Source organism: Carnobacterium sp. (assembly GCF_040274425.1).
In genome coordinates, this window is sequence record NZ_JBEMBC010000001.1 from 1 (window position 1) to 57,671 (window position 57,671).

General features: G+C 34.5%; 56 protein-coding genes, 1 tRNA gene, 1 pseudogene and 1 riboswitch (1 of these 59 running past the window's edge). Of the genes and pseudogenes, 31 read left to right on the plus strand and 27 right to left on the minus strand.

Translation table 11 applies throughout. The features are described 5' to 3' along the window. The 7 genes from ABS911_RS00005 to ABS911_RS00035 all read right to left on the minus strand — a co-directional run. Positions 1–591 (minus strand): helix-turn-helix domain-containing protein (locus ABS911_RS00005; protein WP_350465668.1); only part of this gene is annotated, 591 nt, incomplete at its 3' end. 107 nt (positions 592–698) lie between these two features. After that, a complete protein-coding gene (gene fni, locus ABS911_RS00010) occupies positions 699–1,769 on the minus strand; it encodes a type 2 isopentenyl-diphosphate Delta-isomerase (RefSeq protein WP_350465669.1) in 1,071 nt (356 codons plus the stop codon). Between the two features lie 42 nt (positions 1,770–1,811). Further along, entirely contained in the window at positions 1,812–2,888 is a 1,077-nt protein-coding gene (locus tag ABS911_RS00015) for a phosphomevalonate kinase (RefSeq protein WP_350465670.1), read from the minus strand. Between the two features lie 42 nt (positions 2,889–2,930). Beyond that, the gene (gene mvaD / locus ABS911_RS00020; protein ID WP_350465671.1) at positions 2,931–3,917 is read right to left on the minus strand and encodes a diphosphomevalonate decarboxylase; all 987 of its coding nucleotides are present in this window, start codon (positions 3,915–3,917) and stop codon (positions 2,931–2,933) included. After that, positions 3,910–4,854 (minus strand): mevalonate kinase, encoded by a 945-nt coding sequence (gene mvk, locus ABS911_RS00025; protein ID WP_350465672.1) that lies wholly within the window; start codon positions 4,852–4,854, stop codon positions 3,910–3,912. The genes mvaD and mvk overlap by 8 nt, the downstream gene beginning before the upstream one ends. A gap of 52 nt (positions 4,855–4,906) precedes the next feature. Beyond that, positions 4,907–6,265, minus strand: a complete 1,359-nt coding sequence (locus ABS911_RS00030) for a tripartite tricarboxylate transporter permease (protein WP_350465673.1) — start codon at positions 6,263–6,265, stop codon at positions 4,907–4,909. 27 nt (positions 6,266–6,292) lie between these two features. Further along, positions 6,293–6,538 carry a hypothetical protein gene (locus ABS911_RS00035; RefSeq protein ID WP_350465674.1) on the minus strand — a complete coding sequence of 82 codons (246 nt, stop codon included), beginning with the start codon at positions 6,536–6,538 and terminating at the stop codon, positions 6,293–6,295. 217 nt (positions 6,539–6,755) lie between these two features. Between ABS911_RS00035 and coaA the strand changes: the two genes are divergently transcribed. Together coaA and guaA are read left to right on the plus strand one after the other, a co-directional pair. Further along, positions 6,756–7,679, plus strand: coding sequence for a type I pantothenate kinase (gene coaA, locus ABS911_RS00040; protein ID WP_350465675.1), 924 nt, complete (start codon positions 6,756–6,758; stop codon positions 7,677–7,679). Positions 7,680–7,794: 115 nt separating this feature from the next. Beyond that, positions 7,795–9,345: a glutamine-hydrolyzing GMP synthase gene (gene guaA, locus ABS911_RS00045; RefSeq protein WP_502880483.1), complete on the plus strand. Its 1,551-nt coding sequence runs from the start codon at positions 7,795–7,797 to the stop codon at positions 9,343–9,345. Positions 9,346–9,411: 66 nt separating this feature from the next. On the opposite strand, the gene ABS911_RS00050 is transcribed toward guaA, so the two are convergent. Further along, positions 9,412–10,416 carry a DarT ssDNA thymidine ADP-ribosyltransferase family protein gene (locus ABS911_RS00050; protein ID WP_350465677.1) on the minus strand — a complete coding sequence of 335 codons (1,005 nt, stop codon included), beginning with the start codon at positions 10,414–10,416 and terminating at the stop codon, positions 9,412–9,414. Then, positions 10,413–11,366 carry a macro domain-containing protein gene (locus ABS911_RS00055; protein ID WP_350465678.1) on the minus strand — a complete coding sequence of 318 codons (954 nt, stop codon included), beginning with the start codon at positions 11,364–11,366 and terminating at the stop codon, positions 10,413–10,415. The genes ABS911_RS00050 and ABS911_RS00055 overlap by 4 nt, the downstream gene beginning before the upstream one ends. 609 nt (positions 11,367–11,975) lie before the next feature. Here ABS911_RS00055 and ABS911_RS00060 point away from each other — a divergent pair. Both ABS911_RS00060 and ABS911_RS00065 read left to right on the plus strand, forming a co-directional pair. Then, positions 11,976–12,260, plus strand: coding sequence for a hypothetical protein (locus ABS911_RS00060; RefSeq protein WP_350465679.1), 285 nt, complete (start codon positions 11,976–11,978; stop codon positions 12,258–12,260). 893 nt (positions 12,261–13,153) lie between these two features. Beyond that, positions 13,154–14,692 carry an ATP-binding cassette domain-containing protein gene (locus ABS911_RS00065; protein WP_350465680.1) on the plus strand — a complete coding sequence of 513 codons (1,539 nt, stop codon included), beginning with the start codon at positions 13,154–13,156 and terminating at the stop codon, positions 14,690–14,692. 295 nt (positions 14,693–14,987) lie between these two features. Here ABS911_RS00065 and ABS911_RS00070 read toward each other — a convergent pair whose 3' ends face one another. From ABS911_RS00070 to ABS911_RS00080, 3 genes are all read right to left on the minus strand, one after another. Next, entirely contained in the window at positions 14,988–15,443 is a 456-nt protein-coding gene (locus ABS911_RS00070; protein WP_350465681.1) for a hypothetical protein, read from the minus strand. A 586-nt stretch (positions 15,444–16,029) separates the two neighbouring features. Further along, on the minus strand, positions 16,030–16,431 hold the full coding sequence (gene ndk, locus ABS911_RS00075) for a nucleoside-diphosphate kinase (protein WP_350465682.1): 402 nt from the start codon (positions 16,429–16,431) through the stop codon (positions 16,030–16,032). Between the two features lie 202 nt (positions 16,432–16,633). After that, entirely contained in the window at positions 16,634–17,020 is a 387-nt protein-coding gene (locus ABS911_RS00080) for a hypothetical protein (protein ID WP_350465683.1), read from the minus strand. A 186-nt stretch (positions 17,021–17,206) separates the two neighbouring features. Between ABS911_RS00080 and ABS911_RS00085 the strand changes: the two genes are divergently transcribed. Beyond that, positions 17,207–17,659, plus strand: a complete 453-nt coding sequence (locus ABS911_RS00085; protein WP_350465684.1) for a hypothetical protein — start codon at positions 17,207–17,209, stop codon at positions 17,657–17,659. 49 nt (positions 17,660–17,708) lie between these two features. Here ABS911_RS00085 and gpmA read toward each other — a convergent pair whose 3' ends face one another. Beyond that, positions 17,709–18,395 (minus strand): 2,3-diphosphoglycerate-dependent phosphoglycerate mutase, encoded by a 687-nt coding sequence (gene gpmA, locus ABS911_RS00090; protein ID WP_350465685.1) that lies wholly within the window; start codon positions 18,393–18,395, stop codon positions 17,709–17,711. Between the two features lie 236 nt (positions 18,396–18,631). Between gpmA and ABS911_RS00095 the strand changes: the two genes are divergently transcribed. From ABS911_RS00095 to ABS911_RS00110, 4 genes are all read left to right on the plus strand, one after another. Beyond that, positions 18,632–19,417, plus strand: coding sequence for a glucose-1-dehydrogenase (locus tag ABS911_RS00095; protein ID WP_350465686.1), 786 nt, complete (start codon positions 18,632–18,634; stop codon positions 19,415–19,417). Between the two features lie 249 nt (positions 19,418–19,666). Further along, complete coding sequence (locus ABS911_RS00100) at positions 19,667–20,647, plus strand: glycosyltransferase family 2 protein (protein ID WP_350465687.1); 981 nt, start codon at positions 19,667–19,669, stop codon at positions 20,645–20,647. Continuing rightward, entirely contained in the window at positions 20,631–21,038 is a 408-nt protein-coding gene (locus ABS911_RS00105) for a GtrA family protein (RefSeq protein WP_350465766.1), read from the plus strand. Before ABS911_RS00100 ends, ABS911_RS00105 begins: the two co-directional genes overlap by 17 nt. 8 nt (positions 21,039–21,046) lie before the next feature. Continuing rightward, positions 21,047–23,794 carry a YfhO family protein gene (locus ABS911_RS00110; protein WP_350465767.1) on the plus strand — a complete coding sequence of 916 codons (2,748 nt, stop codon included), beginning with the start codon at positions 21,047–21,049 and terminating at the stop codon, positions 23,792–23,794. A 55-nt stretch (positions 23,795–23,849) separates the two neighbouring features. On the opposite strand, the gene ABS911_RS00115 is transcribed toward ABS911_RS00110, so the two are convergent. The 3 genes from ABS911_RS00115 to ABS911_RS00125 form a co-directional block, all read right to left on the minus strand. After that, positions 23,850–24,557, minus strand: a complete 708-nt coding sequence (locus tag ABS911_RS00115) for an MgtC/SapB family protein (RefSeq protein WP_350465688.1) — start codon at positions 24,555–24,557, stop codon at positions 23,850–23,852. Between the two features lie 384 nt (positions 24,558–24,941). After that, a complete protein-coding gene (locus ABS911_RS00120) occupies positions 24,942–25,511 on the minus strand; it encodes a chromate transporter (RefSeq protein WP_350465689.1) in 570 nt (189 codons plus the stop codon). Then, the gene (locus ABS911_RS00125; RefSeq protein ID WP_350465690.1) at positions 25,508–26,086 is read right to left on the minus strand and encodes a chromate transporter; all 579 of its coding nucleotides are present in this window, start codon (positions 26,084–26,086) and stop codon (positions 25,508–25,510) included. Before ABS911_RS00125 ends, ABS911_RS00120 begins: the two co-directional genes overlap by 4 nt. A gap of 273 nt (positions 26,087–26,359) precedes the next feature. On the opposite strand from ABS911_RS00125, the gene ABS911_RS00130 reads away from it, so the two are divergent. Together ABS911_RS00130 and gorA are read left to right on the plus strand one after the other, a co-directional pair. After that, on the plus strand, positions 26,360–27,214 hold the full coding sequence (locus ABS911_RS00130; RefSeq protein WP_350465691.1) for a glycosyltransferase family 8 protein: 855 nt from the start codon (positions 26,360–26,362) through the stop codon (positions 27,212–27,214). 59 nt (positions 27,215–27,273) lie between these two features. Next, the gene (gene gorA / locus ABS911_RS00135) at positions 27,274–28,626 is read left to right on the plus strand and encodes a glutathione-disulfide reductase (RefSeq protein WP_350465692.1); all 1,353 of its coding nucleotides are present in this window, start codon (positions 27,274–27,276) and stop codon (positions 28,624–28,626) included. A 359-nt stretch (positions 28,627–28,985) separates the two neighbouring features. Here gorA and ABS911_RS00140 read toward each other — a convergent pair whose 3' ends face one another. Together ABS911_RS00140 and ABS911_RS00145 are read right to left on the minus strand one after the other, a co-directional pair. Further along, entirely contained in the window at positions 28,986–29,213 is a 228-nt protein-coding gene (locus ABS911_RS00140) for a glutathione reductase (RefSeq protein ID WP_350465693.1), read from the minus strand. A gap of 145 nt (positions 29,214–29,358) precedes the next feature. Continuing rightward, positions 29,359–29,586, minus strand: coding sequence for a glutathione reductase (locus ABS911_RS00145; protein WP_350465694.1), 228 nt, complete (start codon positions 29,584–29,586; stop codon positions 29,359–29,361). Positions 29,587–29,872: 286 nt separating this feature from the next. Further along, a riboswitch (purine riboswitch) is annotated at positions 29,873–29,973 on the plus strand. A gap of 168 nt (positions 29,974–30,141) precedes the next feature. Here ABS911_RS00145 and ABS911_RS00150 point away from each other — a divergent pair. Continuing rightward, positions 30,142–31,605, plus strand: a complete 1,464-nt coding sequence (locus ABS911_RS00150; RefSeq protein WP_350465695.1) for an NCS2 family permease — start codon at positions 30,142–30,144, stop codon at positions 31,603–31,605. Positions 31,606–31,783: 178 nt separating this feature from the next. After that, positions 31,784–32,260, plus strand: coding sequence for an AI-2E family transporter (locus ABS911_RS00155; RefSeq protein ID WP_350465696.1), 477 nt, complete (start codon positions 31,784–31,786; stop codon positions 32,258–32,260). Positions 32,261–32,310: 50 nt separating this feature from the next. On the opposite strand, the gene ABS911_RS00160 is transcribed toward ABS911_RS00155, so the two are convergent. Together ABS911_RS00160 and ABS911_RS00165 are read right to left on the minus strand one after the other, a co-directional pair. Then, positions 32,311–33,063 (minus strand): NAD-dependent epimerase/dehydratase family protein, encoded by a 753-nt coding sequence (locus tag ABS911_RS00160; protein ID WP_350465697.1) that lies wholly within the window; start codon positions 33,061–33,063, stop codon positions 32,311–32,313. Between the two features lie 84 nt (positions 33,064–33,147). Next, complete coding sequence (locus tag ABS911_RS00165) at positions 33,148–33,345, minus strand: CsbD family protein (protein ID WP_350465698.1); 198 nt, start codon at positions 33,343–33,345, stop codon at positions 33,148–33,150. A 256-nt stretch (positions 33,346–33,601) separates the two neighbouring features. On the opposite strand from ABS911_RS00165, the gene tsaB reads away from it, so the two are divergent. From tsaB to tsaD, 4 genes are read left to right on the plus strand one after another with little or no spacing between them, the layout of a single operon-like run. Beyond that, positions 33,602–34,324 (plus strand): tRNA (adenosine(37)-N6)-threonylcarbamoyltransferase complex dimerization subunit type 1 TsaB, encoded by a 723-nt coding sequence (tsaB, locus tag ABS911_RS00170; RefSeq protein WP_350465699.1) that lies wholly within the window; start codon positions 33,602–33,604, stop codon positions 34,322–34,324. Continuing rightward, entirely contained in the window at positions 34,308–34,886 is a 579-nt protein-coding gene (gene rimI, locus ABS911_RS00175; RefSeq protein ID WP_350465700.1) for a ribosomal protein S18-alanine N-acetyltransferase, read from the plus strand. The genes tsaB and rimI (ABS911_RS00175) overlap by 17 nt, the downstream gene beginning before the upstream one ends. A gap of 11 nt (positions 34,887–34,897) precedes the next feature. After that, positions 34,898–35,368 carry a ribosomal protein S18-alanine N-acetyltransferase gene (gene rimI / locus ABS911_RS00180; protein WP_350465701.1) on the plus strand — a complete coding sequence of 157 codons (471 nt, stop codon included), beginning with the start codon at positions 34,898–34,900 and terminating at the stop codon, positions 35,366–35,368. Positions 35,369–35,415: 47 nt separating this feature from the next. Next, positions 35,416–36,435, plus strand: coding sequence for a tRNA (adenosine(37)-N6)-threonylcarbamoyltransferase complex transferase subunit TsaD (gene tsaD, locus ABS911_RS00185; RefSeq protein WP_350465702.1), 1,020 nt, complete (start codon positions 35,416–35,418; stop codon positions 36,433–36,435). 91 nt (positions 36,436–36,526) lie between these two features. On the opposite strand, the gene ABS911_RS00190 is transcribed toward tsaD, so the two are convergent. After that, positions 36,527–38,473: an ABC-F family ATP-binding cassette domain-containing protein gene (locus ABS911_RS00190; protein ID WP_350465703.1), complete on the minus strand. Its 1,947-nt coding sequence runs from the start codon at positions 38,471–38,473 to the stop codon at positions 36,527–36,529. A gap of 317 nt (positions 38,474–38,790) precedes the next feature. Here ABS911_RS00190 and ABS911_RS00195 point away from each other — a divergent pair, with 317 nt between their 5' ends. Next, positions 38,791–39,432 carry a redox-sensing transcriptional repressor Rex gene (locus tag ABS911_RS00195; RefSeq protein WP_350465704.1) on the plus strand — a complete coding sequence of 214 codons (642 nt, stop codon included), beginning with the start codon at positions 38,791–38,793 and terminating at the stop codon, positions 39,430–39,432. A 21-nt stretch (positions 39,433–39,453) separates the two neighbouring features. Here the strand turns inward: ABS911_RS00195 and ABS911_RS00200 are convergent, their stop codons facing one another. Further along, a complete protein-coding gene (locus tag ABS911_RS00200) occupies positions 39,454–39,636 on the minus strand; it encodes a DUF4305 domain-containing protein (RefSeq protein ID WP_350465768.1) in 183 nt (60 codons plus the stop codon). Between the two features lie 56 nt (positions 39,637–39,692). Beyond that, the gene (locus ABS911_RS00205; RefSeq protein WP_350465705.1) at positions 39,693–40,343 is read right to left on the minus strand and encodes a CPBP family intramembrane glutamic endopeptidase; all 651 of its coding nucleotides are present in this window, start codon (positions 40,341–40,343) and stop codon (positions 39,693–39,695) included. 350 nt (positions 40,344–40,693) lie between these two features. Between ABS911_RS00205 and groES the strand changes: the two genes are divergently transcribed. Then, positions 40,694–40,978 (plus strand): co-chaperone GroES, encoded by a 285-nt coding sequence (gene groES, locus ABS911_RS00210; protein ID WP_013711397.1) that lies wholly within the window; start codon positions 40,694–40,696, stop codon positions 40,976–40,978. A gap of 62 nt (positions 40,979–41,040) precedes the next feature. After that, a complete protein-coding gene (gene groL, locus ABS911_RS00215; RefSeq protein WP_350465706.1) occupies positions 41,041–42,669 on the plus strand; it encodes a chaperonin GroEL in 1,629 nt (542 codons plus the stop codon). 102 nt (positions 42,670–42,771) lie between these two features. Here groL and ABS911_RS00220 read toward each other — a convergent pair whose 3' ends face one another. Further along, positions 42,772–43,083 (minus strand): hypothetical protein, encoded by a 312-nt coding sequence (locus ABS911_RS00220; protein WP_350465707.1) that lies wholly within the window; start codon positions 43,081–43,083, stop codon positions 42,772–42,774. Positions 43,084–43,480: 397 nt separating this feature from the next. On the opposite strand from ABS911_RS00220, the gene ABS911_RS00225 reads away from it, so the two are divergent. Together ABS911_RS00225 and ABS911_RS00230 are read left to right on the plus strand one after the other, a co-directional pair. Next, entirely contained in the window at positions 43,481–45,316 is a 1,836-nt protein-coding gene (locus ABS911_RS00225; protein ID WP_350465708.1) for a flagellar assembly protein A, read from the plus strand. A gap of 478 nt (positions 45,317–45,794) precedes the next feature. Further along, positions 45,795–45,878, plus strand: a tRNA-Leu gene (locus tag ABS911_RS00230). Between the two features lie 87 nt (positions 45,879–45,965). Here the strand turns inward: ABS911_RS00230 and ABS911_RS00235 are convergent. Continuing rightward, on the minus strand, positions 45,966–46,889 hold the full coding sequence (locus ABS911_RS00235; RefSeq protein ID WP_350465709.1) for an AEC family transporter: 924 nt from the start codon (positions 46,887–46,889) through the stop codon (positions 45,966–45,968). 205 nt (positions 46,890–47,094) lie between these two features. Here ABS911_RS00235 and ABS911_RS00240 point away from each other — a divergent pair, with 205 nt between their 5' ends. The 3 genes from ABS911_RS00240 to gloA all read left to right on the plus strand — a co-directional run bounded on the left by ABS911_RS00240 (position 47,095) and on the right by gloA (position 48,492). Next, positions 47,095–47,631 (plus strand): GNAT family N-acetyltransferase, encoded by a 537-nt coding sequence (locus ABS911_RS00240; protein WP_350465710.1) that lies wholly within the window; start codon positions 47,095–47,097, stop codon positions 47,629–47,631. 22 nt (positions 47,632–47,653) lie between these two features. Beyond that, a complete protein-coding gene (gene gloA2 / locus ABS911_RS00245) occupies positions 47,654–48,034 on the plus strand; it encodes an SMU1112c/YaeR family gloxylase I-like metalloprotein (protein WP_350465711.1) in 381 nt (126 codons plus the stop codon). A 77-nt stretch (positions 48,035–48,111) separates the two neighbouring features. Continuing rightward, a complete protein-coding gene (gene gloA, locus ABS911_RS00250) occupies positions 48,112–48,492 on the plus strand; it encodes a lactoylglutathione lyase (protein ID WP_350465712.1) in 381 nt (126 codons plus the stop codon). A gap of 49 nt (positions 48,493–48,541) precedes the next feature. Here gloA and ABS911_RS00255 read toward each other — a convergent pair whose 3' ends face one another. Continuing rightward, complete coding sequence (locus ABS911_RS00255; protein WP_350465713.1) at positions 48,542–48,967, minus strand: hypothetical protein; 426 nt, start codon at positions 48,965–48,967, stop codon at positions 48,542–48,544. A 595-nt stretch (positions 48,968–49,562) separates the two neighbouring features. Between ABS911_RS00255 and ABS911_RS00260 the strand changes: the two genes are divergently transcribed. The 3 genes from ABS911_RS00260 (at position 49,563) to ABS911_RS00270 (ending at position 53,188) form a co-directional block, all read left to right on the plus strand. After that, positions 49,563–50,840 (plus strand): alkaline phosphatase family protein, encoded by a 1,278-nt coding sequence (locus ABS911_RS00260; protein WP_350465714.1) that lies wholly within the window; start codon positions 49,563–49,565, stop codon positions 50,838–50,840. An 8-nt stretch (positions 50,841–50,848) separates the two neighbouring features. After that, positions 50,849–52,123, plus strand: coding sequence for an MFS transporter (locus ABS911_RS00265; protein ID WP_502880482.1), 1,275 nt, complete (start codon positions 50,849–50,851; stop codon positions 52,121–52,123). A 129-nt stretch (positions 52,124–52,252) separates the two neighbouring features. Beyond that, positions 52,253–53,188: a dipeptidase gene (locus ABS911_RS00270; RefSeq protein ID WP_350465716.1), complete on the plus strand. Its 936-nt coding sequence runs from the start codon at positions 52,253–52,255 to the stop codon at positions 53,186–53,188. A 337-nt stretch (positions 53,189–53,525) separates the two neighbouring features. Here the strand turns inward: ABS911_RS00270 and ABS911_RS00275 are convergent, their stop codons facing one another. After that, positions 53,526–55,184, minus strand: coding sequence for a peptide ABC transporter substrate-binding protein (locus ABS911_RS00275; RefSeq protein WP_350465717.1), 1,659 nt, complete (start codon positions 55,182–55,184; stop codon positions 53,526–53,528). 200 nt (positions 55,185–55,384) lie between these two features. Here ABS911_RS00275 and ABS911_RS00280 point away from each other — a divergent pair. From ABS911_RS00280 to ABS911_RS00290, 3 genes and pseudogenes are all read left to right on the plus strand, one after another. After that, positions 55,385–55,711 (plus strand): annotated as a pseudogene (locus tag ABS911_RS00280) (YrhK family protein); the annotation flags it as partial. A gap of 329 nt (positions 55,712–56,040) precedes the next feature. After that, positions 56,041–57,579, plus strand: coding sequence for a glucose-specific PTS transporter subunit IIBC (gene ptsG, locus ABS911_RS00285; RefSeq protein WP_350465718.1), 1,539 nt, complete (start codon positions 56,041–56,043; stop codon positions 57,577–57,579). Position 57,580: 1 nt separating this feature from the next. Continuing rightward, positions 57,581–57,671 carry the beginning of an N-acetylmannosamine-6-phosphate 2-epimerase gene (locus ABS911_RS00290; RefSeq protein WP_350465719.1) on the plus strand. It continues 602 nt past the right edge of the window, so 91 of the gene's 693 nt are visible here — the first part of the coding sequence; it begins with the start codon at positions 57,581–57,583; its stop codon lies beyond the right edge, outside the window.

A 57,671-nucleotide genomic window follows, 5' to 3' on the forward strand; every position in this document is an offset into this window, starting at 1 on the left:
CTTTAATGCCTCTTCTAGACGTTCAAAATCAGACATTTTTTTACTTGGTTTTGATTTCTGACCTCTACGGTCAATTAATCCATCTTGACCATCAAGCTCATATTTACGAACCCAACCATATACTTGCTGGTATGATACCTGGTATTTATCTGCTGCTAACTGATAATCTTTCTGGTTCTCAAATGCATATCGAACAATTTCAAGACGCTCTTCAAAAGTGGTCTTTCTTCCTTTATCCATAAAATATCTTCCTTTACTAGATGGTTTAATACCACTAGTATACTCTTTGATCCATAATGCTAAAAGAGAAGAAGAGCTTAAATTGTATTTATGCATGACTTCGACCTGAGTCAATCCATTTTGAACTTCATTGATTAATTTCTTTTTAAATGTAGGAGTATAATTTTCTTTTGTTCTTTTTTTCTCTAACCCTTGAATACCATCCTGCCGATAGGCAGATACCCATTTTCCAATAACAGTTGGGTGACATCCAACTTGCTTAGCTATAGTCGTTTTAGAACTACTTCCATCTAAATATTTCAATACAGCTTCTAATTTTTCTTCAATTGTCCAGCGTTTATTTTTACGCAAAAAAATACCCCCAGTATAGTAAAGTAGAATTTTTATTATTTCTACTGTCTACTATATTGGGAGCATATCATTCACTGGCTGACCTTTTTTGTATTGCATTAGAAGAATCAGTGCTGTTGTGAAGAGCGATTAGCAAAGATAGAAGCGTCGATCTTGCGAAGATCACACCAATCTTTTACTTCTCCAAGCAAGATAATATCAGCTTGACTTAGATCTTTAATCGATTTTTTCCCAAGCAGAGTCATAATTGATGTGATTTGTTTCTTCCAGGCATTTACTTCTAAAATAGTAGCCTCTACACCATCTCTTAAAGCCATGTGCAAGAAGAGACCGGAAATGCCAACACCTTTTGCTCCCAGGGATAAGGATTTAACGATGTCTAAGGGATTACGTATACCGCCTGAGGCCAAAAGTTCTATTTCATTGATAAACGGCTGAGCTTCTACTAAAGAAATAACGGTTGATTGTCCCCAGTCTTCTAAATAATCAAACTTCTCGGTAGTCCGGCGATAGTTTTCGATCTGGGCAAAGTTTGTTCCACCTTGTCCACTAATATCAACGGTTTTTACACCAATTGAAGTCAATTGCTGGATAGTTTCTCGGCTCATTCCGAACCCGACTTCTTTAACGATGACAGGTACAGCTAAATGATGGACAATGTTTTCTAATTCTGTTAACCAATTGGAAAAATCGCGATCGCCTTCTGGCATAACGATTTCTTGTGGTGAGTTTACATGAATCTGAAGAGCGTCAGCTTGAATTAAGTCCACAGATTTCTTAGCGTTTTCAAGTGTTTGGCCTGTACCTAAGTTAGCAAAAACTACTCCATTTGGATTAACTTCTCTGACAATAGTGTAACTGTCTTTAACAGAAGGATCTTTAAGAGCTGCACTGATCGAACCAGTTGCCATAGCGATTCCAGTTTCTCGAGCAATCAAAGCTAATTTTTCATTTACCTTTTTTGTCCAAGTGCTTCCACCAGTCATTGCATTAATGTAAAAAGGGGACGCCATTTCTAGACCAGCAAATGAAGTAGAGATAGATGCATCAGCTACACTCATTTCAGGAAAAGAATGGTGAACAAAACGGAAAGAATCAAAATCTGATTTGCGTGTCTCTTTAGCAAATTTTTCGGCTAAAGAAACATGTTCATTTTTTCGGTTATTCGTAGGTTTCATAATGTGCTCCTCCAAAATTTTTTATCCATAAGAAAGGGGGCATTACTGATCCGATTTTTTGAATACGTGTAATGGAAGATTTATGATTCCTTCTTTTTCCCAATTTGTAATCAGTGACAATAAGCCTTCTTTTCGATTGAAAATAACAATTCCACAATCTCCGCCACCAGCACCTGATGATTTAGCAGCTCCTTTAAACTCTTCTGCCATTGCGCACAATTTAGTCAAAGCAGGTGTTTCAATCGTAACAGAGGTGTCTTGGCTCATTTGAAGCAGAAGTTGTCGGTTTTTTCTTATTTGACGTTGAATCTCATTTACATTTCCTTCTTGAAACGCATCTATCATTGCGTTAACACAGTGTTTGCTTTCTTTTAAAAAGGTCTCATATGCAATCGCATCTTGGCTGCGTTTGTTGGTTACTTCATCTACTAAATGAGAAGTAGAAGCCGGCGAACCAGTCCATCCAATAACTAAACGTAAGTCTTTTGGAGGAGTTAGTGGCGTAAATGATAAATGAGGCCATTTCATTTCAATCAATTCTTTTACTGTGCTGTGTTCTTTTTGTTCTAATACCCATGTAGGATCAAAAGTTGTAAAGGCTAGCCATCCGCCATAAACGCTAGCAGCAACATCACCACATGAACCGTTACTTTTAACAGATAAATGAGCTAAAGCTGCTAATTTGAAAATAACGTTTTTGTTGTCTTCAATGCCATAAAAACGACACAATGCTTGAACAGTAGCAACGGTAACAGCTGCACTCGAACCTAAACCGTATTTTTTACCTTGTGAGCTGTCTAATTCACTATCAACGGTTAAGTGATAAAAGGATAATTCTTTTCCTTGTTCCTTTGCGTATTCTTCGGTCAAACGGATAGCGGCTAAAATGTAGTGAAAAGGATTTTCACGTTTATCAAGTACTAAACGATCATTTTCACGTTTCCATAAAATAGGAAGATTTCCGTATTGAAAAGAGGTAATACTTCCTACGCGTTCCGATTGTTCAAGTGAGACGGTAATAAATTGATCTACAGCTACTAAGATAGCTGGATGACCTGGTTCAACAACGGCATATTCTCCCGCGATATACAACTTACCAGGTGCAGAAGCTTCAATCATACTGTAATTCCTCCTAAATAGTGAACCTTGTTTTTTAGACTGTTAGAACGTAACTTCTTGTAGGTCATGTCCAGGACCAGAGATAATCAGTTGTTCTTCATTAAAGTAATTTAAAAAGGCTGTTTTTATTTTTTGACTGTCAGATAAACGGCAAAGCACTTTAACATTTGGGCCGGCATCCATTGTAAAGTAACAAGGAATTCCTTGGTTACGTAATTGCCTTACGAGTTGCATAGCTACAACACTATCCGGTTCCCAATAAGAAATTGGCGGGTTAGCCCCTAACATAGTTCCATGCATTTTCATGCCATTGCTTTCTGTGATCTCGCCAACTTGTTCAAAGTCTTGATCACGGATAGCTTTCTTGATATTCACAAGATCAACCGCAGTACTTTCGACCCATCCTGAATAAAAAGGAGACGTTGCAACGGTTTGTTTCATGCCTTCACGACTAGAGAGTTCTTTTTGGTTTTTATTTACTACCACAACAAGCATACCAATATCCCAAGCAGCATCGTCAATTTTGACAGCATAAGAATCCATTGAAGAGGTTCCTTTTTGCCATTCAACAAAACCACCATAAATACTGCGGGTTGCTGACCCCGAACCTTGTCTTGCAAAAATAGAAAGTTCTTGAGGAGACAGGTTTAAGCCAGTTGCTAAATTAGCAGCTCCAGCTAAAGCAGCCATTCCAGAAGCAGATGAAGCCAGTCCTGCAGCTGTAGGAACATAATTGGTGCTTTTAATGATTGCAGGAGTTTTTACATCGGCTGTTTCTCTAAACAAATTTAAAAAGCGGCTAACTTTCTGAGTAGCAGCTTCATCTTGAAGATTATCATTTAAGTAAAACGTATCTTTTTCAATAGAGTGATCAAAAGACACAGAAGTTTCAGTATAAAATGCATCTAAAGTGAGAGAAAGACTACTGCTCGTAGGTAAAATAAGAGCATCATCGCGCTTTCCCCAGTATTTAATTAAGGCAATATTTGTATAGGCACGTACTTTTCTTGCATTACTCAACTTATTCATCTCCTAATTGGTGTGTCCATGTATTTACAGCACCAGCATCTAGTAAAGTATTTGAAATACGTGCAGCTGTGTCTTTGTCGGCTGCTAAAGCAATCATGCAACCTCCGCGTCCGCCACCCGTAAGTTTTGCACCTAATGCTCCGTTAGATCTTGCTGTACTCACTAAATGGTTCAATCGTTCGTTGCTTACACCTAAAGATGAAAGTGTTTTGTGAGCTTCATTCATGACTAACCCTAATGTTACAGGATTAGCAGATTCAATTGCAAATTTTGCTTGTCGTGCCAAGTCACCTAAACCATGGATAGCATCCATGGTTGTTTCGGTATTCTCTTTATTTAATTGCGCAATACTAGCAACAGCATCTCTAGTTTGACCTTTTAAACCTGTGTCAGCAACAATTAAATAGGCAGATAGAGATAAACTAAAAGGCACAAAGGGTTTTCCTTTTATATAATAAAGTGGATGTCTACCACTCGTCATTGCAGCATCTAAGCCGCTCGGATTTCCATGAGCAATTGTTTCTGAGATATTGGCTAATGCTAAAAGTTTTTCATCTGTAAGAGGGACTGAAAAATAAGCAAAAAGTGCACGAACTGTCGCGATGGCTACTGCAGCACTCGAGCCCATTCCTCTCTCAACGGGGATGGTACTTTCGATGGTCAATTTAAAATGCTTTAATTCTTGTTTTAATTCATTCACTGTCGATTCGACAACAGCTATTAGATTTTCTAAATGTTGAGGAGCTGAAGTTAGATTTCCTTGATAATAGACACAATCTAATTGAACCGGCCCTTCAATGGGCGTAATCGTCGAGTGGATGTGTGTTGCAGGAAAAGGAATGGCTATGGCGGGTTCTCCATAAACCACAGAGTGTTCCCCCATTAAAATGATTTTTCCATTAGCTTTTCCTAGCGCTGGTTTATTTAGATTCAACATGTTGTAACTCCTTTATTCCGTAATATAGTAATCGAACTCAAATCAGGAACTATTAAATTTGAGCGATTTTTTCAACTAGCCATGGAGCAGCATATAAGGTCATAAATTGAATGCCGTAATTCATGCCCATTTTATTTAATGTGCCACTTGCAATTCCAATTAAAAGAACACCAAAGATGTTAATTAAACCAGCATCCATATAAGCTAACAATAGGATAAAGGAAATGAATAGTCCTAAAATAGCTTCATGTGGAATTTTTAATAAAACGAATTGCGAAATTTTTCCAGCATATCGATTGATCACGATGTAACTGATAAGTGCAGCAAGAATTGAACCAATCAAAATAGCAATGGTGAATTCGGTTGTACTCAATATGTGATGCAAGTTATGATCAACGGTAAAGACGGGAGGAGCATTAAACAAAGGACTTCCTGGCCCAATAGCTGTAGGAGATAAAGGAATACCTAAAGCTATCAATGGAATAATAATACCAGAAAGGTACGTTGATTGTGCTAAAGCACTCATCGTAATAATAGCAGTAGAAGCTTTTTCAACAGGATCCTGTTTTTTATTTGCAACTAATTCGCCAAATAAAATAATCAACCCAACTGGACTTAAGACAAAAAGGAAATTTGAAAAAAGCGCAGATAGGGAAGCAGGTTTTAACTCACTTTTGGATAATACTTTGAAAGGATTTATTGTTTGATGAGCAGAAGTACTTTTAGGTAACGTAATTTTTTTATATTCATCGGTCAACATTTTCTCACGATTTGCCTTATTTAACAGCGAAAGAAGAGAAATAATCAAAGGTCCTATTGTGATACCTAAGAAGAAAGAGGTTGTAATATTAGTGTCTTTTGGCACAACACCAATTCCCCAGTATAAATAGCGCAACCCTTGGAAAAGCATCGCTAATGGAAGAATGCTCACTAACGATAAAATTTTGTTTTTTCCTATTAAAGAAAGAAAAATAGCTCCAATAACAAATAAAAGTGAAGAATAAGGTTGAATGATTTCTGCAAAAGGTGTTAATAAATCAGCTAACAATAAAGCAATTGGAACAGATATCAGCGTTCCAATTAAAGCTCCAGAAGCCATTTTTTTGATCGTGATCTCGGACATGCCTCGATTTTTTAAGTATAACGCATGTTCAATCATAGGGCTAGAAAGAACTCCGCCAGGGAGCCCAACTAAAGCTGTCGGCATTGAATTGGTTAAATTTAATGTCACGATTGCTGCGATAAAAAAAGTCAATACAATAATGGGTTGTACCCCAGATAAAATAATAGCTAACGTAACCGGCATTAAGACAGATGTTTCATCGGTACCAGGGATGAAACCTATAAAAGTATACAAAACAATTGCTGCAAGAGCAGCTATGACCATTTGAACCAATAATAACAAATCCATAATTTTTATTCTCTCCAATACTCGTTCTTAACTGTTCTCTTGTTCGTCTTCTATCGTAACGATTCTTTTTGGTTTAATGAACAGAGTTGAAAGAATAAATCCAATCACTGCACCTGCTAGACCAAAAAAAAGTTGTTTGGTTTTGTCGTCACTTGGAGCCAAAAAATAAGCACCCATAGTAGACCCACTAGATAAAAGGATGGAAATGATTAAATCTTTTAATTCAACAACGTCTCCCCAAATTTCAAATTTTTCTTGTTTCCCTTTTTTCATTGCGATCTCCCTTAATTGTATCCTATTAATAGGATGGATTGTAATCGTATAATGCTATACCAGAATATATAGTACACTATATATAAGATAAATGGCTAGTTAAGTTTCTTTAAAGATAAACTGTTTCCAAAGGTAAGGAAGAATAAAAACTATAAAACAAGCAATAATTTTGGTACAATAGTTCGGAAGTCTAGGAACTCGGGGGATCTATAATTATATGAAAGAGTCTGCTACATTTCATATCATTGAGCGTGAAGAATGGAAAAAATTAAACATTGATAGCATTGCTCCATTATCGTCCAATGAATTAGAAGAATTAAAAGGGTTGAATGACCAAATTTCAATTAAAGACGTGGAAGAGGTTTACATACCGATTGTTCACGTTTTAGATGTGTATTTGAAAAATTATGAACAGCTACAAGCCAAAAAAAATAAATTTTTAAAGAGAGACACACTTCAAAAACCCTATATCATTGGAATTGCTGGAAGTGTAGCCGTTGGAAAAAGTACCACAGCACGGTTACTACAGACGATGCTTTCAAGAGTATATAAAGATAAATCTGTAGAAATGATTACCACAGACGGTTTTTTGTATCCTAACAAAACGTTGATAGAAAAAGGAATCATGAACCGTAAAGGCTTCCCAGAAAGTTACGATATGCAGCAATTGATTTCATTTTTAGGAGATGTAAAAAACGGCAAATCATCCGTTGTTTCACCCGTCTATTCTCATGAGTTTTATGACATTATTGAAGGGGAAGAACATGTATTAGAACAGCCGGATATACTAATTGTTGAAGGCATCAATGTATTGCAGCTTCCAGCAAATCAACAAATCTATATTAGTGATTTTTTTGATTTTTCTATTTTTGTAGATGCTGAAGCAGAGTTAATAGAGAAATGGTATTTAGAACGTTTTGGTCTGCTATTAAGTACAGCGTTCAAACAGCCAGGAAATTATTATTCTTCTTATGCTGACGGGGACCGAGAAGCTGCATTCGAAATGGCTCGTGGAGTATGGGAAACAGTAAATTTGAAGAATTTAAAAGAGTTCATTTCTCCTACTAAGAACAGAGCAGAATTGATCATTCATAAAACAGAAAATCATTATATTGATCAACTTTTATTAAAAAAGTATTAAAGTGGTAAGGGATACAATAAATGTGCGGTTGACCAACGCTGAAATAGTCGGTAAAATGAAAAAATATAGAAAAAAATAAAGTTGAAAATAATAATTTGGGGTGGAATGTGTGGTAATGGTTACAGATTTAACAAATGTTGAAAAAATGATAGTACTAGATTTTGGAAGTCAATACAACCAATTGATTACACGACGTATTCGTGAATTAGGAGTTTATTCTGAATTGTTGTCTCATAAAGTGACAGCAGAAGAATTAAAAGGAATGAATGCAAAAGGGATTATTTTTTCTGGCGGTCCAATGAGTGTATATGATGAAGGCTCATTTTCTGTTGATCCTGAAATCTTTAATATGGGTATTCCTATTTTAGGGATTTGTTATGGTATGCAATTAATGACAACTGCTTTAGGCGGAAAAGTTGAAGGCAGTCAAAATAGAGAATATGGTAAAGCAAGCATCAATATTAATGAACAACAAGCTCCTTTATTTAACTCATTAGCTGAAAATGAAACAGTTTGGATGAGCCATGGAGATTTAGTTACTCAAGTTCCAGAAGGTTTTGTTGTTTCTGCAACTAGCCCACATTGTCCAATTGCATCAATGTTTAACCCACAAAAGAATTTCCATGCAGTTCAATTTCACCCTGAAGTACGTCATTCAGAACACGGAAATGAAATGTTGAAAAACTTTACTTTTGATGTGTGTGGTTGTGAAGGAAACTGGAGCATTGCTGATTTCATTGAATCTGAAATTGCAATTATTCGCGAAACAGTTGGCGATAAGAAAGTATTGCTTGGATTATCAGGCGGAGTAGACTCAAGTGTTGTTGGAGTTCTATTACAAAAAGCAATCGGCGATCAATTGACGTGTATCTTTGTTGACCACGGCTTATTGCGTAAAGGCGAAAGCGAACAAGTAATGGAAAGTTTAGTTGGTAAATTTGGCTTGAACATCATTCGTGTAGATGCGAAAGAACGTTTTATGACTAAATTAGCTGGTGTTAGCGATCCAGAAACAAAACGTAAAATCATCGGAAATGAATTTGTTTATGTCTTTGATGATGAAGCAACAAAACTTGAAGGTGTTGATTTCTTAGCTCAAGGCACGCTTTACACTGACGTGATCGAAAGTGGTACTGATACTGCTCAAACAATTAAATCACATCATAATGTAGGCGGACTTCCTGAAGATATGCAATTCAAATTGATCGAACCTTTAAATACTTTATTTAAAGATGAAGTTCGTGAATTAGGAATTCAATTAGGAATGCCTGAAAGCTTAGTATGGCGTCAACCATTCCCAGGCCCTGGTTTAGGAATTCGTGTAATCGGTGAAATAACAGAAGAAAAATTAGAAATCGTTCGCGATAGCGACTACATTCTAAGAGAAGAAATCGCTGCTGCCGGTCTTGACCGTGACATCTGGCAATACTTCACTGTTCTTCCTGGTTTCCGCAGTGTCGGAGTAATGGGAGACGGACGTACGTATGACTACACTATCGGAATTCGTGCAGTAACTTCAATTGATGGTATGACAAGTGATTTTGCCCGCATCCCATGGGATATCTTGCAAAAAATCTCTGTCCGTATCGTAAATGAAGTAAAACACGTTAACCGCATCGTGTATGACATTACGAGCAAGCCACCAGCAACAATTGAGTGGGAATAAAAAAACTTAGAGCCCTTTAAGGGTTCTAAGTTTTTTTTTCATTATTAATAAATAAAAGCAGAACTGTTAATAAGGCAAATCTAGTTTGGCATCTATGTTGAAATTATTCCAATATACTATGTTTTGATTTAAGAGTATTTTTAGAGTGTAGTTTGCAATATCAGTAGGAAAACTAATTTCAAATTCAGGTACACATGGCCATGTATTGTTATCATATGTATAAGTTATGCTTGTAGCATTATCTATTAGAGCTACCTGGATGTGGTAATTAGTAACTTGTTCCCCTCGATTTGTCTTAATAATGAATCTATTAGACATACCTATCACTTCTTCAATAAATGTCCAACGTCCAAAAAAAACAATCTTTTTACTATCAATTTGTATCAACTCATTATATTTCTTTTTGCTATCATCACTTAGCATATACATTAGGGTTTCTTTTTCAGCAATACTTCTTACCATAATCTTTTTTAGAGTATTTAGAGACATTTCATTTGGAACTACTATTTCAGCCTGTCTATGTGATATGATTTCATTTCTTTGAGCACCTGAAAAAGATCGATCATGATATATTTTACTAAATGGAAAATTAGCCAGTTCAAGCGGTGTATTACATAAGTGATATTCCGAACTATGCGCTAAACTATGTTTACAAAAAAAAGAATTTTCAGATGTTAAGACTTGTTTTAGATCAAATAGTAAAAATACAGGAAATGGGCAGTGGGCATTTAAATTTGTTGTTGTTCTTAAATTTCTCAATCCTTCATTATGATATTGTGTAGGAGTTTTAGGTCTAAAGTAAAGTCTTACATAGTCTTTCACTAGAATATTAGTTTGGTTGATAACGTCTTGACTTGCATTATCATTTTGCATTAATTCTAACTCTTTAGATTTTGAACGAGAATATACTTTTCCAATATTTAGGATTGAGATTATATTATCAATGTGACTGAAATGGTAACAGTATCTTGTCCAGCTTTTTCTAATCATAGGATGTAATCCGGTAAATATATTTCCTTCGTATAACTGGTCAGCAATGTAATCAAAAGTTAACGGGACTTCATTTGTCATATTAAACTACCTCCATCTGAAAAATTATCAGAAATAGGTAAATTACTATTTCTAACTGTTAATCCATAAGTTTCGCTACCGTTATTATTCAAAAGAAAAATATTTTCTAGGTAATCTAATAAATTCAATAATTTAAAAACTATTTGAGTATCATTATTATACGAAAATTCGACAGGAAGATCATAATCAAAAAGATATCCGTAATCTCTTAATTTTATCCATATGTCTAATAAATTATCTTCAGTAATTTTTATGGAATAGCCGTCATTTTTTAATTCAATATATTTTTCTAAACCATCATTCTCATAAAAAGTTCCATAATGTTCTGCGTCCTCAAATTCATTGTAAACATTAATATTCCAATGACCATCAAAATCTAATTTGTTATTATTATTTTTGATTTTAATAACTAAATCATCCCATAATTGTTTTATACTTAAATTTCTAGGACTATTATGCAACCATTGTAATGTTTGTTCAACGTTCATATGCTCAACGTTATTATTTTTTGAATCATAAATATGAATGAAAATATCTATAGGCAATGGTTTCAAGTACTTTTCCATTAAAGGTTTAACTTCTTTTTCCCAGTTTAAACCACCATTTCCGCAACCTAGTTGTGGAAATGAAATTGATGTGATTCCTTTTTCATCATAAGTCTCAACAAACTTTTTCAACCCTTCTTCTATATAATTTATTTTAGAAGGTTGTCTCCAATGTTGCTTAGTAGGAAAATTAAGAATCCATTTATTTTGAGATTTATATAGCCACAATTTTCCAATCTGTAATAACCCATTTTCACAGAATTCTCTATATTGATAATACATATCAGGGTATACGTCTTTAAAGCGTTTAGCTATACCTTTTCCCATAACTCCAACAGTATTTACAGTATTTACGAGTACTTGAGCCTGACTTTGAAATATATCTTGTTTAACATATAATAGCAAATTTATCCCCCCTTTACTGCACATAATTTAGTATAGATATAATAGTATCGTAGAATGAAAGATAAAATACACAAATAGTTAATAATTGAATTTTCAATAACTAGATAAATCATTTTTTTAAATTTATATATACATATAGATAATAGACAAAGAAGCATACTTATGATACCATAATTCGTTTTTTCATACTATGGTATCAAAGGGAATTATTAAGTTATATTGTAGTATTGTAGATACTTCTTTAATCAAGAAATTTTTTTTGGAATTACAATATATTTCTGTTGTTAGATTTTATTTATATTTATATTTTCTTTTTTTATTTTTTAGTTAAAATCTACATAATATTCTTCTTTTTACTGAATTTACGTTACATATTACTAATTGTACTGACTCTCAAATTTTAAATATATGTAATTCTTAATAAGAATACATTTTTAAACTTAGATAGAAGTGAAAATGTTTCTATAGCTATAAACTATCTCTATTTATTTGATGTGTTCTTCGTTTTCAACCTTTTGATGATATACTATAATTATTATACAAAGAAAACGAGGTTAGGACATGAATGTAGGGTAACTTGCGAAAAATAGACAAGATCTTTTAAAATTATTGATACAAAAAGTCTCAGATTTTTCAGGAATAGAGGGTATCTTTCTTGGAGGATCGATAGCTGCAAAAAATGAAAATTCTTTTTCAAATATTGATTTGAGAATTTTGCTTAATGATTCATACTTGAAAAAAGAATTCATTCAACTATTTGTGGATGAGCTTAATGAAATAATGTTTATTGAAACAAAATCAACTTCTTATGCAGTCATTCATTTTAACAACTTTATTAAGTTAGATATATTTGTGTACAATAAATCAGATTTAATGCCTATTGTTTGGTTGTAAAACATACTTATTATTTTTGATAAAGAAGGTTTTTTAAACGAATTAAAAAGTAAAGCTAAAGAATTAGTCTATCGCATTACACAAAACGAATTGATGATTTAATATCAAAGTATTTTGCTTTTTTTCATGAATTATATCGTCGAAAAGAACGTAAGGAGACCAACTATTGTGAATCATGTACATTGATATTAAAGAACATTCTAGTTGCTCTTTGGTATGTTGAACTAGGATACCAACCTAATTCATTGGGTGATTGGAGTAAGTATGAGGGAAATAGATCTAAATTAACAAAATTTCAATTAAAATATTTAGATAAGTGTACTCCAGTTTTAATTGAAGGGATTGAGAGTTTTATGAAATCTATTAATAAGGAAACTTTGAAATCTATTGAACAGATTTCAAAGCAATATCATTTATCTTTTAATAAAAAACAGTTCATTATGATAACTTCAAAAGTTCTTTAAGGGGGAAGGCTATAAGTATAACTTTTTACAAAATGATCTCTAAGAAACTAGTATTTCTTAGAGAATAATATTATTGTATCTAAGATGATATCATTAGAAGCAACTTCAGTACATATACTCATTTAAGGTGACATAATTATTGTACAAAATACATATCCTTGCTACAATGTACCTAACAAATCGAAAGGTTGTGCTTAAATGTACACTATCTAAAACAAATCGTAATTGAAGAAGAAACTTTTTTCTGCCAATAGGGTAGGTTTCTTTGCAACGGTTTTTTTAGATACATCATTTAAACAACTTTTTGAATCGGTAATAGAGTTGCCATCTATAGACATACTAGGATTCTCTCTGTTTAATTGAACTTGACCGACCGTCTGCAGAAACTTGCTGGCGGTCGTTTTTATTTATTAGATAGGAGGAATAAATATGTTACAAGTGAGAAATTTGACCTTACACCACTTAATGGATTTAAAAGAAATCATCAGGGACTTGAGTTTTACAGTCAATCCTGGAGAAAAGGTAGCCATTATCGGGGAAGAAGGAAATGGCAAGTCAACATTATTAAAATGGATTCTTGAAGATAAAAGTATCGAATCTTATATTCAAGCAGAAGGGGAATTGATCAACCAGTTCAGCCGTACCATCTATTTGCCGCAATCCTTACCGCAAGAATATATGGAGTATACTGTTGATCAGTACTTTTTTGGACAAGCAGATGCTATGGACATGGACTATCAAATGCTTTATCAATTAGTAGGGCAACTTGGATTTGATGCTGACAGGTTAACAAGCTCGCAACAGTTAGGAAGTCTATCCGGTGGCGAAAAAATCAAAGTCCAGCTACTAAAAGCACTCTCGACAGATCCTGATTTGCTATTGCTTGATGAGCCTTCCAACGACTTAGATCTTGATACAGTCAAATGGTTAGAGCACTTTATAAAATCTACACCACTAACGATTATTTTCATCTCGCATGACGAATCTCTGCTCGCAGCGACAGCGACCAAAGTCATTCAGATTGAGCTATTAAGGCACAAGACAGTACCCGTCTCGACTGTGTCCAAATTATCTTATAAAGAATACATTGAACAAAAAGAAGCACGCTATGAACACCAATCTCAAGTCGCCAACAAGCAGCGGGAAGAACACCAAAAACAAATGGATAAATACCGACAAGTTGAAAGCAGTGTACACCATGCACAAGGAGCCATCTCACGGCAAGATCCGTCTGGAGCAAGGTTATTAAAAAAGAAAATGCATGCAGTAAAATCAATGGGCAAAAGGTTTGAACGCGAAAAGGAAAATTTTGAAGATATTCCACTAAAAGCAGATGCTATTTTAGTGAAATTCTCAAATACTAAATCCCTTCCTGCAAATAAAACCATTCTCCATTTGGAAGATAAAAGTGTGAAATTAGGAGATAAAGTTTTAGCTCATTCATTGAACTTGCTGGTTCGGTCTCCTCAAAAAATAGGGATCGTTGGACAAAACGGGGTGGGCAAAAGTACACTGTTGAAGCAATTATGGGTAGAATTAAAGCAGCGTACCGACATTGCAGCTGGCTATATGCCGCAAAATTATGCTGAGTATTTACGGATGGATGAAACACCGGTTGAATTTCTGAGTGAAACCGGAGACAGTGAAGAACGCACTCAAGTGATGACTTACCTAGGAAGCATGCGTTTTACGACAGATGAAATGCATCATCCAATCCGGTCACTATCAGGAGGGCAACAAGCCAAATTGTTATTATTGAAAATCGATTTGTTGGGACCGAATATGTTGCTCCTAGATGAGCCGACACGAAATTTTTCGCCGCTGTCCCAACCAGAACTCAGAAAGTTATTTAAAAATTTCGAAGGATCGATTATTACTATCTCCCATGATCGGATGTTTTTAAAAGAAGTCTGCGACCATGTCTATGAAATGAAAAATGATGGATTGATTCAGGTAGAGATGGAATAGATTAAGAGTAAATGAAAAAATCCTAACCCTATTGTTAGATCAATAGGGTTAGGATTTTTTATGGAATAATAGTACTTTTTTAACTATTCTTAACTATGCTGGTATATTTAATTTGTTTGTCTTTAAAATAAAAGTATAAAGCATAAAATTGTATGGCTAAACCGATAAAAAAGATTTGGTGTGCTATTGAACCAACATACCAAACACAGTGATACTTTCACCGATTAAATTATACTTATAAAATTTATCTTTCATTTAATAGTCTACTTTTCTTTTCGAGCAATGTGGACAAAAATTACTTGATCTCTTGAAGCGCTACCTCTACTTTTTCTGTTACTTCTTGATTATCTTTTTCATAAACAAATTCGATAAACATATCTTTTCCAGATTCAATATTTTTAGAAGGTACAACAAATCCAACTAAATCATCATCTAATGGAGTAGTACGTGTGTCTAAGATTCCGTCTTGGTTTGCGCCAGTACTGATGGAGAAAAAAAGATTATCCTCTTCATCATAGAAACCCATACCGGCCTGTTTAACTAAATCAGCAGTGTCGCTGTTCGTATGTTCAATAGCAAATAGTTGATAGGTTGGTTGAATATATAATTCAGTTCCATTTGTTACAATTACCAGATTTTCAAGAGCAACATCTTTTGTTCGAGCATCGATTGAAAATGTATGTAGTGTATTGGTTGTCGTACAGGCACTTAAAAATATAGAACTCATCAAAAATAAGACAGTTTTTTTCATTTCTTGCCTCCTATAGTAGAGCTTTTCTTAAGTATACAATAAAGAATAGGTAAATAAACCAGATGTTTTTTTATAATTAGATAAATCATCTATCGAAGAAAGGCCAAGGTATTTTCAGTACGATTACTAACTGAATAGTACATGAAATTTTTGGAGGAATAGGAGTTGCTTGTTGCCATGTAAAGGATTCAATGAGAATTACAAAGCGTTTTCGCTTCAGCGATTACACTTTGTTTGAAGCTTGAAAATCTCGAAGACTATAGGCTTCGGACAGTCCCATGGCTCTCTACAAGCAAATCCGTCCATTCCAGAAGAAATTTAATTTTTTTGTATTCTGGTCTTTTTCAAAATAATGTATTCAATAGGAAAAGAGCTATTATCTAGGCTTATTGATTAAATAGGTGTCAGGTAAAGCTTTATTTGACTAATAAGTTGGCTTATTGATTAAATGAGGTCTAAATAAGTTTCCATATTGACTAATAAAGTAGAATTATTGATTAAATGAACATTAAAAAAGTTTTCATTTGACTAATAAATATAGACTTATCGGTTAATACCAAAATATATTTTTATTTAGCCCGATTTTTTAGCCAAACCAAATCGATTGTTCTCTAATAGAACTTTCTTTCGAGTCAGAAGCGTGAACGGTATTTTCAGATAAACTAAGACCGTAAAGGGCACGAATGGTATTGTCTGGGGACATTTCAGGATCTGTGGTCCCATTTAATGCCCGAACTCGACTAATGGCATTGTCGCCTTCCAAAACGAGAGCAACTAATGGACTCCTTGTAAGGTAAGCAACCAAGCGGTTAAAAAACGGCTTTCCCTGGTGCTCTGCATAATGTTTTTCTGCTAATTCAGTAGAGGCATGAATGAATTTCATATCACAAATTTTCAAACCATTTCTTTCATATTCTACTAGAATTCTCCCAATTAGATTTCGTTCTACAGCATCTGGTTTGATCAATACAAGTGTTTTTTCTGTCATGTTAAAAAACCTCCTAAGAGTTTATTAATCTAATCTTAACACGTTAAGGCTTTTTTTGCGTAGAAGACCACACTTTGTGGGGTAGGGGGAAAGAGTAAGACTAGATTTTATTTTATCTATATGTTAAAGACGAAGGTTGTTCTATTAATGTACACCAAAGTTTTTCAAAAAGTTAATTATATTATAGAATTACTTATTATGTTTATTCTTGCTCATGTGATAATCCGGTTTGCTTTTGAAAAGAGGAAGAGCCTATTTTATTTTGATTTTTATAGATGTTGTATATTTGAGCAAGTACCATAGGGTCTTTAATTGTCGTATCTAGAAAGTATAAAATAGCATCATTAACTTTGGTATCATTATTGTGTTCAATCATATCTTTTAATGTGAAGTTGTAATCGTGTAGATTTTCCAGCATATGGTGATAATCTTCGATAAATAATTTGAAATTATGCCTATCCTGTAAAGTTTCTTTAGTAATCGTATTTTTATTATGGAGATTTAAAAAATATTCTTCTTTAGTTATAGTTAAATAATTCACAATGCATTCTATATCACGAGAGTCTTCATCGGAAAAATTTAAATTCATCTTAAAACCCCTCCTATTTGATAAATCATTTTAATGCGCTACAAGAGTACTGCATTATTTTAATTTAGTAAAGGTATATACCAAAATATAAAGTAAAAAAATAGTGAAAAAATGATAAGAATGTTATAATATTTTGTATACTTATTCAATAACATATTAACTGCATAATATGGAGGAGGAATTAATATGGGATTGATGTTATCAGAAAAAGAGATATTAGCAAATTTAGAAGCTAACGGGTTATTGAGTCCAATGACAGAAAGCACAGCTGTGTGGGCACAAATTATGCCTTCTACAGGATCTTTAGTGCTATTTGGAGCATATGCACAGTTGGCAAAAGGTTCTTATTTTATTTTATGTATGGAACAAGATAAAGTTATTTTGTTGCCCGTTCATAAAGTAACTGGAAAAATAGATGCAAAAAAAGAACCAATCATCATGCCTTTTGAAGAATTAGACTCGGTCGAAGTGGGTAAAAATACTTTACTACACAAGGTAACCTTTACAGCGGGCGAACGAGTTATGCCTTTAAAAATAAATAAATTTGCTGCTGGAACGAAATGGCACAAAAATAATTTAGAAAAAGCATTAGCAGAAATAGAAAAATGCCAGACACTTGTGGGCCAACAGTCTACATAGTAATAAAATAAATAATCCATCCTGTCTTTCGAGAAAGGATGGATTTTTGTTAGTCTAAATAATACTTTTTAGTGACAATCAATTCTTCATTAAGTTCATAAACAAGCGGTTGGCCAGTCGGGATTTCAACAGCCATGATTTCATCGTCCGATATTTCTTCTAGATATTTGATCAAAGCCCGGATCGAATTTCCATGAGCAGCAATCAATACGGTCTTGTTGTCTAAAATAGCTGGAGCAATATGATCTTCCCAAAAGGGAATCACACGTTCCAACGTGACTTTTAAACTTTCGCCCATTGGAATGGTCCGTTTTTGGAGGTTAGCGTAGCGACGATCATTTAATGCAGAGTTTGGATCATCTGGCTTCAATAATGGTGGTAGAGTATCATATGAACGACGCCAAATGAGGACTTGTTCTGGCCCGAATTCTTCAACTGTCGCTTGTTTATTTAACCCTTGCAAAGCCCCATAATGACGTTCATTTAACCGCCATGATTTTGTTTCTGGAACCCACAATTGATCCGCTTCTTCTAAGACAATATGGCAAGTCTTGATGGCTCTTTTTAAGACAGACGTAAAAGCAAAATCAAAATTGATTCCAGCATTTTTTATCTTTTGTCCTGCCATACGTGCCTCTTCATAGCCTTGTTCACTTAAATCAGCGTCCATCCACCCTGTAAATTGATTTAATTTATTCCATTCGCTTAATCCATGTCGTACAAAAATAAGTTTCAATTTGAACACCGCCTTCTTTTGTAATAGAATGCAAACTTCCTCTTTAGTTTACTCTTGTTTTTTATAAAAGCTAATCATATGATAATAGCTCTTACTGCATAGTGATGAAGAACTTTTCTTGTAATGAAAGAGGTGGGCTGTCGAGTGTTGAAAATAGACGCTCATTTTTTTATGAGCTATACTTATTTTGAGTATGTAATATGTATATAGTAGTTAGTTAAAATAGGAGGGATTAGATGTACACTGATTTAAATAGCAAAGTAGCCGTCATTACAGGTGGTTCAAAAGGAATTGGAAATGCAATTGCTAGACGGTTGTCAGAAGAAAAAATGAAAGTAGTCATCAATTACCACAGCGATAAAGAAGGAGCAGAAGAAACAGTAGAGGAGCTTAAAAAATCTGGCGGAGAAGCTGTAGCAGTTCAAGCTGATGTTAGTAGTGAAGAAGGTGTAAAAGCTCTATTAGATGCAGCAATTTCTAATTTTGGCGATTTAGATCTGTGGATCAATAATGCGGGAATGGAAAATAAAGTGTCTACTCATGAACTGACTTTAGAAGACTGGGATAAAGTCATCAATGTGAATTTAACCGGCGTTTTTCTGGGCTCTAAAGCAGCTTTAAATCATTTTTTAGAAAATGATAAAAAAGGAAACATCATTAACTTGTCTTCTGTACATGAACGCATTCCTTGGCCCACATTCGCGCATTACTCCGCTAGTAAAGGTGGGGTGAAATTGTTCAATGAGACCATTGCACTAGAATATGCGCATAAAGGGATTCGAGTAAACAGCATTGCTCCAGGAGCGATCAATACACCAATCAATGCTGAGAAATTTGAAAATAAAGAAGAAAAAGAAAAAACGTTAACCATGATCCCGATGAATTACATTGGAAAACCGGAAGAAGTTGCAGCAGCTGCAGCTTGGCTAGCTTCTAATGAATCAAGTTATGTAACAGGTACCACGCTGTTCGTTGATGGCGGTATGACGTTGTATCCATCTTTTGAAAAAGGTGAAGGTTAAAGACTTATAAAATGGATAAATGTTTAAAAAGTCTTGAATAATGCAGTTTTTAACCCAGTAAATAGCCGTTTATTGGTTAAGAATAGCAATTGTTCAAGGCTTTTTTATGTGGATGATTAATGAATTTAAAAGAAATTTCTCATTTAAGAGGTGCAAAATTAGACGTCTATTTTGCTGTAAGATATACTAGTTAAGAAACGAACGGTTACAATTAAGGGTTCGATGTACGATAATGAAGGGTTAGATTGAATGAAAACTATTACAATATTGATTCCTGCTTACAATGAAGAGGCAGTAATTGACAAAATGTATGAAAAATTAGATAGCGTCTGTGGTAGTTTATCTCAGTATGCATTTGAATTTTTATTCGTGAATGACGGCAGTACCGATAGAACGCTTGAGCAGATAAAAGCTTTTAAGGAAAAGGATTCACGTGTGCAATATGTGGATTTATCCCGTAATTTTGGGAAAGAAACAGCCATGTTGGCAGGATTTGATTATGCTAAAGGAGACGCACTGATTATTATTGATGCCGATCTTCAGCAACCTCCAGAAACATTTGCTGAAATGATTCATTGGTGGGAAGAAGGCTACGATGATGTTTATGCTGTGCGTAAAGAACGCGAAGGGGAGACTTGGCTAAAAAAATGGACCTCTGATATGTATTATCGTGTTTTACAAAAAGTTGCTAAAGTAAAGGTTTACCCGCAAGCAGGTGATTTTAGATTACTAGACAAAAAATGTGTGGCTGCACTGACTCAATTGAGAGAGCATGAACGTTACACAAAAGGAATGTATGGCTGGATAGGATTTAAAAAGAAAGAAATTTCTTATATAGCAGAAGCTAGAGTGGCGGGAGAAACAAAATGGAAGTTGTCAGCTTTGATGAATCTGGCTTTAAATGGCATAACATCTTACAGTACGATGCCTTTAAGAATTTGGTCAATTATTGGGTTTATCATTTCGGTGTTTGCCTTTGTCTATTTGACGATTGAAATTATTCGAACGATGTTATTTGGAACAAGCGTTGCTGGCTATCCTTCTTTAATTGCCGGCATCTTATTTTTAGGTGGTATTCAGCTGATTTCACTTGGTATTATCGGAGAATACTTAGGTCGAGTTTTTGTCGAAACGAAGGAACGGCCGGTATACTTTATTCAAGAATATTCAGAAAAAGAAATGAAGAAAGAGATGGATGTAAGTGATGACAAAGATAAAGAATCTCGTTAGCAAGTATGAAGAATTAATTGGTTATTTGATTTTTGGAGGATTAACAACGGTAGTGAATATCGTTGTTTTCTATTTATTTGATTCGGTTTTTGAAGTACATTATTTATTTGCAAATGCAATTGCTATTGTTGTATCTATTTTATTTGCTTTTTTTACCAATAAAAAATATGTCTTTAAATCCTCTACACCGACAGTCCAATTATGGTTAAAAGAATTTAGTTTATTTGTATCTTTCCGTTTACTATCGGCTGTTTTTGATATGGGAAGTATGTGGCTGTTGGTTGACGGTCTGAATTTGAATGCGAATGTTGCAAAAATCATTACACAATTTATCGTTGTGGTATTGAATTATGCATTCAGTAAATTCTTTATCTTTAAGCAAGGAGAGTGATCCAGTTGATGAAAGTCCTTGGCGAGAATTTATTAGAAGAAAAAAAGATCACTAAGCTGACATTTGCCCTTTTTACAGGTTTGTTTCTTATTATGATCACAGCGATTTATAGCTATTTTATCGTGTTGCAAAAATCATTTATCTGGGAAGGTGATGGCTTTTCGCAGCATTACTTAATTTTTAAAGATTATTTATCCCTGATAAAGACATATTTTGCAGATCCTTCAGCTGGTCTCCAGTTTTGGGATTGGACAAATGGCATGGGTGCAGATGTATTAAGTGCTTATGGGTATTATGTAGTAGGTGATCCGTTTGTTTACTTAGGGTTGTTATTTCCTGCAAGTATGACGGAATTTGCGTACCATGTGCTAGTTTTATTACGTGTGTATGCCATAGGAATTGCTTTTTTATTCTATTGTCGCAGAATGCAACTAGCGAGTTCAGGTGCTTTAGTTGGTTCATTAATGTACACCTTCACTTTTTATGTGGTATTAAATGTTACACGGCATCCTTTTTTTCTAATGCCGATGCTCTTTTTCCCGTTACTGTGTATTGGAATTGAAAAGATTTTGCACAATGAATCGAATACATTATTCATTGTAGTTGTTTTTCTCAGTGCATGTAGCAATTTTTATTTCTTTTATATGTTGAGTGTACTGACTTTTATTTACGCCGTTATCCGATATTTTAATCTATATGGTACAAAAAACAGCAAATTACTGTGGGCTTATGTTTGGAAAGCCGTCTATTCTTATTTAATTGGGTTGTTATTGTCGAGTATTTTATTCGTCCCAATTGTAGGAGGTTTCTTACAATCTTCAAGAGAGCCGGGGAATTTTGCTAGTGGATTGCTCGTGTACCCCGTTAAGTATTATTGGTCATTAATACTAAATTTATTTATTTCTGAACGTTACTTATGGACGGTTTTTGGCTATTCATCATTTGCATTATTGATGGTGCCGATGCTTTGGATGCAACGTAAAAAATTTAGTTTTATTCCAATAACTTTAGGATTATTTGCAGTGATGTTGACACTGCCGGCATTTGGTTCCATTATGAATGGTTTCGCAGGCCCCTACAATCGTTGGACATTTGCTATTCCATTGTTTGTTTCTTTAGGAGCTACAATTCTTTACAACGATCGGTTCAACTTGAAGAAAAAAGAGTATTTAGCTATGGGCTGTATGCTCCTGCTTTATGGAGGAGCATTGTTTATAGTTATTCAAGTAATCGATTTTAGAGCAGCCTTTATCGCTCCTTTGATCTTTGCAAGTGTGATGTGGCTGGTATTAGTTTTAGCAAATAAACAGCAAAATAAAAAAGCATTAACAAAACGGTCTAAAGGATTTTATTCCGCGGCATTATTACTGCTCATCATGGCGAATTTAGGCTACAATGCAATGGAGTATTATTACTCATGGGGACAAAATACGATTGAGCTATCGGTAGATTATGGAACGATTGATGATGAATATTTAACGACTTTTGATCAATTAGAGCAACAAATTCCGAAAGATACAGATATCTCTCGCATTGGAGTAACCAGTAAAGACAATCATATAAAGAATCAATTCATTATTTTAGAAGAAATGGGGCTGAATTCTTATCTGTCGGTTTCAAATGGTTTTATCTCAAATTTTGCCCGCCAATTAGAAACAGGTCAATTTCAGCTCATTCAACCGCTACGAAATGGATTTGACGACCGACAAATTGCAAATAATTTTTTAGGAGTCCGGTATATTCTTACAGAAAAAGAAAATGAAGCTTATCTTCCGTATGGGTATGAAGTGGTGGAAAACCTTTCTGATAAGAGTTCATCTTTTATTGTAGCTGAAACAAAAAATTATTTTCCTTTTGCATCTGCCAACCCGACATACCTAACGTATGAATTGTTTGAAAAAATGAATCCTATCGAAAAAGAGCAGTTCTTATCTTACGGAGTTGTGGTTGACTCAAAAGAGGTAGATACAACGGATTTGACATTATTTGATCAGTCGTTAAAGGTTGAAAGTGAAGGGTATCAATTGGTTTCGGAGAATAAAAGTAAAGCTAGCATTGAAGAAGATGGAATAACGATAAAAGAGGATAATGGAAAAGTGGAACTGCTGCTGGATGATCCTACCGTATTGCAACAGTCTGAAGTGTATGTTTATTTGGAAGGATTGGATTTTACGCCTAGCGTAAGTGACCCTTTAACAGGTACTCCTACTGCTTTTAATGCTCGAGTAAAACTAGGGGAACGAAAAAAGACGATTCGTCAATCGGATGTATTGAGTTTTAGTTCTTATTTTAAACGGACAAATATGTTGTTTAATATGGGGTTTCAAGATGAACATAGCAAAGAAGAGACAATTTCACTTCAATTTTCTAAAGCAGGAAACTATAAACTAGAAGATATTACTGTATTCGTTGTTCCTTTAGATAAGGATTATTCAGACAGAGTAATGGAGAAGAGAGACAATCAATTAAATATAGAAACGTTCACCAACAAAATGATCAGTGGCTCAATTACTATGGCTGAGCCGTCGATCTTAGCTACTACGATTCCATTTACTCAAGGTTGGAAAGCGGAAGTCAATGGTGAAAAAGTTGAAACGATTCTTGTTAATGAAGGATTTATAGGACTTCCATTGGAGTCAGGAACTTCAGAAGTAACGTTTACGTATCAACCACCATTTTTAATTTTGGGAGCTTTTCTTTCTTTAGCAGGAATAATCTTATTGGCATTAAACCATGTATTTTGGAATAAACACTAAGAGCTAGTAGAATAAAAAAAAGAACAAAAGTGAGAAATTTTCACTTTTGTTCTTTTTAGTTTTCTCTTAACGTATGGATACGATGAATGTATTCAAATTCTGAGAGATCTTCTACTACAGAAGCAATCGATTTGGTATCCGGCAAACTAAGTGTGTAAAGGTTAATGTAACTGTTTTTTTCAACATTATTAGTGTCCACACTGTAATCTAAGCTGAGAACATTGATTCGCATACTAGCAAAATAACTAGCAAGAAATTCTTTTGTCTCTTCACGATTTACATAATAAATTTCGATTCTCTTTGAACTTTGAACACGGAAGAGTTTTTTTATCACACGTAAAACAAGTAAAATAACTAAACAACCCATTAGAGCTAAAAAATAACTCCCCATACCAACAGCTATGCCTAAACCTGCTATCGTCCATATAGAAGCAGCTGTAGTCAGTCCGGTAACACTTTTTTTAGTCACGATAATCGTACCGGCTCCTAAGAATCCGATTCCGCTGATGATTTGAGCAGGCATACGAGTCATATCTGTATTTAACACTTGAGCCAGATCTGGTTGGCTTAACCCCATTTCAACTGTGCTGTACGTGACTTGCAGTTGAACCAACGTAATGATACAAGCACCGGCACATACCAAAATATGTGTTCGCAAACCAGCATCATGACCTTTGATCTCACGCTCATAGCCAATCACACTTCCAAATGCAACAGCTAAGATCAAGCGGAGAAAGATTTCGCTGTATTCTAATTCAAACATTTAAACACCTACTTTCTAGAGGAACTATGCAAAATGAAAGTGCTTTAATTGACTCTTTTTCTTTAGTATAAAGCAGACAAAAAGATTCACAAATGATTTAACTTTAACAGGGCTATAATTTTTTGATTAGTAAATAAATTAAAGCTCTTTAGTTCAGCACATATATAAAATTTTTGGAGGAATAGGAGTTGCTTGTAGCCATGTCTAGGATTCAATGCGAATTATAGAGCGTTAATGCTTCAGCAATTACGCTTTATTTAAGGCTTGAAAACCTGAAGACTTACAGGCTTCAGGCGGTCCCGTGGCTCTATACAAGCAAAACCGTTCATTCCAGAAAAAATTTCTTTTTAAAGGTTGACACGAGTTGCTAAAAAATATTTTAGACTAAAGTGCCGTTACTCCATAGATTATCAGTCTCACTAATCCTGCTGCCAACATAACAAAGATTGGTCCGATTTTTGTTTTTCGCAGTAAAATTAATCCAATACCAAACAAAATCAAGGAAATCCAATCTAATTCAACCCATTTAACTGGAAGTGTTTCGCTGTTGAATAAAGCAGTCAATAGGATAGACAATCCAGCAGAAGCAATCAAAGCAACAACAGCCGGACGCAACCCCTTAATAATTCCTTGGACTAAAGACAACCCCTTATATTTATAATAAAGGACGGCTAAAAGCAGCACGATAATAACAGAAGGTGTGATACATCCTAATGTAGCGACCAGCGAACCGGGTATTCCGGCTACTTTTGTTCCTACAAAGGTAGAAGCATTTAAAGCAATCGGGCCAGGGGTCATCTGTGAAATCGTTAGAATATCAATATATTCAGTACTAGACAACCAATTGTTTTGCTCGACTACTTGTTCTTGAATCAAAGGCAAAGCTGCATACCCACCTCCAAAGCTTAAAGCCCCAACTTGGAAAAAACTCCAAAACAATTGCAAATAAATCATTTATTTAGCCCTCCTTTAGTTAAATGTGACTCTCTATAGGTTGTATAAGCACCTATTGCGCCACAAATAAATAAAATAATGACAATATTAATTGATGTAAAGGCAGCCGCTAAGAAAGCAAGGATCATGACAAGGATGGGTAAGATCTTTTTATTTTTAGTAATTCCTTTGACCATGTCAATAACGACATTTACGATAACAGCTGCGACTCCAGCTTGCATACCAAACAATACAGCATTTACAATAGCATTATCACGAAAAGCCAAATAAAAATAAGAAACAATCGTAATGATCACCAGTGGAGGTAAAGAAGTTCCTAATACAGATAAGAGAGCTCCTCGAATACCAGCCATGCGGTAACCAATGATAATCGAAGCATTAACCGCGATTGGTCCTGGAGAAGATTGGGCAATAGCTACTAAATCAAGCATTTCTTCTTCTGTAATCCATTTCAACTCTTTTACAAAACGCTTTTGCATAAGCGGAACAATCACATATCCTCCACCAAAGGTAAAAGCGCTCAATGTGAATGTGGATAAAAATAATGTCCAATAAAATGATGCATCTTTTTTCATAAAACTCTCCTTTTTGTTATAAAATAAATTTCATTAATTTAAGTATACATTAAAGTAATGTAAAAAAAAAAATGTACGATACAATGTACAGTAATTCTTTATACAATGGTTGTTTTTTTAAACTACTTTGATTGCAACTTCAGCTCGTTTAATTCATACTTTAATGTAGCTACTAAGATAATGAAGAAGGAACATTTGAAAATACAGCATAAGGTAGAGGAAAATAGGTAACAGATAAACTATAAATGATTATTAAGGTATAGGAGAAATGTTATGAATTTATTATTTACACTTAATGAAAACTATTTAGACCCACTCTTTACAGCTCTTTGCTCAATCTTTCGTTCAAATGATAAAGAAAAAATGACGATTTATTTGATGCATCAAAATATACCGCAAAATAGAATAATCGAAGTAGACCGATTTATAAGAGGGAATGGACATACATTCTTTCCAATAGATTGTAAAAAACTTTTTTCAGAAGAAGTAGTTATTAATCGCTACTATTCGATTGAAATGTATTATCGTCTGCTAGCTCCATTTGTACTGCCGATAGAAATAGATCGGATTTTATATCTTGATCCTGACATTATAAATTTGCGTTCTTTTTCAACCTTTTATGAGCAAGATTTTGAAGGGAAGTTATTTGTAGCGACAACACATGATTATGCTACAAAATGGATACAACCGATCAATAACCTCCGCTTAGGAACTCTATCATCTGAAGATTACTTTAATACGGGTGTTATTTTGATGAACCTCACTTTAATACGGAGCACTCGAAATCGTGAGGAAATAATTACAGCGATCAAGATTAATAAAAATCGGTTAGTTCTTCCAGATCAAGATATTTTTAACCATTTATATTGGAAGGACGTTAAAGAAGCTGATTGGCGAATTTATAACTTAGACGCTCGTTTTTATTCTCAATTAAAACGCGTTTTTCCACGTAAGTTTTCGATTGAATGGGTAGAAGAAAAAGTCGTATTCATTCATTATTGTGGAAAGCACAAACCTTGGATCGAAAGAGAAAGTTACCGACATGAACTAGGCGGTTATTATCATTATTTTGAGGATATCTTAAAACAAGAAAATGAGTTAAACTTAATGATAGAAGATAATGAATAAGTGATTGTTTTTGAAAAGATTATAGTAAATTGAAAACAAAAAGAAAGTAGGAATGATTAATGGTTAAAAAGTATGATTACATTGCAATTGGTGGAGGAAGCGGCGGTATTGCTTCAGCTAATCGTGCTGGAATGCATGGAGCGAAAGTGGCTTTGATTGAAGGCAATGCAATTGGCGGAACTTGTGTCAATGTAGGATGTGTTCCTAAAAAAGTTATGTGGCATGGAGCTCAAATAATGGAAGATATGAACCTGTATGGAGAAGACTATGGCATTACAATTAAGGATCGCCAACTAAATTTCGGGAAATTAGTAAAAAATAGAGAGGGATACATCTCTCGATTGCATACTATTTATCAAAAGAACTTAAATAATAATAAAGTCGATTTGATCAACGGTTATGCAAAATTTGTTGATGCGCATACTGTTGAAGTGAACGGGGAGCATTACACAGCAGATCATTTCTTAATTGCTACAGGTGGTCGTCCAGCTTGGCCAGAAATTCCAGGAGCAGAATATGGAATGGACTCAGATGGTTTCTTTGAACTAACGGAACTACCTAAGAGGGTAGCTGTTGTAGGAGCTGGATATATTGCTGTTGAATTAGCAGGCGTTTTACATGGGTTAGGTTCAGACACGCATTTATTTGTTAGAAAGCATGCGCCGTTACGAAATTTTGATTCGATCATTGTCGAAGGACTTGTTGAAACAATGGCTAGAGAAGGAGCAGCTTTACATATCCATGCTGTTCCTAAAGAAGTGAAAAAAAATGAAGATGGCTCTTTAACCATTCATTTTGAGGACGGTTCATCACATACAACAGATGCTGTCATTTGGGCAATTGGACGTGAACCAAATACAAAAGGTTTGAATCTCGCGGTAACGGATGTTGAATTAAACGATGGTGGGTATATTAAAGTAGATAAGTACCAAAACACAACGGCTAAAAATATTTATGCTATTGGAGACGTAGTCGGTCGTATAGAATTGACCCCAGTTGCTATTGCCGCAGGACGCCGACTATCTGAGCGCTTATTCAATAATAAACCAAACGAGTTTTTGGATTATACGAATATTCCAACCGTTATCTTCAGTCACCCGCCAATTGGAACGATTGGAATGTCTGAAGAAGAAGCAAAGGAAACCTATGGTGAAGCTGATATTAAAGTGTATACATCCATTTTTACTTCTATGCACAGTTCTATAACAGCTAACAGACAAAAAACGTACATGAAATTAGTGTGCCAAGGTGAAAATGAAAAAGTAATTGGTTTGCATGGACTTGGAAGAGGTTTGGATGAAATGATCCAAGGATTTGCTGTGGCCATAAAAATGGGAGCAACAAAAGCGGATTTTGACAATACAGTAGCTATTCATCCCACTGGATCGGAAGAGTTTGTTACAATGAGGTAATCAAAAAAACTATTGTTTAAATAAAATAGAATTTAAGACAAAACCTGGCTCACGTCACTTTGTAATCTCACTCTTCCACAGAAGAGTGAGATGTTTTTTTTGTTCACTTATACGTGGAACTAACTTTGATGGAGAAGTGGTGATTATTTTGTTGTCACTGTTCCATGAAGAGGCAATCCACGTAAGAGTGGTATCTCTCGCAATCGAAAAGGTTGGAAAAAAATAGTTAAACAAAGAAAACTCACGCTCACTTCTGATGAAACAGACCATCAAAAATAAGTTTGAGTTCTCTGGTGAACTTTTTTATAAAAGCTCTTATTAGATTTTTAGCAAATTAACTTTAAATGGATTCTCTTGTATCAATACCAAGAGCCATCAGTGGTATAATGGAAGATTTTTCCGTTCATGAAGGTGATAGAAACAAAGTTTTGTTTAGAATCAACTTTGATTTCAACGATGTTGTCCATAGTATATTCTGGAGGGTTATGCAAGGTATCCATGTGATGAGCGTATACTAAACTGAGAGTTTCCATTTGTTCTTCATCTAAGTCGAAATAGCCTTTGATTTCATTTATTTTCGAGACCATGACAACCCCTCCTATGGTTTATTACTAATTATACTATTAACTGTAAAAAAAATAAAAAGAACTGTTTGGAAATAATAATAGAAAAAACACCAAAACAAATGAATCAACCATCTGTTTTGGTGCTCTTTTGAATGATAAAATTATACTATTCGTAAGTCCATTCGCCAGTGCTATTGTAATGTACGAGTTCACCATTATCAAAGTGAACGTCTACGGTTTGAAGACTATTGTTCCATACGACTTCTTTAATATTTTCCTTACTGTATTTAATAGGATCATCCAATGTATCCATATGTTGTGCGTACACATTTGCTAACCAGCTGATTTGATTTGAATCTAACTCGCTGTAGCCTTTTACTTGTGTGAAATCCATACTAGCTCCCCCTTGTTTATGATAAATCTATTGTAACGCAATACTTGTAAAATAAAAAAAGAAAACCCTTTAGTATAAGAAATTGAAATTAGTTAGCAAGATCAACAAATTGAAGCTGAACTAAGAAAGCGGTTGAGAATTAAAAACAAATAAGAGGAAATAAAGCTTAAATTTTCCGAATTTCTTAATCTAACTGGTTTTATCAGATAAAACACGAACATTAAGTTGATTAATTTGATTGAATATTTCTTTTGTGGTTGTTTTATAGTGAACCATCTTCTATAATTAACATACAATGTTTAGAACCGAATATAATTAAGCGATATGGGCTTTAAGTTTCTACCGGACACCGTAAATGTTCAGACTATTGGTTCTAAATAAACTCATTTAGGTTTATTTAGAGAGTCATTAGACACATTGGAAGAACTGCGATTATTTATAGTTATTTTTTTGTCCTTATATCTTTACGAATGCAGTTAGGTAGAAAACTAAAAACTCAGTAGGTTTAACTATTCAGGTTCACTTGTAATACAAATAAAGTGGGGAAATAGTAAAATGGAAAAGTTTTTTAAGTTGAAAGAAAATGGAACTAAAGTAAGCACTGAAATCACGGCAGGTCTAACAACTTTCTTTGCAATGTCTTATATTATTTTTGTTAACCCAGCAATTTTATCTTTAACGGGTATGCCTACACAAGCTGTTTTCTTATCTACTATAATAGCTGCTGCTATTGGTACGTTAGTGATGGGATTATTTGCAAATGTGCCTTATGCACAAGCTCCTGGAATGGGATTGAACGCATTCTTTACGTATACAGTTGTTTTTGCACTAGGATTTTCATGGCAAGAAGCTCTAGCAATGGTATTTATCTGTGGAATAGTGAATATCTTAATTACGGTAACAAAAGTACGTAAATTGATTATTCATTCCATTCCAGAAAGTCTGCAACATGCTATCAGCGCTGGAATTGGTGTTTTTGTTGCTTATATTGGAATTAAAAATGCAGGTTTTCTTCAATTTACTTCTGAACCGGGAAATATCCAATCGATTAACAATGCTCCTTTTGATGCAGCAGCTTCTTCTTACCCAGATGGTATTTCAAATATTGTAACAGGTGGAGGAATTGTTCCGGCATTAGTTAATTTTACAAGTCCAGGATCATTACTAGCATTGATTGGTTTGATCATTACTGTGATTCTATTAGTTAAAAATGTTAAAGGTGCTATTTTGATAGGAATTATCCTTACAACGGTTATTGGAATTCCAATGGGAGTTGTTGATTTATCTGTCGTATCTAACCCAGCTAATTCACTAGGAAATGCTTTCTCAGAATTAGGAACAACTTTTGGTGCAGCATTTGGTAATGAAGGTATGATTTCATTATTTACAGATGTAGCACGTTTACCTTTAGTTATTATGACGGTTTTTGCTTTTAGTTTGTCTGATATATTTGATACTATTGGAACCTTTATTGGGACTGGTCGTAAAACAGGAATATTTAGTGCTGAAGATGAATTAGCATTAGACAATAGTGCTGGATTCAAAACAAAAATGGACAAAGCATTGTTTGCAGATGCAATCGCAACTTCTGCTGGAGCTATTTTTGGGACTTCAAATACAACAACTTATGTTGAAAGTGCCGCTGGTATTGGTGCTGGTGGAAGAACTGGTTTAACAAGTGTTGTGGTAGCTGTATTATTCTTATTAACAAGTTTATTTTCACCACTAGTAGCACTTGTACCTACTCAAGCAACCTCTGCTTCTTTAATATTAGTAGGTGTAATGATGATGTCATCATTCTTAGAGATCAATTGGGAAAATCTGGAAGAAGCCATTCCAGCATTCTTTGCTTCAATTTTTATGGGATTCTCGTATAGCATTTCATACGGTATTGCTGCTGGATTCATTTTTTATGTTATTGTTAAAGTGGCTAAAGGAAAAACAAAAGACATTCATCCTGTATTATGGATCTCAACTGGATTGTTTGTTCTTAATTTCATCATTATGGCTTTTATTTAAAAAGAGTTTAAATAAAAAATTTCTAACATGTACCTAGGTCACCTTTAACAATACAGGAGAAAAACTGTTATTGTTAAGGTGATTTTTTTGTAGATTTTAAAGATACTACTCAAGTTGGATTGCATCACCTTGTTCTTCTTGTACAATAGAAGAAATGAATGAGAAATGAGGAATAAAAATGAATGATTTAAAAGAAATTTTATCTCAATCAGTAAAAGGGATAAAAGGGTATTTTAAAGCAGCATTGAAACTATCTGCATTGACCTTTATCCTACTATGTATTGGGTTTATTATCATTGGAATTGATCATTGGGGATTAAAAGCTTTAGGAATTGCTATTGTAGATATGGTTCCAATTTTAGGAAGTGGAATCATTATGATTCCGTGGGCATTGATTTATTTCTTTATGGGAAATACCACAATGGCTTGGCAACTAGGATTATTGTATATCGTTATCAATGTTATCCGTCAAGTTGCTGAACCGTTTGTTACGGGTAGAGAAATTGGTGTAAGACCTCTTTACACCTTTATTTCGACTATTGCTTGTATCCTGCTATTTGGCCCATTTGGAGCTATACTGGGAGCACTCGTAGCCATAGTAATAAAAGCTGTTTACGAAGTGAAAATGGTTCGGAAAAGTTATCCGAGTGAATAAGAAATAAAAAAAGAGCTTCGTTACTCTAAATTAGAGTAACGAAGCCTTTTTTATTCATCTTTTGAAAAGTAACCGAGCAGTTTAAAACCGTCATCCTGTGGCTGGTAGCCAATGTCAACACGAGCTTGGTCAATATCTAAACGTGGGAAAGTATTGTTTGAAATACCATTAACGAGTAAGAAGGGTTCTTTTAGTGATGCAGTTAAACAACAGTCTACAAGATGGCACATATCTTTGCCTGATAAGTAATTTGACATGGCATCCGGTGTAGCTAATGCAGGCAAGTCATCACCTTTAAAATCTCCAATGCGAAGGCCAATCGATTCTAATCCGGTTGTAAAAGCGTAATGGCTGGCTAAACCTTCTAGATAGACTTTAGATACCCCATACAAATCAGCAGGACGTACGGGATCATTTGTAGCGACTTGTACATTTTGCGGATAAGCATCAACAGCATGGATCGAACTAGCAAAAATAATCCGTTTGATAGATTTACTTTTGGAAGCTTCTAAGTAAAGATTATGTGGGATTTTATAGTTTAAATCTAAAAGACTATCATAGAATTCTGCGTCAGGGCTAGGATCTCCAGCTAATTGTATGACATAATCTATTCCATCCAACAGGCCTTTCCAGTTCTCTAAGACTGATAGATCCAATTCTTTTGTAGTAGTTCCTTCTACAAGTTCTTTGTCTGACTCAGAAAAATCGATATCGACTAAAGTTAACTTATGTTTCTTTTTAAGATGAGTTGTTAAGACTTCTCCAATGGTTCCAGTTGCTCCAGTAATGAGGATGTTAGCCATAATATAATCTCCTTAGTAAAAATAAGTTAAGTTAAAAAGAGCACCACGTTAGCAGTACTCTTTAGGGGGAAACAAATTTAAATGTTACTTGTTATTCTTGTCATCTAAGTCGCTTTTTACTTTGCCGACCTTTTTTTGAACTCCGCCTTTGGTTTTTTGAGCTTTACCTTCAGCTTGTTTGCTATGGTCGTTTGTAACATCACCATAAGAATCTTTGGCTTCGCCAACAACCTTATCTTTAATACCTTTAAGTTTATCTTTCATTCCGTTATCTTTTTCCATGTTCAATTCCTCCTATGAAACTAGATTTTTTGACGGTGATACTATTATCTAACTAAATTTTTAGCTGTAAACTTAAAACTTTTGGAGCTGAGATAATAAATACCTTTTACATAAAGAAGCATAACTTCTTGTAAATAAAAAATCAACTAATACGCTTTCAGGTTAATCTGGAAAATTAGGAATTTAAGTTTTTATCAGATATGTGCTAAAATAAAATTAGAATAAATAACCTAGTCATATAAAAAGGAGTCGTCTCATGAAGGTATTGGCAATAGACACTTCTAATCAAGCAATGAGTATTGCAGTGTTAGATGGAGAAAGAATTATAGGAGAAATTACGACAAATATTAAACGGAATCATAGTGAGCGTTTGATGCCTGCTATTGATGAGTTAATGAATGATGTTCAATGGAAACCTAGTGAACTAGATCGAATCGTAGTTGCTAAAGGTCCAGGTTCGTACACAGGTTTGAGAATTGGTGTAACGATCGCTAAAACGTTAGCATGGACTTTGGGTGTTGAATTAGTTGGCATTTCTAGTTTGAAAACACTAGCTGGAAATTGTGAGTCCTCAACACACTATCTTGTTCCTTTATTTGATGCTCGTCGTAAAAATATTTATACTGGTTTATACCAATGGCAAAATGGAAATTTGGTTCAAATTGAACCCGATACGCATATTTCAGCAGAATTATGGGCTGAGCACTTAAGTGGAAGAGAAGGTACATTTGAATTAATTGGAGAAGACAGGTTTTTATATAAAGATACATTTGAACAGCATTTAACGAACCGGGTGTTTGAAGCGCCGTTAAAAGATCATCTGCCAAAAGCTGGTGTTTTAGGTTTATTAGGGATAAAGGAAGAACCTGTAGATGCACACATGTTCACACCTGACTATTTGAAACTAGCAGAAGCGGAGGAAAATTGGCGTAAAGAGCATCCAGATCAACTGGAGGAAGCTTATGTTGAAAAAATTTAAGCAGTGGTTTATTAATGAAGAAGTTATTACGCTTACTAATCAAATGGATTCCAATAAAAAGTTGGCAAAACGAGCACAACTAGAAAATAGAACCTTTCAGTTGGATGATGGTTCTCTTTTACACACTTCGATTGGATCAGAAGCTGATATTTCCGCTATTTTAAAAATAGAAACACTTTGTTACAATGGGAAAACACCATGGAATAAAAAAGCATTAGAACACGAAATCAAAACAAATACTCGCTCTATTTACTTAATTGTTCGGAAATCCAACCAAGCAATCGGCTTTATCGGCGCTTGGTTAGTAGATGAAGAAGCTCATGTAACAAATGTAGCTGTCATTCCAGCTCATCAAAAACAAGGAATTGCTACTTTTTTGATTTCGGAATTACAAACAATTTCCCAATATGAAGGCATGAAAAAAATGAGTTTAGAGGTTCGAGTTTCAAATGAAAATGCACAGCGATTATATAGTAAGCTTGGTTTTAAAAAAGGGAAGATAAAAAAAGCATACTATACCGGTGACCGAGAAGATGCACTGGAAATGAGTAAGCCGTTATGAGGAAATGAACAATGGACAGTTATTTAAATGAAAAGACAGTTTTTTTATTTAATCAAAATGGAGATTTAACAGCACATGAATTGTTTCAACTGGCTGAAGATAGTTATCCTAATGGGAGTCCTTGGCCTGTTGAATCGTATAAAAGTGAATTAGCAGGATCCCATAACAAATATGGAATAGCTTTGCAAAAAGCAGATAAAGTAGGATTTATAGGATATACTCAACTTTTTGATGAGGTAGAAATCACTACATTTGGTATTCTAAAGCCTTTTAAAAATCAAAGAATCGGCCAATCCTTTTTAAGAGCATTTATCAAACAGTTAAAAGCTGAAGAAATCAAAACAGTCTTTTTAGAAGTTCGAGAGCAGAATAAAGCTGCGATTGCTGTATATGAAAGAGTTGGTTTTGAAACAATTGCGTTGCGCAAAAATTATTACCATCATCCAGTTGATCATGCCTTGATCATGCAGTTGAAGATATAAAAAAGAGACATAAGTTGAATAGATTCTAGTACAGAAAGAGTGAAAGCATGACTATAAAGAGAAATCTAATTTTAGCAATTGAATCGAGTTGCGATGAAACCAGTGTGGCCGTGGTTGAAGATGGGACGATTGTCCATTCAAATATTGTTGCTTCACAAATAAAAAGCCATATGCGTTTTGGTGGAGTAGTGCCTGAAATCGCTAGTCGACATCATGTTGAACAGATTACGCAATGCATAGAGGAAGCTATGAATGAAGCAGACGTTAGTTATGAGGACCTTTCGGCAGTAGCTGTTACACAAGGACCAGGATTAGTTGGTGCACTGCTGATCGGGGTTAATGCTGCAAAGGCCATTGCTTTTGCGCACCGATTACCGTTGATTGCTGTCAACCACATGGCAGGCCACATTTATGCCAATCGTTTGATTAAACCGCTTGTTTTCCCGCTCCTAGCGCTAGTAGTTAGTGGGGGACATACTGAACTGGTTTACATGAAAGAAGATGGAGACTACACAATTATTGGTGAAACAAGAGATGATGCAGCAGGAGAAGCATATGATAAAATTGGTCGAGTATTAGGATTGCCTTATCCTGGTGGAAAAAAAATAGACGAGATGGCTCATCTTGGAGAAGACACTTATCATTTCCCAAGAGCTATGTTGAAAGAAGATAACTATGATTTTAGTTTTAGTGGATTAAAAAGTTCCTTTATCAATACTGTTCATAACGCCAATCAAAAAGGAGAACCGTTAAATGACGTGAATTTAGCTGCTAGTTTTCAAGCAAGTGTGATTGAAGTCTTAATTTCAAAAACGCTAAGAGCCGCTAAAGAATTTAAGGTGAAGCAATTAGTTTTGGCAGGAGGAGTAGCTGCAAATAAAGGATTGCGTGATACGCTTACGAAAGTTATGGCTGAAGAATTGCCAGATGTAGAATTGATTATTCCACCATTGTCGCTGTGTGGAGATAATGCAGCTATGATCGGAGCAGCGGCTTCAATTCAGTATCAAAACGATCAATTTACGGATTATGCGTTGAATGCTAAACCAGGCCTGACCTTTAACTAACACTTTAAAAAATAAATTTTGTTCTGATATTTAGATCATATGATAGAACCAAAAAAAAGGGGAGACTGTTGTCTCACCCTTTTTTTGGTTCTTATTGTAATTCTTCTAATTCCAGACTTTTTTCTTCCCATTCACTCACTAAACTGTCTAGTTTTTCTTGAGTAATGGTAATTTCTGTGTTCAGTTCCTGTACACGTAAATGGTCACCAAAAACTTCTGGATCAATTAATTGTGTTTCGCAGTTTGTAATAATTGTTTCAAGTTCATCCATTTCTATTTCAATCGCTTCAATACGACGTGTCAACTGACGAAGTATTTTTTGTTCTGCCTTATTGATTTCACGATTTCCTTTGATCGTTGGAACGGGTTCAACTTTGGATGTCTCAGCGATCTTCGCTTCAGCCAACAAACGCAGCTCTTCTTGCTCAGCTTTTTTTGCAAGGTAATAGTCATAATCACCTAAATAAAGGGTACTGCCGTTTTCAGAAAGTTCGATGATGGTTGTTGCAATTCGATTGATAAAATAGCGGTCATGAGAAACAAATAGTAGGGTTCCATCAAAATCAATTAATGCATTTTCTAAAACCTCTTTACTGTCGATATCCAAATGGTTTGTTGGTTCATCTAACATTAGAAAATTGTTTTTGTTCATTGCCAACTTAGCTAAAGCTAAACGTGCTTTTTCTCCTCCACTTAGTGAAGAGACAGATTTTTCTACATCGGCACCGGAAAATAAGAAACTACCTAAAATGGAGCGAATATCTTTTTCAGGAGTAGTCGGATGTTCATCCCAGAGCTCAGCCAATACAGATTTCGTTGAATTCAAATCGGATTGTTCTTGGTCATAATAACCCAATAATACATTTGTTCCTAAGTGCTTTTCGCCTTGAATCAAAGGAAGTTGTCCAATTAAGGATTTTAATAAAGTTGATTTTCCAATCCCGTTTGGTCCCACTAAAGCAATCGAATCGTATTTTCGAACATCTAATTCAATAGGACTAGATAAAATAGTCTCATCGTATCCAATGGCTCCATTAGCCAAGGTTAAGACAACATTTCCACTTTCTTTTTCTGATTTGAAAGAGAAGCGAGCAGATTTTTCATCTCCTTGAGGTTTATCAATCCGGTCCATTTTGTCTAGTTGTTTCCGTCGACTTTGTGCGCGCTTAGTTGTTGAAGCACGAACTAAATTGCGACTGACAAAATCCTCTAGTTTTGCTATTTCACCTTGTTGTTTTTCAAATTCTTTCCATTCTTGTTCAAGTTGAGCAGCCTTTAAGTCCAAGTATTTCGAATAATTTCCTTTGTAATGAGAGATTTTTTGGCGACTGATCTCATAAACTTCATTGACTACTTTATCTAGAAAGTAACGGTCATGGGAGACAATCAGTAAGGCTCCAGTATAAGACTGCAAATAGTTTTCTAACCAACTCAACGTTTCAATGTCCAAATGGTTTGTAGGTTCATCAAGAATCAATAAGTCTTTCTTTTCTAATAATAATTTGGCTAGAGCTAATCGTGTTTTTTGTCCTCCAGAAAGTTGGCTGATGTGTTTAGTATAATCATCTTCGTAAAAACGAAAACCGTGCAAGACAGAACGAATCTCAGCTTGATAACTAAACCCGTTTTCTTCACGGAATCGATTTTGAACGTGATCATAGCGGTTTAAAGTTGACTTGTAGAGTTCTTCATTAGAAAGTAATGCAGGATCTCCGAGTTGTTGTTCAATCGTGCGCATGTCCTTTTCTAGTTGAATGACCGGTTCAAAGACTGTTAACATTTCATCCCAAATGCTTTTTTCAGAAGATAAACCAGTATTTTGAGCTAAATAGCCAATAGTCACTTGTTTTCCTTTGACGATCTTTCCAGCATCAGGCTGCTCGATATCTGCAATCATTTTTAGAAGGGTTGATTTACCGGTACCATTTCTACCGACTAATGCAATGCGTGAGTTTTCTTGAATCTCTAAATAAATATTTTCAAACAACACATCTGCTCCAAAATAACGAGCTACATGTTGCGCTTGTAATAGAATCATAGTTTTGGTCCTCATTTCATCATTCTCAATAATAGTTTAGCACATATTATGGTCAAGGGAAATTACAATCCCATAAAAGCTAACTTTTTAGAAGCGGATTCACAAGCTTTCTTGTGAATTTTAATAAGATAATAAGTAGAGCGGAAAAAGCTTGTCACTATTTTTGAAATTAATGGTAGTATTAAAACTAAAAAATGATATAATAAGAACGTTCACTAAAAAAAGATTGTGAAGAAAAAGATATAACGATTTGCTTGTGAAATAAAACAACGAATCAAATCAAGCAAGTAGACTAATGACTGATGGAGGAAAAAAGAATGGTAGAAAAGAAAATACCCAATGCAACGGCTAGGCGATTGCCGATATATTATCGCTATTTACGATTCTTACATGATTCCGGAAAAGTACGTGTTTCTTCAACTGAATTGAGCGATGCTATTAAAGTGGATAGTGCAACAATTCGAAGAGACTTCTCTTATTTTGGCGCTTTAGGAAAAAGAGGATACGGATACGATGTTGAAGATTTAATGAATTTCTTTAGCAAGACTCTTAAACAAGACCGATTAACAAATGTTGCCTTAATCGGAGTAGGGAACTTAGGACATGCTTTATTGAACTACAACTTCCATCAAAGCAACAACATGAGAATAAGTGCAGCTTTCGATATAAATGAAGAAATTGTTGGCACTATTTTAAGTGGTGTTCCTATTTATCACATGGATGATATGGTTGAACAATTAAAAATTCAACAGATAGAGATTGTCATCATCACTATTCCATCAGATGTCGCACAAGCAACAGTAGAACGCTTAGTTGAAGCAAATGTAAGAGGAATTTTGAATTTTACTCCTATTAGAATATCTGTACCAGACGATGTGAGAGTTCAAAATGTTGATTTGACCAATGAACTACAAACATTGATTTATTTCTTAGATCATTACAAACCTGAAAATGCGTAAAAAAAAAAGGACTCAAACCGTTTATGGTTTGGGTCCTTTTTTTATTTTAAAGTAGACTTCAAGTATTTTTGAAGCTCTAACGAAATAACTTGTAGAAAAAACTACGTAAAGTACTGAAAAAAATGACCATCCGGAAGCTCCTACAGAATCAATCGCAAACCAGATGAATACTCCTGACATCAAGTAAGTAAAAACAATTTGCATTATAAAATTACGTTTATTTATCAAATGAAAATTCCTTTCTAACAGTTAGCACGTACTTATAAGAAATTTACTAATATAACTACTGTGTTCATAATAATATGGGTGATAATAGGAGTGGCAATATTTTTAGTTTTACTATATAGAAAACAAAAGACAAAAGCCATAGCTGAGTACAATAAAATGTGTCCATCAAAATGCATGAAAGCAAAGATAAGAGAGCTAATCACCGCGGCGCCTATACCACCAGTAATATCATATAAAAAGCCGAAGATAACTTTTCTGAAGACAAATTCTTCCATGATCGGTCCCATAATAGAGACAATGATCATATAAATGGGATAACTATTAACAATTAAAAGTATATTTTGAGTGTTAACGGAATCCACTGGAATATCTAATACTAAAATTTCAATTAAATTTGCGATGTATTGAGCTAAAAGCACCAGAGGGATTCCAGCGATACCCCAATAAATAATACTTTTTTTTGGTAAAGATGGACTTAAGGTTAAAGAATTTCGTATGGTAGATTTTCGATTCAGTAAGAGCATAACAACTGCTCCTAAAGTAAAACTAAAAATCGTCCCATAAACGGAAGCTTCAGTCTGGAAATTCTTTGGAGCAAGGGAAATAATGATGACCGGTAAAAATTGAGCAATTAAATAAAATAAAATAATTAAAATCGAAGTGTGACTCGTAAGTTTCTTCATATGATTAAGACCTTCTTTTTTTCGAGATAGCGTGCGCTCGTTTATATACAGTTTAATAAATAGCAATAATAGCATTCAATAGAAATTTTTTTAAAAAAAGAAGCCGGCTCTATTCTATGTAAACTGAAAATAACTTCATTTTTCAGTATAACATAAAAGGGGGAAAAAAGGGTACCACAATAGATGACACCGAATCCTATTCAATAAACCAATATTCACTTAAAAAGGAATAGAAATCAAGATGAAAATTCTTGCAATCTTTTTTAAATTTGTTATTATAAAGAAGTAGTTTAGCACTTGGTATGTTTGAGTGCTAAAGATGAAGAAATAATTTAGATGGAGGGATTTACGTGTTAAAACCATTAGGAGATCGTGTCATCATTGAAGTTGCTAAAGAAGAGGAAAAAACAATCAGCGGTATTGTTTTACCGGGTTCAGCTCAAGAGAAACCTCAAACAGGTTCTGTAATAGCTGTTGGGGAAGGCCGCGTTTTAGAAAACGGCTCAACATTAGCATTGTCAGTTAAAGTAGGCGATACTGTGTTATTTGAAAAATACGCTGGAACAGAAGTGAAGTACGACGGTAAAGAATATTTAGTGGTAAAAGAGCACGATATCGTTGCAGTCATAGATTAATCAGATAAATAAAAATAAATAAAGAAAAATGAACAAACTAAATGGATGAGGTGAAGGAAAAAATGGCAAAAGATATTAAATTTTCTGAAGATGCACGTGCATCAATGCTACGTGGAGTAGATGTTTTAGCAGATATTGTTAAAGTAACATTAGGACCCAAAGGAAGAAACGTTGTTTTAGAAAAATCTTATGGCTCACCACTCATTACAAATGATGGTGTTACAATTGCAAAAGAAATTGAATTAGAAGATCATTTTGAAAATATGGGAGCACAACTTGTTTCAGAAGTTGCTTCTAAAACAAATGATATTGCTGGAGATGGTACTACAACAGCTACAGTTTTAACTCAAGCTATCGTTCGCGAAGGATTGAAAAATGTAACAGCTGGAGCTAATCCAGTTGGGATTCGTCGCGGAATAGAAATGGCTACAAAAGTTGCTGTAGAAGAATTGTTGGCTATTTCTAAAAAAGTAGATTCAAAAGAATCAATTGCTCAAATTGCTGCTATTTCTTCAGGAAGCAATGAAACCGGAGAATTGGTTGCAGAAGCAATGGAACGCGTTGGAACAGACGGCGTTATTACAATTGAAGAATCTAAAGGAATCGAAACAGAATTAGGAGTAGTTGAAGGAATGCAATTTGATCGTGGTTACCTTTCTCAATACATGGTAACAGATAACGATAAAATGGAAGCAAACTTAGAAAACCCTTATATTTTGATTACGGATAAAAAAATCTCGAATATTCAAGAAGTTCTTCCATTATTGGAACAAATTTTACAACAAGGACGTCCATTGTTAATCATTGCTGATGATGTTGATGGAGAAGCTCTTCCAACATTAGTTTTAAATAAATTACGTGGAACATTTAATGTTGTAGCAGTTAAAGCTCCTGGATTCGGAGATCGTCGTAAAGCTATGCTTGAAGATATTGCTATCTTAACTGGCGGAACTGTCATTACTGAAGATTTAGGCCTTGAATTGAAAGATACTGAAATCAGTCAATTAGGACATGCAAGTAAAGTAGTTGTGACTAAAGATGCTACAACAATCGTTGAAGGAGCTGGTTCAGCAGAATCTATCCAACACCGTGTTGCTTTACTTAAAGCTCAAGCAGCTGAAACAACTTCAGAATTTGATAAGGAAAAATTACAAGAACGTCTAGCTAAACTTTCTGGCGGAGTTGCAGTCATCAAAGTTGGAGCTGCTACTGAAACAGAATTAAAAGAACGTAAATTACGTATTGAAGATGCTTTAAATGCAGCTCGTGCAGCTGTTGAAGAAGGTATCGTTTCTGGTGGTGGAACAGCGTTGATCAATGTTCAACGTAAAGTATCAGAAATTGAAGCTACAGGTGATGAAGCAACTGGTGTGAAAATTGTGATCCGTGCTCTTGAAGAACCTGTTCGTCAAATCGTAACAAATGCTGGTCTTGAAGGATCTGTAATTGTTGAAAAACTAAAAAGTGTAGACTTAGGTGTAGGATATAACGCAGCTACTGATGAATGGGTAAACATGATTGATGCTGGTATCATTGACCCAACTAAAGTAACTCGTTCGGCTTTACAAAATGCAGCAAGTGTTGCAGCTCTATTGTTAACAACTGAAGCTGTTGTTGCAGACCAACCAAAACCAGATGCTCCAATGGGCGGAATGGGAATGGATCCAAGTGGAATGGGCGGCATGATGTAAGCTCATTATCTTGAGGCTTAAATAGAAATTAGATTATAAAAAAAGAGTTCTGACTAATGTCAGAACTCTTTTTTTTTGTATGCAGATGGTGATTCCATCAAATTATTCAAATTCTAAATCATTCATCATTTCATCTAAATTTTCTAAAGCCTCATTCTTTTCAAAAAATTCAATCCAAGCTTGATAAGGGTCAGAAGACTTAGTGTTGATCGTTGTTTTGAATTTATCATAGATACTTCTAACGATATCTGTCCACATTCTATCAACAGCTCGTTCTAATTTTGCTTCATTCCATCTTTTTGCGGGTGCTCTTCTGCCATTACGTCTAATTTGATCATCCATAGCTTTTTCGAAAAATATACTTTTACTTCCCAAATTAGCGTCTAGATACGCTTCGAACTCTTTAAAATCCAATTATATCACCTTTCTAAAACTCGTTTTTTAAACCTTTATATCTAGTTCTACTCATCTAACTCATTAGAGAAGTTAATATCGTGGACTACAGCTAAATTTAACTTCTTCAATCCTTTCAAATTTCTCAACAAGGATAGTAGGTATCTTTAATCATACCATAAAGCATAAAGCAATAGAAAGCTAACGGGAATTAAAAAAATCAATTGGTAAAATAAGCTCAACAAAAGCTATAGGTGCTGCGTGATTTTTCAAAGAAAGAGTTGTAGAGCAGAATTTCTGTGTGGAAAAGATTATGAAACTGGAGTATAAGGCGTATAGAGAAGCATTAAATTGGTATATTTTGATAGGAAAATAAGATATAATGAAAAAAGATATTAGAAAATGGAGGCGCTTACGCATGGAGGGTGAAATAGTTAGGGGAAAAGTGGAGAAATTGATTGATTACAAAAGCTTTGCTAGCTACAAAAATCAACTCTTAAAGGGAAATATTTGGATAACTAAAGGGATAATATACGTGAAAGATGATCCGGGAGTTTTCCCCACATTGCAAATTGATAGTGCTTTTTTGAATGAAATAATAGTGACGAAGAACGGAAAAATCATGACTGAGGCTATGTTAGCTGTTTCTGAAAAAGATGATATTTCTATTGAGGTCATAAATGAAAAGGTACTGCCAAAATGCATTGTGACAACAAATGAACAGCAATTAAAAGCTTTTATTGAGGTTGAACCCGGATATGAGATAACGAGAAAAATAAAAAATGCTCTTCTAGCAAGAAGAGTAACTATAACGCTGGAAGAAAAAAAAACGGTTACTGAAAAAGTCAGTATAGAGGAAATTCGTCAAGCTTTAAGAGAAGCCAATATTTTTTATGGGATTAGAGAAGAAGTGATCATCATGGCATCTCAAGCTGAAGAACCAGTCATTTACGAAGTAGCAACGGGTATCCCTCCACAAGATGGGAAAGATGGTTTTTTAGAAATGAAAGTCGATTCTAAAATTAAAAGCTTATTGAGGGAAGATGAAAGAGGTAACATTGATTTTCGAGAAAGTAGGGAGATACCGATTGTGGAAATAGGTGAAATATTAGGAATTATTCAACCTCCACAACAAGGAAATACGGGTATAAGTGTTACAAATAAACCAATTAAACCTAAACCCTTGAATTCCATTACTTTTTATTCGGAAAATGGAACAAAGTTGCATGGAAATCGTATCGTTGCGACCAGAAGTGGAAGACCGAGTATTTACGAGAAGGATCATATTGTAAAAGCAACGGTCATTCCTAAATTTGTCCAAAAAGGAAATGTTAATCTCACTACAGGAAATATTCACTTTTTTGGAGATGTAGAAATAAAAGGAGAAGTAGAGGAGAATATGTTTGTAGATGCCGGAAGTAATGTTATCGTTCATTCAACTATAAGCAACTCTACTGTGACAGCAATAAACTCGATTACTAGCGGTGGAAACATTGCAAATTCTATTCTTTCTGTTGGTGAAAAGGATACCGTTATCGTTCAACTTGATTCTTATCTAAGAACTATTACCGGACAGTTAGAAGAGATGTACGAAATTTTATCGCAAACTGCCCAGTCTGTATCATACAAGAATAGTGAACCGAAAAAAAGTCTAAAATCTATTTTTAAATTTTTACTTCAGCACCGTTTTAATAAATTTACTGATGCTGCGAAAAACTACATAGAACTTGTTTATCAAGAAAAAGATGTCTTAAAGAAAGAATGGCAAATTACGGCAGAACAATTAAAAAACTTATTATTTGAAGTTTCTCAATTGGATATTACCTTAACTCAAATTCAATTATTGATATCGATGATGCATACTATCCAAGATATGAATCTGCTAGATTTTGAAGAAAGTAAAATTATCTATATTGCAAGTGTGTCAAACAGCACTTTGTTATGTAATGGAGACATTCATGTTTTTGGTAAGGGCTGCTTGAATAGTACTATAGAAGCTCAAGGTAAAGTAATGATTTGTGGTTATTTACGGGGAGGAAAAATTACATCAAAAGAAGGTATTAAAGCCAATATTGTTGGATCAACTGGAGGAGTGAAGACGATTCTTTCTGTACCAGCAGGTAGTACCATTCAAATTGAAAAGGCTTACGGGGGAACAACATTACATATCGGATATAAACAACTAACTTTAATGGATATGCAGGAAAATATTACTGCTTATCTAAATGTAAATGGCAATTTGGTATTGAAATAAAGCAATAAAGAATCGGCTGGGATAAAAAATTGTTCAGCCTTTATTTTATTAAACTTTATTAATAAGACTTTCGGAAAGACAGTTTTTATATCAAAATTGCCATGACTTAAATAATAAACAAAATCATCTAGTGTAAGAACGCCAAGATATTTAATTAGAAAATGTTTTTTTGTATCAATACTAACAAGCTTTAAATGATCTTAAATAAGTGATGTATTTTTTACCGTAGACATGTTTTAAAAACCTGCTTTGCTATCCAGTAAGTCTGGAACATTAATAGCGTAATCATTTCTAGTTTGAGATAATAATTTCATGAAGAAATATCTCAAACTTATTGCATAAATGTACGTCATTAAAAAAAATTATAAAATGTACTGTTTTACAACTAATAGTCGTGTATAATATATTAAGGTCATAAGGGATGCTCCAAGTTATCCCTAGGAAATGCCAAGAAATGTTGATGTACGATATTTTTTGCGCGGTCGTGGCGGAATGGTAGACGCGCCAGCTTGAGGGGCTGGTCAGGGTAACCCTGGTGGAAGTTCGACTCTTCTCGGCCGCATCAAATCAAATACGTTATTACTTAGCGAAAAAGAAGCAACATTGAGAAGATTGTTTTCTCAATGTTGCTTCTTTTTTGATGCTTATTTTAGTTCATTGAAAATGCAAATTCAGCAATTTGTAAGACCAGAGGCATGCTGATAATGGAGAGCAGAGTGGATAAGACAACTAAGCGAGCACCGTATTCATAGTCTCCACCATAAAGCTGTGAGAATAAAGCTGTGTTTACAGCAATAGGAGCAGAAGATGCGATGGCTAGTACAAAAAAGACTAAATAGTTATCTAAAGGCAATAACCATAATACAAAGATACTGATAAGTGGAGACAGAATCAAGGATAAGAAAGTAGTCCAGTAAGCTCGTGGATGAGTAAACACATCCATTAATTTAGACTGCGCCACATAACTGCCTAATAAAATCATAGCTAGTGGCGTATTTAGATTCGCGATGGTATAAAGAGAATCGCTCAAAATAGTAGGCAACTGTATTTGAAGCAAATAAAAAATTAAACCTAGAAGAGAACCTAAAGAAGCAGGATTCAAAAAAGAATTTCTAGGAGTGATCAATGATTTATCTCCAGAAATAAGGTAAAGTCCATAGGTTCTTTGCACGATATTAGTCACAGTAATAAAAGCTGATACAAAAAAGACTCCTTCATAGCCAAGAACGGCCAGAACTAGCGGAATCCCGATAAAGCCTGCATTTGTAAAGGTTGTTGCGTAACGGTCTGTTCGAGAAGCATTGCGTAAGAAAAAAAAATTTACTAAAATACGCATAGCCATTAATACGATCGTAATACCAATTGTCGCTAAAAACCATTTAAATTGATTAGCCTCATAGGGTTGCTGAAAAGACATAAATAAAAGTACGGGTGTAATGAAATTTGCTAACATATTAGCAAATTGTTTAGTGCCTGATATATTTAGAACATTTTTTTTTACAAGTATGTATCCGAAAAATATAAGAACAAACATACTGCCTAATTGTTGCAAAATGATATTACTGATCGTCAATTGAGCATATCCCTCCTTATAAAAAGTAAACTATATGAAGTATACCGTAAATCATTCTGTTACGGCAAAAAATTGTTTCAACTAAAGCAGTAAGCTCGTGACAAATGAGTTATTTAATGCTAATTTAGAATAGCGAAGAAAGTACAGCTGAGAAAAGGGTAAGAGCTGAATACTTTATTAGGAATTTGAATAGAGGAGCAAAAGTATGAGACCAATTAGAGTTGGAGAAACTTCAGATCATGAAGAGGTTCGTATCGAATTAGCAACTGCTGAAGATGTGGATGAAATTGTTGCGATTTGTACACAAGGGTACGCTTATACCGCTAAATTTGTAAGTAATAAACAGAAGGTACAAGAAAAAGTTGAAGAGTACTATAATTCTAAAAGAATCCTAAATGAAATTGAAGAAGTGTCAGCTAAATGGAGTGGCTGGATCGTTGCTCGGTTAGACGAAAAAGTAATTGGCGTTATCGGCGGCGGAATCGTTGATTCTAAAGTGGGGAAAGTTTTTGTTTTGTATGTCGATGTCGATTATTTGAGAAAAGGTATTGGAACGCGTTTAGTGAATCATTTAACACAAATGCAGCAATTATTAGGAAACAATACTCAATTGGTTAGTTTCCTTAAGTCCGATAAAGAAAGTATTCAATTTTATGAAGCTCTTGGATTTCACTATCTTCAAGATATTGAGGATAATGAAAACGCAGAATTTACTAATATTGAAATGATCCGCGATATTTAAAAACTAATGGGAGGAATGTTGTATGAATATTAAGAGCATTCATCATGTTGCAATCATTGCATCTGATTACGAAAAATCAAAACAGTTTTATACTGAAATTTTAGGTTTAGAAATCATACGGGAAAATTATCGTTCAGAGCGGGATTCTTATAAATTAGATTTAAAGTTAGGGAATAGTGAAATTGAGTTGTTTTCTTTTCCTCATCCAACAGAGCGGCCAACTCAACCAGAAGCTGCAGGACTAAGACATTTATGTTTTTGTGTAGACGACTTTGACGAAGCCATTCAATTATTGAACGAAAAGGGCGTTGAAACAGAGCCCGTTCGTATAGATGAGTACACGGGTGGAAGATTCACATTTTTTAAAGATCCAGATAATTTGCCATTGGAATTACATGAATGACATATTTTTTGAACTCTTTATGAAAATACATTAAGATAAGGAAGTACAAATGATCGTGATGAGAGGATGAAGGATAGATGGCAAAAAAAATGTTGCACACTTGTGTGCGTGTGAAGGATTTAGAAAAATCAATGGACTTTTATACAACTGTATTAGGATTTAAAGAAGCGAAGAGATTAGATTTTCCAGAACTTAAATTTACATTAGTTTATCTAGCTTTGGATGGAGATGACTATGAATTGGAATTGACATATAACTATGATCAAGAAGAAGCTTATACCATTGGAAATGGATATGGTCACATTGCAATTGGTGTGGATGATTTAGGCGCAACACAAAAAGAGTATAAAGCTAGTGGTTATGAAGTCACTGATTTAAAAGGTCTCCCAGATAATGCAGCAAATTTCTTTTTTATCACAGATCCAGATGGCTATAAAATCGAAGTCATTCAAAATTAGGATCAAAAAAAACGATTTTTAGACTTTATTGTCTAAAAATCGTTTTTATTTACTTAGATTCCTTAAAACCAAAACGTTCAATTAACTGTTCTAGATTTTCTTTATGCCAAGGACATTCGGCAACTTCTTTAGGAACTTTGTATTTTTTTATGCGATCATCGGTAGCAGAAGCGTCGTTGTACTGAATTAGTAGGTTATAGAAATTGGATTGTTTTTTGAAATAAATAGATTTAACTTCTGTTAAAGGAACTTGGGCATAATCGCCTTCAATAGGAGTCATAGAATCTTTTTCAATTGGTAATATAACGAATTCTCTTTCAGCAAAATTCAGGTAAATTTTTTCGGTTTCATTCTTACCTAACAATGTAGCATACCATTTTCGATTCCGAGTTTTTCTTTCAACCAAAATGGTATCACCTGTTTTTGCTTCTAAGCCATGACGTTGTAAATAATTTACAATGACTTCTTCTTTCATAAAAAGGCCTCCTTAAATTAAAGTCTTGCCTAGTAATGAGAAAACTCTTCTACTGAATCACCCCTATTATAGAACAGCTTTTTTATTAGTACCAATGATATGCATGGAGAGCGTCAGAAGTAGGATTAATGGATTTAAAAAGATAGACAAAAGTACTTAATTTTGATCTGTCATTTCTTAGTACAGGAAACTTATCACTAAATAAACAAAATTCGCTTGTATTTAATGATTCCACATGGTAAAGTACATACATGCGATGAGTTGACCTCCAATCAGGTGACTTCGGTCATTTCGCTGCGGCGACAAGTGATTGGAACTTTAGACAGGGCACAACCGTACTTCGGTACAACTGCAAGATGCAGGTGTTTGGACCCCTCTGTTTTGTGGAATTCACGGGACCTATTTATGCAAATGAATACTGTCGGAAAAAGCACTGATTTTATCAGTGCTTTTTTTTATGTAAAAATAGATAAAATGAAATGTTAGCCAAGCTAATCATACAAAAAAATAAAATTCTTTACTTAAAAATAACACAGATCCTCTTTCTCAAAAAGTGTGCTTGTGGGATAATAGATTAATCAAGGGGGAAGAATGAATGAAGAAACAACGTCTATATATGATTTCTTTAGATGCTTTTGGTGCAAAAGATTTAGAATATGCCCAAACGCTTCCAACATTTAAGTATTTATTGAATCGAAGTGCAATAGTAGAAAAAGTAGAAACGGTTTACCCATCTTTGACCTATATGGCTCATACGTCAATCATCACGGGGGTATATCCTAATAAACATGGCATTACGAACAATACATATGTACAACCAAAAAGAAAGTCACCGGATTGGCACTGGTATGCAAAAGATATAAAAGTTCCAACTTTATTTGATGTTGCTCATGAAGCAGGATATACGATCGCTACTTTTTTATGGCCGGTTACTGGTCGGAACAAAGCCATCAAGTATAACATGACTGAAATTTTCGCCAATCGTCCTTGGCAGTCACAAGCACTAATCTCATTATGGTCATCTTCACCCAAATTCATGATAGATTTGGAGCGTAAATTTGGAAAAATCCGTAAAGGTATTAAACAACCAGAATTAGATCATTTTTTGACTGCTGGAATCGTAGACACGATTCATTCTAAAAACCCTGATTTAATGGCGATACATCTAGTTGATTTAGACAGTACAAGACATCATTTTGGTGTGGATTCCCAAGAAGCAAGAGCTGCTATTAGACGCATGGATGATCATTTGAATCAAATCATTACAGCTATGAAAGAAAAAGGTATCTTTGAAGAAACCGTGTTAGCAATATTTGGGGACCATTACCAATTAGACACACACACTGTGGTTAGACTAAATCAATTGTTCAAAGTACAAGGCTGGCTAAAAGAAACTAAAGATGGACTTATCCAAGAGTGGGATGTCTTAGCTAAGGGAGCAGATGGTTCTTGCTATATTTATACAAAACCAGAAGTAAATCTAGATGAAGTACGCCAACTTTTAGCGCAGCATTCGGAACAAATTGAAACGATTTATACTCAAGAAGAAGCCGCTCGTTTAGGAGCAGATGAGACTTGCAGCTTTTTAGTTGAAGCAAAAAAAGGGTATTATTTTATTAGCGATAGCAATGGTCCGTTTTTGGAAGAAATCAAATCTGACAAAGCAATTCCTTTTCATAAAGGTACACATGGGTATAGCCCCAAAAAAGAAAACTACGAAACAACATTATTTATTTCTGGACCAGGTATAAATGCTGAGGCACGAATACCATTAGCTCATTTGATTGATGAAGGACCAACTTTTTTACATGCAATGGGCTTGGAATTTTCACAGGTTGTTGATGGAAAGGTTTTAAGGGAATTATTTAATTAATTAGCGAGGTGAGAATAGTGGAAATAGAAAAAGAACGGTTTAAATACACAAAAATAGAAAAAAGTTGGATTTTACAAGATTGGGCTAACTCAGCCTATTCGATTATGATCACTACAGCTGTTTTTCCACTGTTCTTCAAAGCAGTTTCTGAAGGAGCAGGTGTGAGTGCTGTAAATTCAACTGCTTATTTAGGGTATGCTAATGCAATTGGAACCTTAGTCGTTTCGCTGTTAGCTCCTATATTAGGTGCAATTGCTGATTATAAAGGCTACCGAAATCCAATGTTTTCTTTAGCTACAGGATTGGGCATTATTGCGACTTTTAGTTTTGCATTTATTCCAGATGAAAACTGGTTGCTATTATTGATTATTTACTCAGTATCTTCGATTGGCTTTGGTGCTGCCAACATTTTTTACGATGCATCTTTAATTGATTCTACAACCTTAAATCGAATGGACCGTGTTTCTAGTGCAGGATATGGCTGGGGTTATATTGGCAGCTCCATTCCATTTGTTATTTTTATTTTCTTTCAATTAACCCAAATTCTTCCTATTTCACAAAGTGCTCTGATTAAAGGTGGATTTGCAGCAACGGCTCTTTGGTGGTTTATATTCACCATTCCCTATTGGAAAAATGTCGAACAAAAAACGTACATAAAAAAACAACCACATGTTGTTAAAAATAGTTTTTTAAGATTGTGGGAGACGATTAGAAATATTCGCCAATATCGGAACGTCTTTTTATTTTTAGTTGCTTATTTCTTCTACATTGATGGAGTGGGAACCATTTTTCAAATGGCAACTGCTATTGGATCAGATGTCGGACTAATGGCCAATGATTTGATCGTTGTGATGATGATCTGTCAATTTGTAGCATTTCCATTTTCTATTTTATATGGAGTATTAGCGGGTAGATTTGGTAATAAAAGAATGATTTATGTAGGAATAGCTACCTATACGTTTATTTGTATTTTTGCGTTATCATTGGATTCATTATTAACCTTTATTATACTGGCAGTTCTTGTAGGAACAGCACAAGGTGGGGTTCAGTCGCTTAGCCGTTCATTGTTTGGTCAGTTGATTCCTAAAGAAAATGCAAATGAATTCTTTGGTTTTTATAATATTTTTGGTAAATTTGCAGCAGTTGTCGGACCCCTTTTAGTTGGAATCATTTCTCAATTAACTGGAAATTCTTTAAATGGGGTATTTGCATTGATCGTTCTCTTTATTATTGGAGGATCAGTTCTTTACTTTGTGGAAGAACCTGTTCGTGAAATAAATTAATCGATACTAATGATTTTAGATAGGCACTTTAGCTGTTTAAAATCATTTTTTTTATTGCACTTTTATTATGGTTAAAGTATGATGAGAAAATATAAGATGAGTGCGTAAAAGCGGAAAGTAGGAATCCATTTGAATAGTATCGACATGCATTGTGATGTTCTTTATAAGATGCAAATGAATCAAGGTAGCTTAGATTTTAAAGATTCAAATCAATTAGAAGTAAACCTTAATCGTTTGAAAGAAGGAAAGGTTAAAATTCAGGCTTTTGCTATTTTTATTGAACCAAGTCTGCCATCAGATCAGCAATTTGCAGCGGTTTTAGAACAAATTGCGTTTTATCAAAATGATGTTCTAGGTAAACATTCCGAAATGAAACAAATAAAAAAATGGACGGATATTCATGAGTTAAAAGAGAATGAAATAGGGTCATTTCTTACTCTAGAGGGTGTGTCTTCTATTGGCAATGATTTAAACAAGTTGGAATATTTATTGGATGCTGGAATATTGTCAGTAGGATTAACTTGGAATCCAGCTAATCTTGCAGCTGATGGAGTTGGAGAACCAAGAGGCGGTGGATTAACAACGTTTGGTTTTGAAATCGTTAAACGTTTAAATGAGCGGAAAGTGTTTACAGATGTTTCCCATCTAAGTGTTCAAGGATTTTGGGATGTCATGAAACATGCGAGCTATCCAATTGCTACTCATTCTAATGTTTTATCTTTATGTAGCCATGTTCGAAATTTAAATGATGATCAAATCAAAGCAATGATTGAACGCAATGCAATGATTCATGTCATTTTTAATCCGACATTTACTATTGAAGAGGGAGAAAATAATCCGGTAACAATAGCAGATTTAGTTCCTCACGTTGAGCGGTTAGTTGAATTAGGTGCCGTTAAAAATATTGGTTTTGGATCTGATTTCGATGGCATCAGTACGTACATTGAAGGGTTGTCGCATGCTGGAGAGACTCAAAATTTTATACTCGCGTTACTTGAAAAATTTACTGAAGAAGAAGTTCAAGGTTTCGCTTCTCAAAACTTCCTGAACCACTTACCAAAATAAAAAAAGTTCAACAGCATTTGTCTTGCTGTTGAACTTTTTTTAGTTTTACGACAAATAGTGTGGATGCTTCAAAATAAAATTTCTTCTGGAATAGACGGGTTTGCTTGTGGAGCCATGAGACCGCCTGTAAGCCTATAGTCTTACAGACTTTCAAGCTTCAAACAAACCCTAATCGCTAAAGCGCTAATGGTTTATAATTCTCATTGAATCTATATAAGGCTACAAACAACCCTATTCCTCCAGAAACTTTTGGTGAGTATTTTGGATTAATCTATCAACACTAAAAATTATAGACATACTTTTTTGTATAGATATATGACTAAACTAAAAGAGTAAATTAATCGATAATATATGCATCTTTATAGCTATACCTAGCGCCTACTGAATTGATGTTTATGCCTTTGATTTTTGGATTTCGTAACATGGCTTCACCTTTTTGGTACAAGGGAATAATTGCCGCATCGTCTAAAGCAATTTGATGAGCTTTCAACATGTCAGTCCATCTTAAATTAGCCTCATTTGCATGGATTCCCTTAGCATCATCAATTAATTGATCTACATCTTTGTTTGAATATCCTCCATTGTTATAAGAAGACGTACTGTATAAAACATCTAACATGATCATAGGATCTGAAACATATCCGCTCCAACCAGAAGAAATCAAATCAAAATCACCTGCTGCAGCTTTAGCTAGACGAGCGCTGAAGGGAACATTAAGGAGGGTAATTTTTACACCTTCTAAATTATTTTGTAATTCACCTTGCAGGTATTCCATGACACGCTTACTTGTTTCGTCATCGTCTCCAAGTAATTCCAATTCAATCGTATCTACTCCAAGCTCATCTTTAGCTTCTTTTACTAACTTTTGGGCTTCGGGCAAATCATAAGTATAAAAATCTCCAGCTTCTTCAGCAAATTCAGTACCTGATTCAGGATTTTTAACAAAGTGATCTGGAACCAATCCAGTGATTGGTAAAGAACCATTATTTAAGATGACAGAAGTCAATTCTTTACGATTAATAGCTAATGCAAGTGCTTTTCTGAAGGTTTCATTTTTTAAATAGGGGTTATCCGTTTGATTGATTTCTAAGTAATTGGTTCTTGAAAAGTATTCAACTGTGTAACTAGGATCTTTTTGAAATTGTTTGGCGTATTCGCCAGACAGTAAGGCATTATCTACATCGCCTTTTTCAAATAAGCTTACTCCAGTGGTCACTTCTTTGATCACTTGATTTGTGATTTTAGTTAAATGAACATTTTCTGCATCCCAATAAGTTGGATTTTTTTCATAATTCCAGCTTTCATCTAGTCCATTATCCCATTCAGATAGTAAGAAAGGGCCATTTGTCAGAGTGGTTTCGCTGCTTGTTCCGTATTGATCGCCAGCCTCTCTTACAAAAGCTTCATTTTGTGGGAAGAACGAAACAAATGACATAAGAGAAGGGAAGTAAGCAATGGGTGTTTCAAGAGTAACTTCTAATGTTGTATCATCTAATGCTTTAACTCCGAGTTCTTCAAGGGGCAGTTGTTCAGCCATAATCTCGGAAGCATTCTTTATATCTTCAAATAAGTACGCATAGGCTGCACCAGAAGTCGGGTCAACATTCCGACGCCATGAAAACACAAAATCATGTGCCGTAACGGGTTCTCCATTCGACCATTTAGCATCATCTCTCAAATGAAAGGTATATGTTAATCCATCTTCTGAAATGTCTTCACTTTCAGCTAACGCAGGGATTGGCTCATTATTTTCATCTAAACGATAGAGACCTTCAATAAACTGATTAACGCCAGCAAAAGTAATATTTTCAGCAACTAAAACACTGTCTGTTGTTGCTAATTCGCTTTCTACAGTTAAATGCATGACTTGTTCAGAAGCAAGTACAGCCTCTGCTGATTCTTTCTGTTCATCAAGTTTTTCGTTTGATCCGCAAGCACTTAAAAAAATGAGTAAGGTAAAAAATATCAAGCGGGATGTTTGTTTCTGTGTATTCATGTTATTTCCTCCAAAATCATCTTAAATAGTTTATTTCTCAACTTCTCAATTTTAATGCTAGAATAAAAAACGTGCAAGTTCTCATTATTCAGTAGGCATTTTTTAATGACAATGGTTACTGATTCGTTTATTTTGAAAGGTGATACGGAATTTTGTATACTACCTATTATACGTATATGAAAAAGTGAGGGTAAGTCAACATGCCAAAGATAGAGCGGAAAAAACATGATGTTATTCCTGACAAAGAAGAAGATATTGAGATTAAGACTGGACGATTCCGTCTGTATTTTCAGAATCGCTATACTCTTATTTCATTAACAAATGATATCTTGACAGGTATCTTTTATATGATTGGAAGTTTAGCAACGTTAACCCCTATCCCAGATATTTATGGAACTTATCTTTATTTAATAGGTGGATTTTTTCTAACCGCACGACCAATTTTAAAAATTTTCCATAATGTCTTTATTTACGACGATGAAAAACTAGCCCAAAAAGAAGAGCAAGAAGCAAAAGAAAAAGAAGCAAAAGAAGAACAAAAAGAAGAAAAAGAAGAAAAAGGCAAAAATGAAACTGAAGATCCAGAAGAAGAGCAAGAATACAATGAGGAATATTATGGCAGAGATAACGATCAGGAATACGAAGAAAAAGAGAAACATCCGAATGAAAAGTAAATAAATAAGAGGTTGAACACTGATGTGAAATTTAAAAGTGTTCAATCTTTTTTTGTTATTTCGATAATGATAAAAAGGACTCTCTACCTCTATGAAAATATTTTCTTTAAATTAAGGTTGACGGAAATGTTTTCATAGTATAAACTAACAGTAAATCAAAAAGAGAAGAGGAGAATGAGGAAATGAAAACGTTTTTTGAGAAAGCACAGCAATTTGGAAAATCCTTTATGCTGCCAATCGCAATTTTACCTGCTGCAGGATTACTTTTAGGAATTGGAGGATCATTATCTAATCCTAATACAGTTAGTGCTTATCCTGTTTTAGATGTAGCTTGGTTACAAGCAATCTTTACAATTATGAGTAGCGCTGGGAACATTGTTTTTAGTAATTTACCCGTTATATTTGCGGTAGGAGTAGCCATCGGTTTAGCAAAATCAGATAAAGGAACGGCAGCATTAGCAGCACTTATTGGCTACTTGGTCATGCATTCAACAATAAATGCTATTTTGACGATTACTGGATCATTAGCTGTAGATAATCTTGCCGCTGTTGGTCAAGGAAGCACACTAGGTATTCAAACACTTGAAACCGGAGTATTTGGTGGGATTATTGTTGGGATTTTGGCAAGTTATTTACACAATCGCTTTAATAAAATTGAATTGCCAACGTATCTTGGATTCTTTGGTGGTTCGCGCTTTGTTCCAATCATTACATCATTTTCGGCAATTATTTTAGGATCTATTATGTACTTTGTATGGCCTGTATTCCAAGGGTTGATTACAAATGTTGGAGATGTGGTTAACGCTACTGGTTACTTAGGAACATTCTTATACGGATTTATCCTACGCATGCTTGGGCCTGTTGGATTACATCACATTTTTTATCTTCCTTTTTGGCAAACAGCTGTTGGAGGAACAATGGAAATTGGTGGAGAACTTGTTCAAGGAACGCAAAATATTTTCTTCGCACAATTAGCTGATCCAGCAACTCAAGAATTCTTTAGTGGAACAGCACGTTTTATGTCAGGACGTTTTATCACAATGATGTTTGGTTTAGTTGGTGCAGCATTTGCTATCTATAGAACAGCAAAACCAGAAAATAAAAAAGTAGTTGGAGGGTTGATGTTGTCAGCTGCTTTAACATCCTTTTTAACAGGAATCACAGAACCGCTTGAATTTTCATTCTTATTTATAGCACCTGCGTTGTATGTGGTACATGCAGTGTTCGACGGACTTGCATTTATGTTAGCGCACATCTTTGAAATCACAATTGGGCAAACTTTCTCAGGTGGATTTATTGACTTTATCTTATTTGGAGTCTTGCAAGGAAATGAACGAACAAACTGGATTATGGTTTTAGTTATCGGAGTAGTTTGGTTCTTCTTATATTACTTCACCTTCACATTCTTAATTAAGAAATTCAACTTCCAAACACCTGGTAGAACAGATAAAATAGAAGTAGCTGGCAATAAAACTAAAGTAGAAGGTCGTGCACTAGATATTATTAATGGTCTTGGTGGCGAAGAAAATTTAGTGAATGTTGACAACTGTGCAACAAGATTACGTGTTACAGTTAAAGACGAGACTTTAGTTAATGAAGAACTATTAAAAGAAACTGGAAGCCAAGGACTGATTAAAAGAGGAAATGGTATTCAGGTCGTTTATGGTCCACAAGTATCGGTTATAAAAAATGAAATTGAAGAAATGTTAGGAGACGAATAAAATGAATATGTTAGATAAAGTAAAATCAGAATTAATTGTTTCTTGCCAAGCGTTGGATAATGAACCTTTGCATAGCTCATATATTATGGGAA

What these genes read in the sequence shown, in the direction of transcription:
- ABS911_RS00275 (WP_350465717.1), bottom strand. Translation starts at nt 55,184, where the DNA reads ATGAATACACAGAAACAAACATCCCGCTTGATATTTTTTACCTTACTC.
- ABS911_RS00200 (WP_350465768.1), bottom strand. Translation starts at nt 39,636, where the DNA reads ATGCAAATTGTTTTTACTTACTTGATGTCAGGAGTATTCATCTGGTTT.
- mvk (WP_350465672.1), bottom strand. Translation starts at nt 4,854, where the DNA reads ATGTTGAATCTAAATAAACCAGCGCTAGGAAAAGCTAATGGAAAAATC.
- ABS911_RS00110 (WP_350465767.1), top strand. Translation starts at nt 21,047, where the DNA reads ATGAAAGTCCTTGGCGAGAATTTATTAGAAGAAAAAAAGATCACTAAG.
- tsaB (WP_350465699.1), top strand. Translation starts at nt 33,602, where the DNA reads ATGAAGGTATTGGCAATAGACACTTCTAATCAAGCAATGAGTATTGCA.
- ABS911_RS00015 (WP_350465670.1), bottom strand. Translation starts at nt 2,888, where the DNA reads ATGATTGAAGCTTCTGCACCTGGTAAGTTGTATATCGCGGGAGAATAT.
- ABS911_RS00085 (WP_350465684.1), top strand. Translation starts at nt 17,207, where the DNA reads ATGGGATTGATGTTATCAGAAAAAGAGATATTAGCAAATTTAGAAGCT.
- ABS911_RS00115 (WP_350465688.1), bottom strand. Translation starts at nt 24,557, where the DNA reads ATGTTTGAATTAGAATACAGCGAAATCTTTCTCCGCTTGATCTTAGCT.
- ABS911_RS00125 (WP_350465690.1), bottom strand. Translation starts at nt 26,086, where the DNA reads ATGAAAAAAGATGCATCATTTTATTGGACATTATTTTTATCCACATTC.
- ptsG (WP_350465718.1), top strand. Translation starts at nt 56,041, where the DNA reads ATGAAAACGTTTTTTGAGAAAGCACAGCAATTTGGAAAATCCTTTATG.
- gorA (WP_350465692.1), top strand. Translation starts at nt 27,274, where the DNA reads ATGGTTAAAAAGTATGATTACATTGCAATTGGTGGAGGAAGCGGCGGT.
- ABS911_RS00050 (WP_350465677.1), bottom strand. Translation starts at nt 10,416, where the DNA reads ATGACAAATGAAGTCCCGTTAACTTTTGATTACATTGCTGACCAGTTA.
- ABS911_RS00240 (WP_350465710.1), top strand. Translation starts at nt 47,095, where the DNA reads ATGAGACCAATTAGAGTTGGAGAAACTTCAGATCATGAAGAGGTTCGT.
- rimI (WP_350465701.1), top strand. Translation starts at nt 34,898, where the DNA reads ATGGACAGTTATTTAAATGAAAAGACAGTTTTTTTATTTAATCAAAAT.
- ABS911_RS00195 (WP_350465704.1), top strand. Translation starts at nt 38,791, where the DNA reads ATGGTAGAAAAGAAAATACCCAATGCAACGGCTAGGCGATTGCCGATA.
- ABS911_RS00165 (WP_350465698.1), bottom strand. Translation starts at nt 33,345, where the DNA reads ATGGAAAAAGATAACGGAATGAAAGATAAACTTAAAGGTATTAAAGAT.
- ABS911_RS00070 (WP_350465681.1), bottom strand. Translation starts at nt 15,443, where the DNA reads ATGAAAAAAACTGTCTTATTTTTGATGAGTTCTATATTTTTAAGTGCC.
- ABS911_RS00190 (WP_350465703.1), bottom strand. Translation starts at nt 38,473, where the DNA reads ATGATTCTATTACAAGCGCAACATGTAGCTCGTTATTTTGGAGCAGAT.
- gloA (WP_350465712.1), top strand. Translation starts at nt 48,112, where the DNA reads ATGGCAAAAAAAATGTTGCACACTTGTGTGCGTGTGAAGGATTTAGAA.
- mvaD (WP_350465671.1), bottom strand. Translation starts at nt 3,917, where the DNA reads ATGAATAAGTTGAGTAATGCAAGAAAAGTACGTGCCTATACAAATATT.
- ABS911_RS00260 (WP_350465714.1), top strand. Translation starts at nt 49,563, where the DNA reads ATGAAGAAACAACGTCTATATATGATTTCTTTAGATGCTTTTGGTGCA.
- ABS911_RS00160 (WP_350465697.1), bottom strand. Translation starts at nt 33,063, where the DNA reads ATGGCTAACATCCTCATTACTGGAGCAACTGGAACCATTGGAGAAGTC.
- ABS911_RS00140 (WP_350465693.1), bottom strand. Translation starts at nt 29,213, where the DNA reads ATGGTCTCGAAAATAAATGAAATCAAAGGCTATTTCGACTTAGATGAA.
- ABS911_RS00065 (WP_350465680.1), top strand. Translation starts at nt 13,154, where the DNA reads ATGTTACAAGTGAGAAATTTGACCTTACACCACTTAATGGATTTAAAA.
- guaA (WP_502880483.1), top strand. Translation starts at nt 7,795, where the DNA reads ATGGTTACAGATTTAACAAATGTTGAAAAAATGATAGTACTAGATTTT.
- tsaD (WP_350465702.1), top strand. Translation starts at nt 35,416, where the DNA reads ATGACTATAAAGAGAAATCTAATTTTAGCAATTGAATCGAGTTGCGAT.
- ABS911_RS00150 (WP_350465695.1), top strand. Translation starts at nt 30,142, where the DNA reads ATGGAAAAGTTTTTTAAGTTGAAAGAAAATGGAACTAAAGTAAGCACT.
- ABS911_RS00080 (WP_350465683.1), bottom strand. Translation starts at nt 17,020, where the DNA reads ATGAATTTAAATTTTTCCGATGAAGACTCTCGTGATATAGAATGCATT.
- ndk (WP_350465682.1), bottom strand. Translation starts at nt 16,431, where the DNA reads ATGACAGAAAAAACACTTGTATTGATCAAACCAGATGCTGTAGAACGA.
- groL (WP_350465706.1), top strand. Translation starts at nt 41,041, where the DNA reads ATGGCAAAAGATATTAAATTTTCTGAAGATGCACGTGCATCAATGCTA.
- ABS911_RS00205 (WP_350465705.1), bottom strand. Translation starts at nt 40,343, where the DNA reads ATGAAGAAACTTACGAGTCACACTTCGATTTTAATTATTTTATTTTAT.
- ABS911_RS00030 (WP_350465673.1), bottom strand. Translation starts at nt 6,265, where the DNA reads ATGGATTTGTTATTATTGGTTCAAATGGTCATAGCTGCTCTTGCAGCA.
- coaA (WP_350465675.1), top strand. Translation starts at nt 6,756, where the DNA reads ATGAAAGAGTCTGCTACATTTCATATCATTGAGCGTGAAGAATGGAAA.
- ABS911_RS00225 (WP_350465708.1), top strand. Translation starts at nt 43,481, where the DNA reads ATGGAGGGTGAAATAGTTAGGGGAAAAGTGGAGAAATTGATTGATTAC.
- ABS911_RS00095 (WP_350465686.1), top strand. Translation starts at nt 18,632, where the DNA reads ATGTACACTGATTTAAATAGCAAAGTAGCCGTCATTACAGGTGGTTCA.
- ABS911_RS00035 (WP_350465674.1), bottom strand. Translation starts at nt 6,538, where the DNA reads ATGAAAAAAGGGAAACAAGAAAAATTTGAAATTTGGGGAGACGTTGTT.
- gloA2 (WP_350465711.1), top strand. Translation starts at nt 47,654, where the DNA reads ATGAATATTAAGAGCATTCATCATGTTGCAATCATTGCATCTGATTAC.
- ABS911_RS00255 (WP_350465713.1), bottom strand. Translation starts at nt 48,967, where the DNA reads ATGAAAGAAGAAGTCATTGTAAATTATTTACAACGTCATGGCTTAGAA.
- ABS911_RS00130 (WP_350465691.1), top strand. Translation starts at nt 26,360, where the DNA reads ATGAATTTATTATTTACACTTAATGAAAACTATTTAGACCCACTCTTT.
- rimI (WP_350465700.1), top strand. Translation starts at nt 34,308, where the DNA reads ATGTTGAAAAAATTTAAGCAGTGGTTTATTAATGAAGAAGTTATTACG.
- ABS911_RS00100 (WP_350465687.1), top strand. Translation starts at nt 19,667, where the DNA reads ATGAAAACTATTACAATATTGATTCCTGCTTACAATGAAGAGGCAGTA.
- ABS911_RS00120 (WP_350465689.1), bottom strand. Translation starts at nt 25,511, where the DNA reads ATGATTTATTTGCAATTGTTTTGGAGTTTTTTCCAAGTTGGGGCTTTA.
- ABS911_RS00145 (WP_350465694.1), bottom strand. Translation starts at nt 29,586, where the DNA reads ATGGATTTCACACAAGTAAAAGGCTACAGCGAGTTAGATTCAAATCAA.
- fni (WP_350465669.1), bottom strand. Translation starts at nt 1,769, where the DNA reads ATGAAACCTACGAATAACCGAAAAAATGAACATGTTTCTTTAGCCGAA.
- ABS911_RS00155 (WP_350465696.1), top strand. Translation starts at nt 31,784, where the DNA reads ATGAATGATTTAAAAGAAATTTTATCTCAATCAGTAAAAGGGATAAAA.